This is a genomic window from Candidatus Nitrohelix vancouverensis (genome assembly GCA_015698305.1).
Classification (GTDB): domain Bacteria; phylum Nitrospinota; class Nitrospinia; order Nitrospinales; family VA-1; genus Nitrohelix; species Nitrohelix vancouverensis.
Map to the genome: position 1 here is coordinate 1,275,507 of CP048620.1, position 57,671 is coordinate 1,333,177.

Annotated in this window: 50 protein-coding genes (2 of these 50 cut by a window edge); 22 read left to right on the forward strand and 28 right to left on the reverse strand. The window is 54.1% G+C overall.

Annotation, left to right across the window (positions count from 1 at the left end):
• The 3 genes from G3M78_06035 to guaA form a co-directional block, all read left to right on the forward strand.
• A protein-coding gene (locus G3M78_06035; protein ID QPJ64968.1) for a vitamin B12-dependent ribonucleotide reductase crosses the window boundary here: on the forward strand, positions 1 to 925 show its final stretch. Its footprint begins 2,711 nt before the window's first position; the window shows 925 of its 3,636 coding nt (coding positions 2,712-3,636); the start codon falls outside the window, past its left edge; it ends in the stop codon at positions 923 to 925.
• A gap of 229 nt (positions 926 to 1,154) precedes the next feature.
• Positions 1,155 to 2,618, forward strand: coding sequence for an IMP dehydrogenase (gene guaB / locus G3M78_06040; protein ID QPJ64969.1), 1,464 nt, complete (start codon positions 1,155 to 1,157; stop codon positions 2,616 to 2,618).
• Positions 2,619 to 2,671: 53 nt separating this feature from the next.
• Positions 2,672 to 4,225, forward strand: a complete 1,554-nt coding sequence (gene guaA / locus G3M78_06045; protein ID QPJ64970.1) for a glutamine-hydrolyzing GMP synthase — start codon at positions 2,672 to 2,674, stop codon at positions 4,223 to 4,225.
• A 64-nt stretch (positions 4,226 to 4,289) separates the two neighbouring features.
• On the opposite strand, the gene G3M78_06050 is transcribed toward guaA, so the two are convergent.
• The 3 genes from G3M78_06050 to G3M78_06060 are packed head-to-tail and all read right to left on the reverse strand — an operon-like array spanning position 4,290 to position 6,684.
• Positions 4,290 to 4,976, reverse strand: a complete 687-nt coding sequence (locus tag G3M78_06050) for a hypothetical protein (protein QPJ64971.1) — start codon at positions 4,974 to 4,976, stop codon at positions 4,290 to 4,292.
• A gap of 39 nt (positions 4,977 to 5,015) precedes the next feature.
• Entirely contained in the window at positions 5,016 to 6,014 is a 999-nt protein-coding gene (locus tag G3M78_06055) for a GHMP kinase (protein QPJ64972.1), read from the reverse strand.
• Positions 6,015 to 6,051: 37 nt separating this feature from the next.
• Positions 6,052 to 6,684 carry an ABC transporter substrate-binding protein gene (locus G3M78_06060; protein ID QPJ64973.1) on the reverse strand — a complete coding sequence of 211 codons (633 nt, stop codon included), beginning with the start codon at positions 6,682 to 6,684 and terminating at the stop codon, positions 6,052 to 6,054.
• A 295-nt stretch (positions 6,685 to 6,979) separates the two neighbouring features.
• On the opposite strand from G3M78_06060, the gene G3M78_06065 reads away from it, so the two are divergent.
• Positions 6,980 to 7,987, forward strand: coding sequence for a hypothetical protein (locus G3M78_06065; protein QPJ64974.1), 1,008 nt, complete (start codon positions 6,980 to 6,982; stop codon positions 7,985 to 7,987).
• 17 nt (positions 7,988 to 8,004) lie between these two features.
• On the forward strand, positions 8,005 to 9,567 hold the full coding sequence (locus G3M78_06070) for a hypothetical protein (protein ID QPJ64975.1): 1,563 nt from the start codon (positions 8,005 to 8,007) through the stop codon (positions 9,565 to 9,567).
• A 127-nt stretch (positions 9,568 to 9,694) separates the two neighbouring features.
• Here G3M78_06070 and G3M78_06075 read toward each other — a convergent pair whose 3' ends face one another.
• The 9 genes from G3M78_06075 to G3M78_06115 form a co-directional block, all read right to left on the reverse strand.
• Positions 9,695 to 10,966 carry a hypothetical protein gene (locus G3M78_06075; GenBank protein ID QPJ64976.1) on the reverse strand — a complete coding sequence of 424 codons (1,272 nt, stop codon included), beginning with the start codon at positions 10,964 to 10,966 and terminating at the stop codon, positions 9,695 to 9,697.
• A 195-nt stretch (positions 10,967 to 11,161) separates the two neighbouring features.
• Complete coding sequence (locus G3M78_06080) at positions 11,162 to 11,503, reverse strand: hypothetical protein (protein ID QPJ64977.1); 342 nt, start codon at positions 11,501 to 11,503, stop codon at positions 11,162 to 11,164.
• A 20-nt stretch (positions 11,504 to 11,523) separates the two neighbouring features.
• On the reverse strand, positions 11,524 to 11,793 hold the full coding sequence (locus G3M78_06085) for a hypothetical protein (protein QPJ64978.1): 270 nt from the start codon (positions 11,791 to 11,793) through the stop codon (positions 11,524 to 11,526).
• 221 nt (positions 11,794 to 12,014) lie between these two features.
• The gene (locus G3M78_06090) at positions 12,015 to 12,836 is read right to left on the reverse strand and encodes a tyrosine-type recombinase/integrase (protein QPJ64979.1); all 822 of its coding nucleotides are present in this window, start codon (positions 12,834 to 12,836) and stop codon (positions 12,015 to 12,017) included.
• 140 nt (positions 12,837 to 12,976) lie between these two features.
• Complete coding sequence (locus G3M78_06095) at positions 12,977 to 14,053, reverse strand: AI-2E family transporter (protein QPJ64980.1); 1,077 nt, start codon at positions 14,051 to 14,053, stop codon at positions 12,977 to 12,979.
• Positions 14,054 to 14,056: 3 nt separating this feature from the next.
• The gene (locus G3M78_06100) at positions 14,057 to 15,070 is read right to left on the reverse strand and encodes a hypothetical protein (GenBank protein ID QPJ64981.1); all 1,014 of its coding nucleotides are present in this window, start codon (positions 15,068 to 15,070) and stop codon (positions 14,057 to 14,059) included.
• Positions 15,054 to 16,079, reverse strand: coding sequence for a pseudouridine synthase (locus tag G3M78_06105; protein QPJ64982.1), 1,026 nt, complete (start codon positions 16,077 to 16,079; stop codon positions 15,054 to 15,056). The genes G3M78_06100 and G3M78_06105 overlap by 17 nt, the downstream gene beginning before the upstream one ends.
• A gap of 279 nt (positions 16,080 to 16,358) precedes the next feature.
• On the reverse strand, positions 16,359 to 17,138 hold the full coding sequence (gene scpB, locus G3M78_06110; protein QPJ64983.1) for an SMC-Scp complex subunit ScpB: 780 nt from the start codon (positions 17,136 to 17,138) through the stop codon (positions 16,359 to 16,361).
• Between the two features lie 115 nt (positions 17,139 to 17,253).
• Positions 17,254 to 18,450 (reverse strand): 2'-deoxycytidine 5'-triphosphate deaminase, encoded by a 1,197-nt coding sequence (locus G3M78_06115; GenBank protein ID QPJ64984.1) that lies wholly within the window; start codon positions 18,448 to 18,450, stop codon positions 17,254 to 17,256.
• Positions 18,451 to 18,599: 149 nt separating this feature from the next.
• On the opposite strand from G3M78_06115, the gene G3M78_06120 reads away from it, so the two are divergent.
• From G3M78_06120 to G3M78_06150, 7 genes are all read left to right on the forward strand, one after another.
• Positions 18,600 to 18,848 (forward strand): zinc ribbon domain-containing protein, encoded by a 249-nt coding sequence (locus G3M78_06120; GenBank protein QPJ64985.1) that lies wholly within the window; start codon positions 18,600 to 18,602, stop codon positions 18,846 to 18,848.
• 101 nt (positions 18,849 to 18,949) lie between these two features.
• Positions 18,950 to 20,971 carry a tetratricopeptide repeat protein gene (locus G3M78_06125; GenBank protein QPJ64986.1) on the forward strand — a complete coding sequence of 674 codons (2,022 nt, stop codon included), beginning with the start codon at positions 18,950 to 18,952 and terminating at the stop codon, positions 20,969 to 20,971.
• Positions 20,972 to 21,067: 96 nt separating this feature from the next.
• On the forward strand, positions 21,068 to 22,519 hold the full coding sequence (locus tag G3M78_06130) for a cysteine--tRNA ligase (GenBank protein QPJ64987.1): 1,452 nt from the start codon (positions 21,068 to 21,070) through the stop codon (positions 22,517 to 22,519).
• Complete coding sequence (locus G3M78_06135; GenBank protein QPJ64988.1) at positions 22,516 to 24,072, forward strand: DUF2851 family protein; 1,557 nt, start codon at positions 22,516 to 22,518, stop codon at positions 24,070 to 24,072. Before G3M78_06130 ends, G3M78_06135 begins: the two co-directional genes overlap by 4 nt.
• Positions 24,073 to 24,196: 124 nt before the next feature.
• Positions 24,197 to 25,000, forward strand: coding sequence for a sulfate adenylyltransferase subunit 2 (locus tag G3M78_06140; GenBank protein QPJ64989.1), 804 nt, complete (start codon positions 24,197 to 24,199; stop codon positions 24,998 to 25,000).
• Positions 25,000 to 26,826 (forward strand): adenylyl-sulfate kinase, encoded by a 1,827-nt coding sequence (locus tag G3M78_06145; protein QPJ64990.1) that lies wholly within the window; start codon positions 25,000 to 25,002, stop codon positions 26,824 to 26,826. The genes G3M78_06140 and G3M78_06145 overlap by 1 nt, the downstream gene beginning before the upstream one ends.
• A gap of 109 nt (positions 26,827 to 26,935) precedes the next feature.
• Positions 26,936 to 27,241 (forward strand): 2Fe-2S iron-sulfur cluster binding domain-containing protein, encoded by a 306-nt coding sequence (locus G3M78_06150; GenBank protein ID QPJ64991.1) that lies wholly within the window; start codon positions 26,936 to 26,938, stop codon positions 27,239 to 27,241.
• 63 nt (positions 27,242 to 27,304) lie between these two features.
• Here G3M78_06150 and G3M78_06155 read toward each other — a convergent pair whose 3' ends face one another.
• Positions 27,305 to 27,658: a hypothetical protein gene (locus G3M78_06155; protein ID QPJ64992.1), complete on the reverse strand. Its 354-nt coding sequence runs from the start codon at positions 27,656 to 27,658 to the stop codon at positions 27,305 to 27,307.
• 53 nt (positions 27,659 to 27,711) lie between these two features.
• Between G3M78_06155 and G3M78_06160 the strand changes: the two genes are divergently transcribed.
• The 4 genes from G3M78_06160 to G3M78_06175 all read left to right on the forward strand — a co-directional run bounded on the left by G3M78_06160 (position 27,712) and on the right by G3M78_06175 (position 31,604).
• Positions 27,712 to 28,509 carry an SDR family oxidoreductase gene (locus G3M78_06160; GenBank protein QPJ64993.1) on the forward strand — a complete coding sequence of 266 codons (798 nt, stop codon included), beginning with the start codon at positions 27,712 to 27,714 and terminating at the stop codon, positions 28,507 to 28,509.
• A 12-nt stretch (positions 28,510 to 28,521) separates the two neighbouring features.
• Positions 28,522 to 29,784: a trypsin-like serine protease gene (locus G3M78_06165; protein QPJ64994.1), complete on the forward strand. Its 1,263-nt coding sequence runs from the start codon at positions 28,522 to 28,524 to the stop codon at positions 29,782 to 29,784.
• A gap of 66 nt (positions 29,785 to 29,850) precedes the next feature.
• Positions 29,851 to 31,221: a phosphomannomutase/phosphoglucomutase gene (locus G3M78_06170; GenBank protein ID QPJ66784.1), complete on the forward strand. Its 1,371-nt coding sequence runs from the start codon at positions 29,851 to 29,853 to the stop codon at positions 31,219 to 31,221.
• Complete coding sequence (locus G3M78_06175) at positions 31,218 to 31,604, forward strand: VOC family protein (GenBank protein QPJ64995.1); 387 nt, start codon at positions 31,218 to 31,220, stop codon at positions 31,602 to 31,604. The genes G3M78_06170 and G3M78_06175 overlap by 4 nt, the downstream gene beginning before the upstream one ends.
• A gap of 5 nt (positions 31,605 to 31,609) precedes the next feature.
• Here the strand turns inward: G3M78_06175 and mqnC are convergent, their stop codons facing one another.
• From mqnC to G3M78_06215, 8 genes are all read right to left on the reverse strand, one after another.
• The gene (mqnC, locus tag G3M78_06180) at positions 31,610 to 32,683 is read right to left on the reverse strand and encodes a dehypoxanthine futalosine cyclase (protein ID QPJ64996.1); all 1,074 of its coding nucleotides are present in this window, start codon (positions 32,681 to 32,683) and stop codon (positions 31,610 to 31,612) included.
• On the reverse strand, positions 32,680 to 33,066 hold the full coding sequence (locus tag G3M78_06185; GenBank protein ID QPJ64997.1) for a hypothetical protein: 387 nt from the start codon (positions 33,064 to 33,066) through the stop codon (positions 32,680 to 32,682). The genes mqnC and G3M78_06185 overlap by 4 nt, the downstream gene beginning before the upstream one ends.
• A gap of 12 nt (positions 33,067 to 33,078) precedes the next feature.
• A complete protein-coding gene (locus G3M78_06190; protein QPJ64998.1) occupies positions 33,079 to 33,447 on the reverse strand; it encodes a peptidylprolyl isomerase in 369 nt (122 codons plus the stop codon).
• Positions 33,448 to 33,528: 81 nt separating this feature from the next.
• A complete protein-coding gene (locus G3M78_06195; protein QPJ64999.1) occupies positions 33,529 to 34,329 on the reverse strand; it encodes a ferritin-like domain-containing protein in 801 nt (266 codons plus the stop codon).
• Positions 34,330 to 34,388: 59 nt separating this feature from the next.
• On the reverse strand, positions 34,389 to 35,939 hold the full coding sequence (cobA, locus tag G3M78_06200) for a uroporphyrinogen-III C-methyltransferase (GenBank protein ID QPJ65000.1): 1,551 nt from the start codon (positions 35,937 to 35,939) through the stop codon (positions 34,389 to 34,391).
• Entirely contained in the window at positions 35,926 to 36,723 is a 798-nt protein-coding gene (rsmA, locus tag G3M78_06205) for a 16S rRNA (adenine(1518)-N(6)/adenine(1519)-N(6))-dimethyltransferase RsmA (GenBank protein ID QPJ65001.1), read from the reverse strand. The genes cobA and rsmA overlap by 14 nt, the downstream gene beginning before the upstream one ends.
• The gene (pdxA, locus tag G3M78_06210; protein QPJ65002.1) at positions 36,720 to 37,709 is read right to left on the reverse strand and encodes a 4-hydroxythreonine-4-phosphate dehydrogenase PdxA; all 990 of its coding nucleotides are present in this window, start codon (positions 37,707 to 37,709) and stop codon (positions 36,720 to 36,722) included. The genes rsmA and pdxA overlap by 4 nt, the downstream gene beginning before the upstream one ends.
• A 61-nt stretch (positions 37,710 to 37,770) precedes the next feature.
• Complete coding sequence (locus G3M78_06215; GenBank protein ID QPJ65003.1) at positions 37,771 to 39,423, reverse strand: phosphoenolpyruvate carboxykinase; 1,653 nt, start codon at positions 39,421 to 39,423, stop codon at positions 37,771 to 37,773.
• Between the two features lie 168 nt (positions 39,424 to 39,591).
• On the opposite strand from G3M78_06215, the gene G3M78_06220 reads away from it, so the two are divergent.
• Positions 39,592 to 40,515 (forward strand): hypothetical protein, encoded by a 924-nt coding sequence (locus G3M78_06220; GenBank protein ID QPJ65004.1) that lies wholly within the window; start codon positions 39,592 to 39,594, stop codon positions 40,513 to 40,515.
• 11 nt (positions 40,516 to 40,526) lie between these two features.
• On the opposite strand, the gene G3M78_06225 is transcribed toward G3M78_06220, so the two are convergent.
• From G3M78_06225 to G3M78_06245, 5 genes are all read right to left on the reverse strand, one after another.
• The gene (locus G3M78_06225) at positions 40,527 to 44,012 is read right to left on the reverse strand and encodes a hypothetical protein (GenBank protein QPJ65005.1); all 3,486 of its coding nucleotides are present in this window, start codon (positions 44,010 to 44,012) and stop codon (positions 40,527 to 40,529) included.
• A gap of 188 nt (positions 44,013 to 44,200) precedes the next feature.
• Positions 44,201 to 45,139, reverse strand: coding sequence for a glycosyltransferase family 2 protein (locus tag G3M78_06230; protein QPJ65006.1), 939 nt, complete (start codon positions 45,137 to 45,139; stop codon positions 44,201 to 44,203).
• Positions 45,136 to 47,574: a hypothetical protein gene (locus G3M78_06235; GenBank protein QPJ65007.1), complete on the reverse strand. Its 2,439-nt coding sequence runs from the start codon at positions 47,572 to 47,574 to the stop codon at positions 45,136 to 45,138. The genes G3M78_06230 and G3M78_06235 overlap by 4 nt, the downstream gene beginning before the upstream one ends.
• Before the next feature lie 126 nt (positions 47,575 to 47,700).
• Positions 47,701 to 48,663 (reverse strand): glycosyltransferase family 2 protein, encoded by a 963-nt coding sequence (locus G3M78_06240; GenBank protein ID QPJ65008.1) that lies wholly within the window; start codon positions 48,661 to 48,663, stop codon positions 47,701 to 47,703.
• 43 nt (positions 48,664 to 48,706) lie between these two features.
• Positions 48,707 to 49,795 (reverse strand): radical SAM protein, encoded by a 1,089-nt coding sequence (locus tag G3M78_06245; GenBank protein QPJ65009.1) that lies wholly within the window; start codon positions 49,793 to 49,795, stop codon positions 48,707 to 48,709.
• A 283-nt stretch (positions 49,796 to 50,078) separates the two neighbouring features.
• Here G3M78_06245 and G3M78_06250 point away from each other — a divergent pair, with 283 nt between their 5' ends.
• From G3M78_06250 to G3M78_06270, 5 genes are all read left to right on the forward strand, one after another.
• Positions 50,079 to 51,149 carry a peptide chain release factor 2 gene (locus tag G3M78_06250; GenBank protein ID QPJ65010.1) on the forward strand — a complete coding sequence of 357 codons (1,071 nt, stop codon included), beginning with the start codon at positions 50,079 to 50,081 and terminating at the stop codon, positions 51,147 to 51,149.
• Positions 51,150 to 51,260: 111 nt separating this feature from the next.
• A complete protein-coding gene (locus G3M78_06255; GenBank protein QPJ65011.1) occupies positions 51,261 to 52,280 on the forward strand; it encodes a ribonuclease Z in 1,020 nt (339 codons plus the stop codon).
• Positions 52,281 to 52,298: 18 nt separating this feature from the next.
• Entirely contained in the window at positions 52,299 to 53,822 is a 1,524-nt protein-coding gene (locus G3M78_06260; protein QPJ65012.1) for a hypothetical protein, read from the forward strand.
• A 3-nt stretch (positions 53,823 to 53,825) separates the two neighbouring features.
• A complete protein-coding gene (locus G3M78_06265; GenBank protein ID QPJ65013.1) occupies positions 53,826 to 54,278 on the forward strand; it encodes a hypothetical protein in 453 nt (150 codons plus the stop codon).
• Between the two features lie 12 nt (positions 54,279 to 54,290).
• Positions 54,291 to 56,309, forward strand: a complete 2,019-nt coding sequence (locus G3M78_06270; GenBank protein ID QPJ65014.1) for a DUF2339 domain-containing protein — start codon at positions 54,291 to 54,293, stop codon at positions 56,307 to 56,309.
• A 12-nt stretch (positions 56,310 to 56,321) separates the two neighbouring features.
• Here the strand turns inward: G3M78_06270 and G3M78_06275 are convergent, their stop codons facing one another.
• Together G3M78_06275 and G3M78_06280 are read right to left on the reverse strand one after the other, a co-directional pair.
• Positions 56,322 to 57,575: a glycosyltransferase family 4 protein gene (locus tag G3M78_06275; protein ID QPJ65015.1), complete on the reverse strand. Its 1,254-nt coding sequence runs from the start codon at positions 57,573 to 57,575 to the stop codon at positions 56,322 to 56,324.
• Positions 57,576 to 57,584: 9 nt separating this feature from the next.
• Positions 57,585 to 57,671 carry the 3' portion of a glycosyltransferase family 2 protein gene (locus G3M78_06280; protein ID QPJ65016.1) on the reverse strand. 861 nt of this gene lie beyond the right edge of the window, so 87 of the gene's 948 nt are visible here — the last part of the coding sequence; its start codon lies beyond the right edge, outside the window — the gene reads right to left on this strand; its stop codon occupies positions 57,585 to 57,587.

Here is a 57,671-nt window from a genome sequence, read left to right on the forward strand (position 1 = left end):
ATTGATGCTCAAAGGCACGGCGGTCTATCGCGACGGTTCCAAGCTCAGCCAGCCGCTCAACAGCGTTGCCGGGGAGGCCTTCAAGGCTCTGGATAAAGAGGATTTTGAGGGCAAGGATCCGGTCAAGGTCGCTGAAAAGATCGTCGACGTTCTGCGCAAGCGACGCGCCCTGCCGCATCGACGCGACGGCTACACGCAAAAAGCCGTGATTGGCGGACACAAGCTCTATCTGCGCACCGGGCAGTACGAAGACGGTACGCTGGGCGAAATTTTCATCGACATGCACAAGGAGGGCGCGGCCTTCCGAAGTTTGATGAACTGCTTCGCCATTTCCATTTCGATGGGCTTGCAATATGGAGTGCCGCTGGAAGAATTTGTCGAAGCCTTCGTTTTCACCCGTTTTGAGCCGAACGGTTTTGTTTCCGGCAATCAGCGCATCACCATGTCCACCTCGACCATCGACTATATCTTCCGCGATCTGGCGATCAATTATCTCGGCCGCACCGATCTGGCCCAGGTGACGCCGGAAGACATCCGCGCCGACGCCATCGGCAAGACGGAAAGCGGCGGTTCTCAGAGCGAGGGTCCCGAGGTTGTGAGCGAAAGCCCGGCGCCTCAAACCAGCGCGGCGGTTGTGGAAGCTCCCAGGGAAACTCCGGCGCCGACGCCAGCCCCGACCAATGGAAACGGATTTCGTAGCAACGGCGGCAACGGCGCTCAAAAAACCGTTGGAAACGGAGCCACAGCGGTGGCCCAAAAAGTATTCACTCTTTCTGCGTCGGAAGGCGCGGCTGTTAATACCGCCATCGCCAAAATGAAGGGATACGAAGGCGACCCCTGCTCCGAGTGCGGGTCCTTAACGCTGGTGCGCAACGGAACCTGCATGAAGTGCATGACTTGCGGGGCAACCTCGGGTTGTTCGTGATCTTAAAAATTTAGAACCTGTATGCCATCAGGTCTCTAGCCCCTCTTTCTTCAAGTTAACCCGCATTTCTCGCCAAACTTGATGAAAGGGGGGCTTCTTTTATCCCGGCGGGATTTGCAGGCGCCGAACGCGCCCCCGACGAGAAATTTTATAAAAGCGGGATTTTTTATGCGATCCTGAGGATCAGCATGATACTATTCTAACTTTCCATTTTTTCTTCGTTGACCCCATGATTGATCCAGACAAGATTACAACCTATTTGACTTTTGACGATGTCCTGCTCCTGCCCGCACACAGCAAGGTATTGCCTTCCAATGTCGATTTGAAAGCGCGCTTGACCCGGCAGATCACCCTCAACTGCCCTCTGGTGAGCGCGCCAATGGATACGGTGACGGAAGCGTCGCTGGCGATCGCCCTGGCTCTCGAAGGCGGTATCGGCATCATCCACCGCAACCTCGATCCGCGCGATCAGAGAAAAATGGTGGACAAGGTGAAGCGCGCGACGAGCGTGATGATCCCGGACCCCATCACGATGAAGCCCGATCAGAAGATCAAAGAAGCCATCGAAATCAAACAAAAATACAATATATCCGGCATTCCCGTGGTCGAGGGCAAGCGCGTGGTGGGCATTGTCACCAATCGCGATTTGCGCTTCGAAACCAATCTCGACAAGCCGGTCAGCAGTCTCATGACCACCCAACTGGTGACGATTCCCGAAGGCACGTCGATGGCGGAGTCGAAGAAACTCCTGCACGACAAACGCATTGAAAAATTACTGGTGGTCGACAAGGACGGCAATCTGAAAGGCTTGCTCACCATCCGCGATATTGAAAACTCCGAACGATTCCCCAACGCCGCCAAGGACGATCAGGGGCGTTTGCTGGTGGGCGCCGCGCTGGGCGTCAAGGAAGATCCTGAAGAACATATTGAAGCCCTGATGCGAGTGGGGCTGGACGTGCTGGTGATCGACAGCGCCCACGGCCATTCCGAAGGCGTGTTGGAAACGGTGCGCCGCGCCAAGAAAGCCTTCCCCGATCTGCCCGTGATCGGCGGCAACGTCGCCACCCAGGAAGCGGTGAACGCGCTCATCAAGGCGGGCGCGGATGCGGTCAAGGTCGGCATCGGTCCCGGTTCGATCTGCACCACGCGGGTTGTGACCGGCGTGGGCGTTCCGCAGATTTCAGCGATTTCCGAATGCGTGAAAGCCGCCTCTAAAAAAGATATTCCCATCATCGCCGACGGCGGTATCAAGAATTCGGGCGAGATCACCAAGGCCATCGCCGCTGGCGCATCTACGGTCATGATCGGTTCCCTGTTCGCGGGGACGGAAGAAAGCCCCGGAGAAAAAATTCTGTTTCAAGGTCGAAGCTACAAGGAGTATCGCGGCATGGGTTCCATCGCGGCGATGAGCAAAGGTTCCAGCGAGCGTTATTTTCAGGACCGCGGCCTTTCCGAAAGCAAGCTGGTGCCGGAGGGCGTGGAAGCGCGCATTCCATTTCGCGGTTCGCTTTCTTTCACCGTACACCAGTTGCTCGGCGGATTGCGCGCCGGTATGGGATATTGCGGCGCCAAAGACATTGACGCGCTTCGCAACGACGCCACCTTCATTCGTATCACCACTTCGGGGTTGAGGGAAAGTCATGTTCACGACGTGATCGTGACCCAGGAGGCCCCGAATTATCATGTTGAATAAATAGATTTCTCCCCCGTCGGCTCCGGATGCACAAGAGCGGACATGCTTGCGCCATGACAGACCCTTTGCACGATCAAAAAATCCTGATTCTCGATTACGGTTCTCAGTACACGCAGAACATCGCCAGAAAAATCCGCGAAGCGGAGGTGTATTGCGAGATTCATCCCTGCACGCTGGAATGGGAAAAAATCGAAGCGATGAAACCGCGCGGCATCATTTTGTCGGGCGGCCCGGCCAGCGTTTTCGCACCGGAAGCGCCGATTTGCGACCGTCGTATTTTTTCGATGAAGGTCCCGGTTCTTGGCGTGTGCTACGGCATGCAGTTGATCACCTTCATTCTGCAGGGCCAGATCGATCCCGCAGAGCAACGCGAATACGGTCGGGCGGAACTGATGATCACCGAATTTTCTCACCTGTTCGAAGGCGTGCGCAACAAGTCCACGGTGTGGATGAGTCACGGCGACCGAATTTCAAAGCTCCCCAAGGGATTCAAAACCACCGCCTTCACGACCAATTCGCCGAACGCCGCGATTGAAGATCCCATCGCAAAAATTTACGGTCTGCAATTTCACCCCGAAGTGGTGCATACGGCGGAAGGCAAGCAGGTCATCGAAAATTTTCTCTTCAAGATCTGCGCTTGCGTGCGCAACTGGAAAATGGATTCGCTGGTGAACTGCGCCATCGCCGACGTTCAGGAAACAACCAAAGGCTCTCAGGTCTTGTGCGCTTTGAGCGGCGGCGTCGATTCCTCCGTGGTGGCGGCTTTGATCCACAAAGCCATCGGCGATCGCCTGACCTGTATTTTTATCGACAACGGTTTATTGCGTCTGGGCGAACGCGACAAGGTGGAACAGACCTTTCGCAATCATTTCAAGATCAACCTGATCGTGATCGACGCGGCGGAGGAATTTTTGTCGCGATTGGCGGGCGTGGTCGATCCCGAGAAAAAACGCAAGATCATCGGCAACGTCTTCATCGAAATTTTTGAGAAGGAAGCCAAGCGCATGGGCAATTTCGATTTTCTCGCGCAAGGCACCCTCTATCCCGACGTCATCGAGTCGGTATCGCACAAGGGCGGCCCCTCCGCTGTCATCAAGTCGCATCACAACGTTGGCGGACTGCCTGAAAAAATGGATATGAAACTGGTGGAACCCCTGCGCGAACTGTTCAAGGACGAAGTGCGTCAGATGGGAAGAGAGTTGGGCATGCCCGATGAGATCATTCAACGGCAACCCTTCCCCGGCCCCGGTCTGGCGATCCGCATTCTGGGCGAAGTGACGAAAGAGCGCCTGGACGTCCTGCGCGAAGCGGATAAGGTGATCCTGGAAGAAATCAAGGCCGCGGGTTTCTATCTGGACCTGTGGCAATCCTTTGCGGTGCTCCTGCCGGTGAAAACCGTCGGCGTGATGGGAGACAACCGCACCTACGAAGATGTCGTCGCCCTGCGCGCCGTCACCAGCTCCGACGGCATGACCGCCGACTGGGCGCACCTGCCTTACGACCTGCTCGGTCGTATCTCCAACCGCATCATCAACGAAGTGCGCGGCGTCAACCGCGTCGTCTACGACATCAGTTCCAAACCCCCCGGCACCATCGAGTGGGAATAATTCCCATCATTAAAATATAAAAGGCGACAGGGTTTAAGATCGACCGTTTCCCGTGGAAAATCGCTCAGCCGGGCTGTTGCGATCTTTGTCGGCTCTTGACCGCTTTGATGAGAGCCGCCATGTGGTCGTAGCCGGCCTGATGTTTCAGAGCGGCGAAGATGTCGCGCGCCCGTGCGATGATGGGAAGCGCATCGGCGTCGCGTTTGGCGTTCCAGTAATAGCGACCGAGACGTTCGTAAACCTCCGCCTGGGCGCGGCTCGGTTCCAGCGTTTTGACGGTGTCCACCGCCTTGACGTACCAGATTTCGGCGTTATCCGGCGCGCCTTTTTCAATCTCCAATTCGGCAAGATGCGTCATCGCCTTTCCCGCGCCAATTGTGTCGCCGATACGGGCATGGTAATCGATCGCGAAAATATAATTTTCTTCAGCGGCCTGAAGGTCGTGAAAAAATTTATGCACATCGCCGATGGATTCGTAAAGCCTGGCGGCCCGGCGAAAATCCCCCCTGGCTTCGAGAATCTGAATGGCGTGCTGATAGTTTTCCAGCGCCTCGTCGTATTCATGGTAGAAAAAATTTTGCGAAGCCATTTGGATGTAACGACCGGCTTCGTCGGGCGAATCGATGGGCGGAGTCAGAGGGCCTTCTTCGGGCGGGGCGTGAAAATTATTGATGAGCGCGGCCCCTGCCAGCGTAAGGATCAAACAGGCGGATACGATGAACTTGAATTCGATGGGGCGTAACGATCTCATTTTCGCATTATATACCCGAGCGATTTTTCTGAAAAGCGCTTAAGTACGGCGAACCTGCAATCCGCGCCGAACAAAGCGGAAGGGGAGCAAACGTCCGCCGGCCTTCTCTAATGCGCTTTCCACCGCGCTGCGGGAATGGGGGTCGATCATGAAGGCGATGCACCCGCCGCCGCCCGCGCCGCAGACTTTGGCGGCTTTGGCGCCCGCGCGTTTTGCCTGGGCGATGAGCCGGTTCATCTCCGGGGTGGCGATGTTGGGGGCGAGGGCTTTGCGCGCCGTTCCTTCTTCGTTGAGGGCGAGCGCGAGTTCTTTCCAGCGTCCCTTGGCGATCAGCGCTTCCATATTTCTGGCGATGTTTTGCAGGCGGTCGAGCCGCTTCAGCGTTGAAGCCTTCTTGTCCACGGCTTGTTTCATGACTTCCCAGTTGTTGATCGCGGATTTCCTGGGCTCGCCTGAATAGCACAGGATAAAACGGCGCGACAGTTCGCGCAGATCAACGGGGAGGCGTTCGCGTCCCACGCCATCAAAATCAGGGCGGACGGAAAGGGCGCCGCCGTACAGGGCGGGAAAATAGTCCTGCCATCCCGTGGGAACGCCGATCACCTGAGTCTCGATGCTTTTGGCGATGCGGAGCATTTGCTCTTTGGAGAGTTTGCGTTCCGTCCAGGCGTTCAAGGCGCCGTGCAGGGCGATGTTGAGGGCGGACGATCCGCCAATGCCGGATCCTGCCGGGGCCTGGCAATGCGTGGTGATCGTCATGCCGCCGCGCGGACGATAAAAGGACAGCGTTTTTAAAATCAGGATCAAGGGATGCGCTCCTGTCGGAAGCGCATCGAGAGAGGCGAAAGATTCGCGACGCTTGAGATCGATGGATTCTACAACGATGCCTTTGCCCTTGCGCGGCGCAAGCCTCACCGTGGCGTAGCAGTCGATGGCGGCGTTGAGAGTGGGCGGGTTGTTGAAAAAAAGGTACAGCGGCCAGATGTCCAGAGTCCCGCCGGCAAAATCAATCCGCGCCGGAGCCGAACTTTCGATCATGTGTGTCTTTTGAAGTGAGGTTCTACGGTTCCGTCGATCAAAGCGTGTCGCTTTCTCCGCCGTTCAATTCGAGGTCCTTGATCTTGTTTTCCAGCTTCGTCACGAGTCCTGAATAGGATTCCTTGCGAATGATTTTGGTGAACTGGGAGCGGTAATTACGGATCATGCTGACGCGCTCGATCACGAAATCGTAAACCTTCCATGCGCCGTCCTCGTTGATCATTTTGTAATCCACTTCGATTTCAGCGTCCTTGCGGATGATCTTGGTATTGATCAACGCATACTGACCCTTCACCTGCTCGCCCACATATTCGATTTTCTCATCGCGGTAGGATTCGAGTTTGCTGGCATAGGAATTTTCCAGAAGTTTCTGAAACAGTTCGATGAACTGCTCGCGTTCCTGAGGCGTTCGCTCGTCCCAGTTCTGGGCCAGGGATCGGATGACCATTTGCTTGTAATTGAATCGCTTGTCAATGACATCGCGCAAGGTCGCGCGACGTTTAGCCGGATCGCTCTTGAGGGATTCGTCGGTGACAATTTTGATGACCTTGTCGATCGTGTTTTTCAGATCGTCGGTGATCTCGGAGGCGACGGCGAAAGTTGGCAGAGCCAAACAGAGGAAAGCGATCAAAACGGGAAAAATCCAAAACGCAGGGCGCTGTTTCAGCATTTCATAATCCTTTGTTTAATAAAGATTGAGTGAAGTTGGGGCTGAGGTGTGGAATCCCCCATAGTTAAAATTTAACAAATAAGTAATGCCGGATCAAGCAAAGAAGCGGGATCAAATTGTGGATTCCGATGCCCTTAATGGAGTATCCGCGTTTTGGAACCCTGTCGGATTATTGACGGTACGATAATTGCTTGAATATATCCCATAGAGCCTGTTTGTGTCTGAACCGGGCGTGGCTTTTAAATTAGTTGTAATTTGTTTAAATTAATTGACATAAATGGGAAAAATTCCTATCATGAATGACATCGTTTTGACGCTTAAAGTCCTTAAAATTCATTGGGTTATAAAAGATTTGAGAATTTCTTTCAAGACCGGAGCGCTATCGACCGCTGTGCTCGTTTGCATGCTGTTCCTAACTGCTTGTGGTACGGCCAATGTGAACATTCTGCAACAGACCGAGCATATGGAGGATTATCCGCGCACGGTTGCGATACTGCCGTTCACTCTGGCACCCGAAAATGAGACGGCGGAAATGCCGCAGGAGATTTTTCGCAAGGTCTTTTTCGGATATTTCAGTTATCTGGGTTATGACGACATGCCTCTGGAGCAGGTCGATGAACGCTTGAAGCAATTCAAGATCGGCGAAGCAGACCTGGCTGAGATCACTTACAAGCAATGGAGAACCATATTGGGAGTGGACGCGGTTGTGATGGGAGACGTGAGCCGGGCGAGCAATTTCACCGGAGGGATTCATGCGGAAACCACCATCGAAGCCAAGTTATCCATGCTGGATCTGAGAACCGGCAACATGCTCTGGGATGTTGAGCATTCTGAAATGTCCTATTCAGGTATCGCCATCCCTTCCGTCGTCACGATGATTCAGGGGCAGATCGACAACGCCGACGTCAAACGCTCTTTTTACAGAACCGCCGAAAAGTTTTCCCTCAAGGCCTTGAATGAACTGCCCGACCCCTCCGAATTCCGCAAGACCCGGGTGGCCCTGCCAATGATTACTCGTATCGAAACCAATTTGAAAGCGGGCGCGATTGTCGAACCGGGAGATAAAGTGCTGGTGAACATGCATGGACAACCGGGACTGTCTGCAAGTTTCGACATTGGAAACTGGCGATCCGGCATCGCAATGAAAGAAACTGCGGCGGGCGTCTATCGCGGCGAGTATCTGTTTCAACCCGGAGACCGGGTGAGCAACGCGATGGTGATCGGAACCTTGAAGAACCCACGCGGCGTGGCGGGAAAAAAATATTTCCGCAACGCTCTGGTTTCAACGACGGCGGGTCTGTGAATATGAACGAGAAACGCATGACAGAGAGCGCAGATGCGAAGCGATTTTTGGAGACTCGCGTTAAAACGGTCGCGCATTTCCTGCTGTTTCTCATGACGGCTCTGATGGCTTCCGCCTGCGCCAAGGATTTCAAAACCAAAGTGAGCGGCAACCTGCAACAACTCTCTCATTTGCAGACCGTGGCGATTTTGCCATTTGCCAATTCGGACAAGGGGCAACGGGAAACGGCGGAGCTACTGCGTCAGAATTTTTTCGCCAATTTACGAGACTCCAATTTTCAACTGATGGAGCGTTACCGCGTCGACGCCTTGCTCACACAACGCGGGCTCACCGATCCGAGAAAATTTTCACGAATCAATCCGATGGAGTTTGGAGAAATTTTGGGAGTGGACGCCGTGGTTCTGGGGCGTTTGGAAAAAGTAGAACGGTCTTACTGGGTTCTTCATTCCTCGATCGAACTGGGCATCAGCGTGCAGATGATCGACACGCGCACGGGAGAGGTCTTGTGGGAGGCGGAGCAAACGGAAACGGATTTCGAAGGCATTGCAAAAATTCCAACCGGCATCACCTCGACGATCATTGCGCCTATTCATTTTGTAACAAATAAACTCAATTTGCAGAATCTGGCGGCGAACATGGTGGGTAAATTGACGGCGATCCTGAAAACCCCCGGTAGCGAGACCAGCGAGGACTCCGACGAACCTGGGGTCAGCGAAGCCCCGGTCATTGCGCTGGCGGCGGCTCAGGACATGAGCGAGTTGCAGGAAGTTCAAAAGATGCAGAGTCAGTGGCAGTCCGCATCGCTGGATGCAGGATCTGATATGGAATTCCAGAATACTGCGTCTCCGACCGCGATGAAAACCGCGAGTCTCGATACGGACGCTCGACAGAAACCGAATCCATCGCCAGTCAACGCTGAAGTAACTTTGTTGCGTCCTCCCACAAAAATCGCCGACTCGGGCAAGACGCCGAGAAGGCCTTTGGTTGACGTGGCGTCGCATTCCCGCCCGGGCAAAGAGAACAGTTATCGTAAGGAAAGTTTGCAGGCGGTGAGGTCTGCAACGCGCAAGACGCGCCGACCGGCAGAGTTGAATGCCTTGACTGCAGAGAAGGGCGCAGGCTACGCGTCTGTTCGGTCGAGCGACAGATTGTCTGTAAATCGAAGCGCTCGACCTGTGTCCTTGAGCAAGCCGGATCATTTTTCAGAGTCGATGCGCATCGAGTCGGCTTCGTCTGCAGATCCGGCGCTTGCATCGAAGCCTGCGAATGCGCCCTGGCCGCTTCCGGCTCAATCGGAAAAACAATTAGAGACGACTTTCCAGTCCGCGCAAAAAATTCCGCTGTATTACACGATACAAGTGGGCGCCTACAAGACGCGCGAGTTCGCGGAAAACCTTATCGAATCGCTGGCTGAGAAAGGCTATCACGCTTTCGTGACTTTATTCTCTCAGGAGGCAGGCCCGATTTATAAGGTGCAGGTGGATAAATTCGAGCAAAAAGAAGACGCCCTGAAAATGGCAGAGCAAATCCTGTCGAAAGAAAAACTCACCAATTTTGTCACGACCCTCGCTCCGGGCTAAACGACCTCCGGCCTTAACTGCGATCACGAACTCCTTTCCCTGTTTCCCTTCCTCTTTATTTATCTTTAAAAATTCTGTTTCGTAAGCGGGTTTGCTGATGTTTGGAGGTTTGCCTCCGACGTTGTCTTTATCGCGCGTGTTTTTCTGCGTTTTCGAATCTGACCTGCTGGCGATTGACAACCGGGTAGAGGCTGAACAGGGGAGTGTTGTGCGGGATGTGAGCCATCTCGCGCTTTTCATCCAGTAACAAATGAATGTTGGCAAAGTTGAAACTCAGGCCGTCGCTCCATAATTGTTTTTCGGAATCGGCGTAGGCCTTGGTCTTGTCCGAAGCGTGTGTCCGGGTCATCAGCCCCGAGCCGCCGTGCAGGCCATATTCATAAAGATCGGGCGCGCCCTGAACCAGAAGGGACACTCTGCAAGCGTCGAACCAGATTTTAAAATTGGTTGGAATTTGAACGTAAGGTCCCAGCGTGCCGGTGCGTTCCAGAACGGTAATGGGGTAAGCGAACTCAGGCGGCGCGCCCTCTGGTCCGACGAAGCAATGGTTGGGAAATTCCTTTTCCTTGACGGCGGAAGCCGAAACGAAAATCAGGTGGGGATCGTCCATGGCGATATCGAGTACGCTTCCATCGTGGTAACTGCAAAACTTATCCCGCTCGAAAGCAAGAGGAAAGGAATAACCCATCTTCGCGTAATAAGCGCGAATACCGGCTTCCAGCGGATCGTCTGGCGTCCTGCTTATTTTGAGGTCGAAAGGAAGCATGAGGTGAAATGCGTTCGTGCGCGAATTCATGAAGGGGGCGCAGGCGCCGGAAAATTCTTTTTGAATGTCGCGATTGTCGGGATCGAAGACGCGCGGCGATCCGGCAAAATGTTGGGCGGTTTTAGCCTGCTTGCTCAAGCCGAATTTGTTCTGGTAATAAGCGCCGGCGCGCTTCTGCGCGACCGTCAGATAGTAATCGGGGGCCTCGGATTCAATCACCAGACTTTGCGGACAATCGGGAGCTGATGGGCCGCCCGCTTGCATGGAATTTTTGTAGATTTCCAGTTCGGCTCGGGTTTTTTTCAGGTCGTATTCGATCTGCCGCGCAATCTGTGGGCTGGAGTAGCGGGTGCGGTCGAGAACGCCTCGAGCGCGCTCGAGCATTTCGGCTTTCATGGAAAAACGTTTGGGTTCGTCGGCGAGCGATTGCACCGTAGCGATGATCAGGCTGAACTGTTCTTCAGGGAGGATTTTCAGGGCGTCCAGATTCTGTTCCCTGATGAAGGCGAGGGACAACGGGCCGAAGGATTCTTCACGGCGTATGCTGAGGGTTAGAAGGTAATTGAGATAGGCCCGGGCGGTTTCCGGGTCATAGATGTCTGTTGGGCGCGTATCGGAATTTTCGGCAGACATTGCGGACAAATCCTTAAACGATATCTACAGGCCGTGATCTGGTAAATTTGGGCTAAATTTTGGTGAAAAATTGTAGGATTATTCCTACAATGCCGAATTCTGGCGCCTTTTTCAGGTTTCGTCAACTCATGATTTTAAGAAAATAGGGAATGCTGGGAAATGTGAGGGGTTCGGCGGTTTGCAGGAAACGCGGTTTCAATTTCCGCCGGGAAGAAATAAACTCCAGACCTTCCATTGCATGGCGCTGATCGGTTCGGAGAGGCCGCCCATGACCAACGACAAAAGTAAAAACTGATAGGCCTTGTGGCGATCCTCCCGCATGCGAACGAGGTCGATGAGAAAGCCGACAAACATCACGCCGAAAAAGAAAAGACGTTGCACCATGATGAGGATTTCCTCCTGCCGGGCCTGATTTTCGCCGCCGCCATCTGCGAGCATTTGCGCTGAAGACAGACCGCTCAGATAAAGCAGGAGCATGAGCAGGGTCCAAACGAATTGCAGGAGTTGCACGGTTTCGGCGAATCTTGGGTCATTCATGGCGTATCGATCGATTCAAGTCATTCGTTTTCATCATAAGGAGCTTCCTTTTTTCGCAAAAGATCGTGAGCGCTGAAGGCGACAAGATAGATGGCCCATGCGCTGGCAATGTAGATCGCGCTGGATTTTAAATCACCGCTCAACGCTCCCACGAGTACCCAGAAGATAGAGCCGATCGTTAAAAATAAGGTGATCAAAGTGCGCATGCGGTACCTGTCTTGCGCCGAAGGTTTATCCTTCTCAAACTTTTGCAGATCATCTGCGTATAGAAAACCTACCGCAATCAGCAATGGGAATTCAAATTAAATAGGCGTGGCGGCTTAGAAACCGTATTGCATCCTCTTTGAAAAACCTGGCGCAGTTAATTAGAGAAATTCAAACTAAACAGGAGCGGCGAAAAAGGAAATGTTCCGCTCGCTCTTTGAAAAACCTGGCGCAGTCAGGCGCAGGAGTGCAAATTTTCTGGTTACAGCGTTGATGAGATGAGTTTTTGATGCGAGCCGATGCTGAACTAGAGCGTGGCGCGTCCCAGAATTTGTTGAATGGAGATCGGGTCCAGTCCTTTTTCGACCAGCGACTCGGTGAAGGATTGTCGCAGGGAATGCGGGGTGGCGTCTTTTTGAATGTTTGAAGCCAACAGCGCCGCCTTGAAAAATTTGGCGACAGAGCGAGTGGTCAGGCGGCCACCTTTTTCGCTCGGGAAGAGGTAATCGTCTTTTTCTTTTTTGCCGATTTGTCGCGACAAGGCGTCCTGCAGACACAGGTCGAATTGCGTGGTTCGGCTTTTAATGCGCTGATTGCCGGGAACGTAGAGGATGCCCTTGTCCAGATTGAGGTGAGTCACCCGCACGTTGACGATTTCGGACACGCGAAGACCCGCGCTGGACATGAGTTCGATCATCAGTCGATGCTTGGGGTTCTCCGCAGACATGGCGATTTCTGCAACTTCGTCGGCAGTCAGGAGAACAGGATTCGAAGCCGCTTTGGGCGGACGCTTGAGCGCGTTGGCGTCGAGCGGTTCATGGAGCAACTCGCGCGACAGATAATCCAGAGCGGTGATGGCTTGATCCACCGTAGAGCGCGCCGCGCCGACCTCGGTGAGACTGTTGATATACGCCGTCATCATCTGGGATGAAACCGCGTCGGGCGTCATTGGTTGAATATGATTGATGAATGCGCAGAGCTGACCCATGTAAGCTTTGATGGTTTGCTCCTGATAATGGCAAAGTTCCAGTTGCAGACGAATCGTATCCAGAGTATCCGCGTAGGGATTGGATTCCGTCTTTTTCAGGGTATAAATTCGCGTTGCGGCGGGAATTGCCAGCTTATTCATTTGAAGCTCTCCTGGTAGGATCGATCAGTCGGGAGGAATCCCGGCTGGGCGTTGCGGCATCTTTTTGAAGCGCAACTGTGTGTCAACTAAGCCTAATATAATCAGTTAGTTAATTGATTTCAAGTTTTTTCTTCAAATATTCAAGAAACCTTGAAAAAATCCGACTCTTTATAGACTTTCAAACCCTGTTTTGCCAATACATTGATGACGGCGGCGGCGGGTACGGCGAGTATGATTCCGGCAAAGCCAAAAAATTCCGCGCCAAGAAGAACCGCGGCCATGATGATGACCGGATGAAGGCCAATGCTCTCGCCCACAACGCGCGGGGTGATGACCATGCCCTCGAGCGCCTGCACGACGGCGAACACCCCGGCGACGCCCAGTACAGAGAGCCAGTCCTGGGTGTGCGCGAAAGTCATGACGGCGGCGGGAACAAAACCCAGTATCAAGCCGAGATAGGGCACCAGATTGGCGATGCCGGCCATCATGCCAATGAACAGGCTCATGGGCGCGCCGCACAGGAACAGGCCGATGCAGTAGAGCGCTCCCATCAAAATCACGACGAGTAATTGACCGCGAACGAATCCGGCCAGGGTGGCGTCGATTTCCTTGAAGACGGCCAGCGTGCGTTTCCGATGACGTTCGGGCACCAGATTGAGGACGCGCTGGTTGATGTCGTCGAAATCACGCAACAGATAAAACATGGCGACGGGGATGATGATCAGATTCGCCGCCATGAGGATCATGTTGAACAGGCCGGACAGCGAGTTCCATAGGAACTCCGAGCTGGAGGTCACGATCTTCATCGGCAACTCGCCAAAGCGCGCCAGCCCTTCTTTGAGGATGGCCTGGGCTTTTTCCTGATCGAGTCCCGCCAGCCGTTCCAGCAAAGGTTGAATCCAGCCTTGAACCACGGCGACGTATTCCGGCAGATTTTTCACAAAATTTTCCGCCTGCACGCGAAGCAGGGGAAACAGTAGGGCGATAACTGCGGAACACAGAATAAAAAAGGCCAGCAGTAACGCCACCGTCGCAGGGCCGCGAGAGAGTTTACGCGCTTCCAGCCGGTCGACGATCGGGTCGAGCAGATAGGCAAGGATGAAAGCAATAAAGAATGGAGTGAGAACCCGACGCGAAATATAAACCAGAAAGAGGAACAGGAGGCAGATCGCGGCGGGAAGGAGCCAGTTCGTTTTGGAGTCAGCCGAGGGTGTCATCTATCAAAGTTCTCCCAGATCGAGCGGGGCCTGGTTATTCGGCTTGGCGGGCGCCGCTTGCGATTGCGCCGAAGCGGAACCTTTCAGCCCCTCCTCCCAGAAGCGGGTTATTGCGGGCCAGATCGATTGCGCCATCTTCGAGGCCGAAGCGTCGAAGGCTTCGATTTCCCCGACCAGTTCGTCCGGGTTGTTGGCGATGGCAAATTCGCTGTGCGCTGTGATTAAAGAGGATTGCAGGGCCGACACAATTTTAACGCTGATGTTGGATCGAATCGTTTTGTCTTCCTGGGCTGGAGAAGTCGTTAGCCTGGTAGAAGCGGCTTTGCCAAGGATAATCACCTCTGCTCCAGCTTTCAAGCCGATAAAGGCCGAGGCCTTGAGGTCTCCGTTGATGGCTTTCAGTATCGTGTCTTCGGGAATGAGATCGCGCACCGGTTCGCGGCTGATGATATTGGCGCCCGACTCGATCAGTTTTTGCGAGAGCGCGGTCTCAGAAATCGGCACCATTTGCCAGAAGGGTCGCGCCATATTCGTTGTGAAACTCGATTCCTGAATGAGTATCAGAATCGAGCGCGCCTTTGTATTGCTGAGAAATAATCCCCTCTGGCCGAGAGATTTGATGATGTCGTTGGAGAAAAAAGCCACTTCCAGCCGCACTTCGCTCTGTTGCATCGCCAGGTTGTCCTCGGCATGGAGGAAGCGGTAATACTTGACGTATTTGGAAGACTGACGACTGAAGCGGTTCAACTCGTCCCGATTGGCGTCGTATTCCTTATCCCCCAGCAAAGATCGAATCGCTTGCTCCATGGCCTTGTTCAAGGCGATGGAGACCGCGCGCTTGCGGGCCTGAATGAAATCCCCTTTGGCGTCGACCACAGCCTCGGCTTCCTGCAAGGCCTGAAAGCTGTTTTGATCTGAAGAGGCCGGCGTGGGTTCCGATTGCGCAAGCGCCGGAACGGCGAAAAACAAGGCGCACCAGAAAATGAGAAAAGCGATCCAGTTACTTCCTTTTTGCACGAGGCCTGCCTTTCGAAGGGGCGCCTGCCCGACTTGCGGTTTTACGAGGCGCGCTTTTCGAGGGAGCGCCGGTTCGACGCGGGTTTTTGCGGGCTGAGCTTTTTGAAAGGGCGCTGGCCCGGCTCAGGTCTTTACGGGGTTTGGCTTTTGTTGGAGCGCCCGTCCGACTTACTCTTTTGCGCGGCTTGTCCATGCCAAGAGCGTTGTCTCGTCCCAGGTCTTTTCGCGGTTTGGGTTTCGTCGGTTCCACGTAGGCGGGCTGGTTTTCGCGCGCCGAGCTTTTCGAGGGCGCAACGGCTGAATGCAGGCTACGAATCTCGCGCGGCGACAGGAAACGGAAGGCCCCCAGCGGCAGGTCGTCCAGACTGAGTCCGGCGAAATGCGTGCGCTTGAGACGGATGACCGGATGCCGCACCGCTTCGCAAATGCGCTTGACGTGACGGTTTTTTCCCTCCGTCAGGCGCAGGATGAGGAAACAGTTTTTTCCGCTCGTGCGCTGGATTTCCACCTTGACCGGCGCGGTCGGTTTCTCATCCAGCCAGATGCCTTTGCGGATGCGCGCCAGCGACTTGTCGTTGGGAACGCCGCGCACTTTGACGAGATAGGTGCGCTCCACCGCATAGCGTGGTTCGAGCAGTTTTTTGGACAGGTCGCCGTCGTTGGTGCAAAGCAACAGGCCCTGGGTGTTGTAGTCGAGCCGTCCTACCGGGAACACGCGGATGGGAGCCTTTTTCAGAAAATCCATCACCGTCATGCGTCCGCGCGCGTCGGTAGTCATGGTGGTCAGGCAGTTGCCAGGTTTGTTGAACAGAATATAAACTTTTTCCTGAGTGCTGGGCAGGGCTTTGCCGTTGACGCGGATCAAGTCCATTTTCGGGTCTGCGCTGGAGCCGAGTTTGGTTTCCACCTGACCGTTGACCTTGACCTTGCCTTCGGTGATCCATCGTTCCGCTTCCCTTCGCGACCCGAGTCCTGCGTCTGCAATAATTTTTTGTAGTCGAATCTTCATTGATTGAATCCAAGGATTGTTCTGGGTCGGTCGCGCCGACCCGCGTTTTAAAACGGTTGTTCAGAGAGGAGATTCACATCCTTGCCTTCAATGGGAAAAAGTAACAATTCCGGGAATATTATTTGTCGAACCGTATCTAAATAAAAAATGCGTTGTTTTATTCCCCCAGCCCTCCTTAAGCGGCAGTCGCAACCTTCCTCCCAGCGTCTGTTGGCTGAGGAGGGCTACCCCTTTGGGCGGGAGCGTTTCCGGGAGACTCCGGCGATTGGAATCACAAGATCATGAAGCGTCTGAACCCGATTCCCCAGACTGGACCGGAGTTTCCAGATCATCGGTCGCGTCGGTTTCGACCGTGTCGGTTTCGACCGCGTCGATTTCGGGCGTTTGATCCGGCAGGGCCGCGGCGTCGGGAGACTCCTGCGCGGCGCTTTCATCTGGCGTATCGGCGCCCTCGGATGTTTCGGGCGTTTCGGCGCCTTCCGGCATGGTTCCAAAGTCAAACAGCGATTGTTGCGTCTCATCGTCGTCGCCGTCGAGTTCGACTTCCTTGAAGTCTTCCAGCGTCGGCATGTCGCTGAGGTCTTTCAGGCCAAAATATTCAAGAAACTTGCGCGTGGTCTTGTACATGATGGGGCGTCCCGCCACCTGTTTTCTACCGGCGGGCGAGATGATTTTTTTATCGAGCAGGGTTTTGATAACGCCGCTGGAATCGACCCCGCGCACATCGTCGACTTCCTGCCGCGTGAGCGGTTGTTTGTAGGCGATGATGGACAGCGTGTCGAGACTGGGTTGAGACAGCTTGGCGGTCTTGTCCAGTTTCAGGAATTTGCGCACCCAGTCGACGTATTCGTTGCGCGTGGTCAGCTGGTAGCCTTCGGCGACTTCGATGATTTGCAGATTGCGCGCGCTGTATTCTTCTTTCAACTCTTCCAGCATGTCTTTCAGCGCTGGCAGGTCGGGACCTTCAGTAAACGTCTGCTTGAGGTGTTCCGGCGTTAAGGGGTTGTCCGCCGCAAGGAGCAGGTTTTCGATGATCGCTTTAATTTCTTCACGTTCCACAAGCAGTTCCTTCAATACGTTTGAGCGTCATTGTATCGGCAATGGCCCGGGCCTGTAAAGTCCAATTGGAGGGGGCGTTGACGAATGAGACGCGGTTGACAAAGATGCGACGGGGTCAGGCGGGGTTTTTGAAATATTTGCTGAGCGTCAGTTCCTGATTCTGGTAATTGGAGTGAATTTGTTCCCCATAAATACGAGCCGGGGTTTCAATCACTTTTTCGAATTTGAGGCGGCAAAAGGTCTGTCCGTCTTCGACCATGAAGGGGACGTCGTGGGGTCGCACTTCCATGACGGCGCGGGTGCCCTGCGCGAGATTGCCCGCGCCTTCGCGCCAGCCGAATCCGGGGTCAAAGAAACCGGCGTAATGGGTGCGCAGTTCTCCGCTGTTGGGTTCGTAGGCGACCATTTCGGCGAGCAAGTCCGGGGCGATGGAGATTTTCTCCTTGGACATCATGATGTAAAAACTCTCCGGTTCGAGCACCAGCCGGTTTTTCTGTCCCGGACGCAGGCGGAGCGGTTCCCAGAAATCCAGCGGATCATAATGCTTGAGTTTGGACAGGTCGATCACATTGGAGTTGGTTTTTGCCTTGTAGGCAATGACGGCGTCCGGCGAGGGGGTGGACAGCTCCACGCTGATGAACAGGCCGCTGTCTATTTTCACCTTGTCGAAGGGGATTTCAGCGCCCTTGCTGTCGAATAAAATGGGGTGCTGACGATAATAAGGCTCCAGACTGCTTTTGCCGAAAATCTTTTGCGGGCCGTGGACGAAGCGCAACTGGTTCAACGCCAGGTTTTCGCGAACCTTGACGGGGAAGGAGCGGGGAATGATTTCCAGATACATTTTTCCCTTGTAGCCCTCGGGGATTTCGTCGAAGCGGTGGCCGCCGTCGACGATGACGCGGGTGAACATGTCGAGCCGTCCCGTTGAACTTTTAGGATTGGTGCGGCCGTAAATCGTGGGCGGCAGGTCCAGCTCTTCAAGCAGTGGAATCAGATAGATCGCGCCTTTTTCGAGAATGCCGCCGTCTCCGGTCAGGTCGACTTCGTAGAGCGTGAGGTCTTTGAGTCGCTCCTCGACGGTTTCGTTTTCCGGCAGGAAACTGCACTGGATGCGGTAGCCTTTGCGTCCCAGTCTCAAATCAAGGCTCACTGGTTGAAATTGCGAGGCCATCAACGCGGCCTGGGAATGCACGATGCCCTGGTGCGCGGCGAGCTCTATGTATTGGCAGGGCAAATAGCCGGTGCGACCTTTGAGGACGCCGGGAAGGTCTTCGTCTTTGCCTATGAGCGATTTAGCGGTAATGGGTTTCATTATAAACGTAACGGGAAGGAGCGGGCGCTGATTCGACAAATGGATCAATTTCCCGGCCAAAACGCATTGACAGGGCTAAGGAGGCTATGATTTAATCCTATTATTCATAACATTTCAACTAGATAATTCAGATAGAGCGAGGATGGGTCATGCCCCTGTACGAGTATTTTTGCGAAGACTGTCAAAGTGAATTTACCGTGCTTCAATCCACCAGCGTGGATCGAACGCAGACCGTGTGTAGCGAATGCAACGGCAACAAGGTACAACCTCAGTTATCGACCTTTGCCGCCAAGACGCAAGGGTTCTCTCTTGCTAACAAACCTCCGGTGACGGCGAGCGAACTGCCCAATCCGAACACTCTGAATCTGCCGCTTCCTCGGCTTCGATCGGAATTGTAAATCCCGTTTCATTTTACGACGGATATTTTTTTAACCTGGCCGGGCGATTTTCCGCAACCGGGCGGGCCGTTTTTTAATACCTTTTACCTTTGATCTCACTCATGAAAAAAAATCACAATCCTGCAGGCAATCAACCTTCTTCTCCCCCCAAAGGCATTTTTAAAAAATGGGGCGTTTTCCTATTGTCGACAGCGACGCTTGCGGTCGGCTTATGGGCCTTGATGTATTACTCGACGCCGCAACCGGTGTTCAAACCTTACGACAAATTCAAGAAGGCTTCGAGCGTCGTTTCTGAGGAGAAAGAAGAAGCGAGTCCGGCGAAAGCGGACGAGTTTGAAGCGGCGGATGAATCCTGGCTGGATGTGGAGGAGAAACCGGCGATTGATCTGATCAAGGCGTCGGCGGAACCCCCTCCCATGTCGCAATTGCCGAGAGAGACTTTGGAGCATATCAGCAAGGGCGTGGCGCTGACGGAGAAAGGCGAGTTCAACGCCGGCGATCTGGAATTTCAGGAAGCGGCGAGATTGAGTCCCGATTCGGCTCATGTCTACTCGATCTGGGCGACGGCGTCCAAAATGGCGAAAAAGTATAAGGGCGCGGATGAGCGTTTCAAAAGAGCGGACGAACTGGCGCCGAACGATCCCGAAATTCTTTTCAACTGGGGCATGATGTTGCTGGAATCCAACCAAAACGTGCGATCCGCCGAGTTGATGGAGCGCGTGGTCAAGATGCAACCGGATAATTATTACGCCTACAACTACCTTGGCAAAGCCTACGGTCGGCAGAAAATGTATGAGGAAGAGGAGCAACAGTATCGCAAGTCTCTCGAACTGCGTCCGGATTTCGCCCAGGCTTATTTCAATCTGGGCATCGTGTTGAGCATCCGAAAAAAGTTTGAGGAAGCGGCTCCTTTCTTTGAGAAGGCGATCGAGATGGATCGTTTCTATGAGAAACCCTTTGTCGTTCAGATGCTGACCGCGCTGGGACGCTACACCGCGCCTGCGGATAAAATGGCGGATCTGAAACCTGCCGACGGCGAGAAGCACGACCATGAGCATGCGAAGGGCGAGGAGCATGCGAGCGCGCAGGATGGGCCGGATGAGAAGATGCATTCCGAAGGCTCCGATACCAAGGAGCAGGAAGGCTCTGCGGGAATGGAAGGCTCCAAGAAAAAGGTGAAGGACGTCACCGACGTCAAGGGCGTCGTGTTAATCAACGGTCAGCCGAGCGGGGCGGATACGGTGGTGATTCTGGAGACCAAAAGCAAAATGAGGGTTCGCAGCCAGGCGCCGGGCGCGTATGAAGTCGACCAGGTGAACCTGCAGTTTCAGCCCAAGCATTCGGTCGTCACCGTGGGTTCTAAAATCACCTTCTACAATAAGGACGTCGAGGTTCACAATATTTTTTCAAAGTCCCTGAACAACCAGTTCAACCTTGGCGCGATGGCGGCGGGTTCCGGCAAGTCGATCACGCTGGATTCTCCCGGGCCGGTCGTTTTGCGATGCAATATGCACAAGGAGATGGTGGGCACGATCTTTGTCGTGCCAAACGGTTATCACACGATGGCCAACTGGAAGGGCGAATATTCTTTTGAAAACGTGGACAGCAAGGATTACATCATGCAGGTCTGGAATCCGATGCTGAAGCCGGAAGAAGTCGCCGAGCATCTGAAATCGGCGGACCTGACCGGCGTCGATGCGACCTTCGATTTTGATATCAAGACGACTTCCAAGCGCGGCGAAATCCACGACATGATCGAAGCAGTCGACTACAATCTGGTGGTGGATGAGATCGAAAAGGAAATGCGTCAGGCCATCGAGGACTGGAAGAACGAGAAAAAATTCATCTCGCGCAAGCGCATGTTGCTGGCGATCACCAAACATTTTGACGGCGGCGGTTTGAAGGGCGCCATCGCCAAGAGTTTCAGCAAGAATCGTAGCGACGGCCTGGAGCAGAAGCTAGACGAAATTCGTAAAATGATTTCAGGCATCGGTTTTTCTAAGGATGAAGTGACCGAGGCCGGATTGCATAGTAAAACCGATTTCGCCATCTCCCAGCTTCGTTTGAACGTTAAAGAGCTGGAAGCCCGCCTCAATCCTGATTTCAATAAAGATAAAAAATAATCGTTCGATTTCATTGAATGATCCCGTTCATTTTCAGCGGCTCCGCAAGGGGCCGCTGATTGACTTTTGCCGTTTGGCAATGCTAGGTTAACTGCCATGAAATTGCGTATTTTCAATACATTGACGGGTAAGAAAGAGGCCTTTGAACCCTTGCAGGCGGATCGCGTCGGCATGTACGTTTGCGGGGTGACGGTCTACGACTATTGTCATCTGGGGCATGCCCGTTCAGCGGTGGTGTTCGACGTCATTTACCGGTACCTGCAGTTTTTGGGACTCGAGGTCTGTTTTGTGAAAAATTTCACGGACATCGACGACAAGATCATCAAGCGCGCCAACGAGAATGGCATCGAATGGTCGGAAGTGACGCGTCAGTTCATCGAAGCCTATTACGAGGACATGGGGCGCTTGAACATCGCACAGCCAACGCTGGAGCCGCGCGCCACCGACCATATTCACGACATGATTGAGATGATCGCAACCTTGATCGAAAAAGGACACGCTTACGAATCGGAGGGCGACGTGTTTTACTCCGTACGCTCGTTTGAAACCTACGGCGCCTTGTCGGGGCGACGCATCGAGGATTTGTTGTCCGGCGCCCGTGTCGACGTCAACGAAGCGAAGCGCGATCCTCTGGATTTTGCGCTTTGGAAAAAGAGCAAGCCGGGCGAACCGTTCTGGGAAAGCCCCTGGAGTTCGGGCCGACCGGGCTGGCATATCGAATGCTCGGCGATGGGTTCGCGTTTGCTGGGGCAAAGCTTTGACATTCACGGCGGCGGCAAGGATCTGGTGTTCCCGCATCACGAAAATGAAATCGCGCAGTCCTGCGGCGCTTCGGGTTGCGCTCCGGCGCGTTACTGGATTCACAACGGCTTCGTCAATATTGATAAAGAAAAAATGTCCAAGTCCCTGGGCAATTTTTTTACGATTCGGGAAATTTTTAAAAAGTTCCACCCCGAAACCGTGCGCCTGTTCCTCGTCAGTTCGCATTACCGAGGTCCTATCGAGTTTTCTGAGCAGAACCTGCAGGAAGCCGAAAAAGTCATCACGCGATTTTACGAAGCTCTGGATTCCGCGCGTCAGGCAGAAGAGCGCATGGACGCTGGTTTGCTGGAGGGTTTGCAAGAGGCCATCGACGCGCATCCGTTATTGCAAGGATATCGCGAAGCGATGGACGATGATTTCAACAGCGCCGTGGCAGTCGCGCATTTGAACGAAGCCTTGAGGGCGCTCAATCAATCCTTGCAGAGCTTGAGCAAGGACCCGGCGCAGGCGCGCGCCGTCGTCGTCACTGCGGGCGCATTGAAAAAGACGGGCCAATTGCTGGGATTGTTTCACACGCCGGTAGAAGAATTCAACGAATGGGCCTTCGCGCGAAAGAGCGACGGTTTGAATCTGGATGTCGCGGCGATAGAGACCTTGATCGCAGAAAGAAACGCCGCCAGAGCCTCGAAAGACTGGGCCGCCGCAGATCGTTGCCGGGATGCGCTGACCGCAATGGGGGTCTCCCTGGAAGACGGTCCGGAGGGTACGCTCTGGAAACTTAAGTGATGGTTTCTCCGTTCATTGACGATTACATCCACTTCACGAAAAGCTTTTCAAAAATCACAGTTCAGGAAGACGAACGGGAACTCAAGGTTCCCGAAAAGGTGGTGCGCTGTATCTGGAACGACCAGCTGGTGGATGCGAGCAAGCTGGAGACGACGGCGGGCGAATCTTTGGAAGTGGTGTTTCCGGGCTACTGGAATTTTGGGCCGGGGCCGGATTTTAAAAGCGCGGCGATCAAGGTCAACGGTCGTCTCTATGAAGGGGATCTGGAAATTCACGTGCGTTCCGGCGACTGGAAAGCGCACGGGCACTCAAACAACCCGGATTTCGACAATGTGCTGTTCCACGTTTTTCTTTGGCAAACAGGACCGGTAGCGAAGCCCTTCGATCCAGGGATCAAGACAGATGAGAGACGCCCCGGTCAGGCAGGGCCGTTTTTTGAACTGGAATTGAAAAAGTATCTGACGCGCGGATTGCTGGACTTGAGCGAGAATCTGGATTTTGACAGCTATCCCATCATGAATCAGTTCAACCACGGCTTGTGTCACCGGCCTCTGGCGAATTTGCCGAGAGAGAAATTGTTGCGTTTGCTGGATGCGGCGGGCGACGCGCGTATTCTGGTCAAGATGGATCGTTTTCATGATCGCGTGATCGTGAACGGATACGAGCAGACCTTTTATGAAGGCGTCGCAGAGGCGCTGGGCTATCCGAACAACAAAAAACCGTTTCGCGAGTTGGCGGAGAGGGCGCCGCTGGAGGCGCTGAGGAAATTACTGCCGCGCAAGGCTTCAGAAGAAGAACGGGCCTTGCGGATTCAGGCGATTTTGTTGGGCGTGGCGGGGCTTGCGAATTTTTCCGCGCTCGACCCCGAGGATCTGGAGCCGGAGGAACGATCTTATTTTCAACGGTTGGATGCGCTGTGGCAAAGCTGTCGCGAGCGCATCAAGGTGGAGCCCTTGCCGCGATCCTGTTGGAAGTTCAAGGGCATTCGTCCGGCGAATTATCCGTATCGCAGAATTGTGGGGCTGTCGCATCTGCTCGCTCAGCGTTTGAAGAGCGGAATGTTCTTTGATTTTATGAAGACCTTTCAGCAGGCGGCGTCGGCTACGGAGAAAAAAGGCTACACGCTGAAAATTCCCAAGACGCTTTACGATTATTTTTGCGTTCCCGGCGTCGGCTATTGGGCGACCCATTACACGCCCGGCGGCAAGCGGCTGAAATCGCCGCAAAATCTGATTGGCTCGTCGCGTTCGTCTGAGATCATCGTCAATATTGTGATGCCGATTGCCTTGATCCATGCGCGCGCTGTGAAATCGTCGAATCTCGAAATTGCGCTGAATCAGTTGTACAGTTCCAGCAGGGGGGGCGCCGAGAACCATAAAATGCGCTTCATGAAGTATTATATCCTTGGCGACAATGCAGACATGATCCGTCTCGTCGCCAATGATCGCCAGCGGCAGGGCCTGATGCAGGTGTATCAGGATTTTTGCACGCAAAACAGTAATAATTGCCTGCGCTGTTCCTTCCCGGAAGTGATAAGGCAATTTTTGACCTGAGCGGTCGAAAAATTATGCAATCAGGCCCGATTGACGGGCTTTATTGACTTATTTCTTGATTCTAAAGGGCTGAGAAGCTAAAGTGAGACTAATCCCATTGTTTAGACCTGTTTAAGGAACCATCATGGATCATCTGGATCATCTGGAAAACCAAAGCATTTATATATTACGCGAGGCGTACAAGAATTTTAAGAACCTGGCTATGTTGTGGTCGATCGGCAAAGACTCGACCGTTCTCGTCTGGTTGGCACGCAAAGCGTTTTTTGGGCAATGTCCCATTCCCCTGGTGCATATCGACACCACCTATAAGATTCCCGCAATGATCGAATACCGCGATCGCGTTGCAAAAGAGTGGGGACTCAATCTGGTTGTCGGGAAGAATGAGAAAGCGCTGGCTGAAGGCATGGACCACACTCAGGGCCGAATGGTCTGTTGCGAAGCGCTGAAAACCATGGGCCTGCACTCCGTTATGGAGCAAAAGGGCTACACCGGTCTCATCCTCGGCATTCGCCGCGACGAAGAAGGCACCCGCGCCAAAGAGCGTTATTTTTCGCCGCGCAACAAGGATTTTGAGTGGGACTTCAAGGATCAGCCGCCGGAGTTGTGGGATCAGTACAAGACCTCTTTCGAAGAGGGAACCCATATCCGTATTCATCCCATTCTGCATTGGACTGAATTGAATGTATGGGAATATATTCAACGCGAAAAAATTCCCATCATTGATCTGTATTTTGCAAATGAAGAAGGCAAACGCTATCGATCCCTGGGATGTGCGCCCTGCACCAATCCCATTGAGTCGCAAGCAAAAACTATTGATGAAATCGTCGAGGAGTTGAAAACCATAGATACTGCTGAACGCTCGGGTCGTGCGCAGGATCAGGAGAACACCTACGCAATGCAAAAACTACGCGCCCGAGGATATATGTAATGAGCGATAACGGACACGTTGCAAATCTTTCCAATCAATTATTGCGCATGGTCATTGTCGGCCATGTCGATCACGGTAAATCCACCCTTGTCGGGCGCTTGTTGTCGGACACCGGCAGTCTGCCCGAGGGCAAGCTGGACTTCATCAAGGACATCTGCGAACGCCAGGGGAAAAGTTTTGAATACGCGTTTCTGCTCGACGCTCTTGAAGAAGAGCAGGAGCAGGGTATCACCATTGACACCTCGCAAATTTTCTTCAAAACGCAGAAGCGTCATTACGTCATCATCGACGCCCCAGGCCACAAAGAGTTCCTCAAGAACATGGTCACCGGCGCGGCGGATGCGGAAGCGGCGCTGTTGTTGATCGACGCGAACGAAGGCGTGCAGGAGCAAAGCCGACGACACGGTTATATCCTGAAACTGCTGGGTTTGACGCAGGTCGTGGTGGTGGTCAATAAAATGGATCTGGTGGGCTACGACCAGAAAGTATTTTCAAAAATTCGCGATGAATACAACGCCTTCCTCAATTCTCTGGAAGTGCAAACGCCGGAATACATTCCCGTGTCCGCCAAGCTGGGCGTGAACATCGCCGCTCATAACGGGGAAATGCCCTGGTATGAAGGCCCGTCGGTTTTGCAGATGCTGGACCGTTTTGAAAAAAAATTACGTCCCAATCATCTGCCCTTTCGCATGCCGGTGCAGGACGTTTACAAATTCGATCAGCGCCGTATCATTGCCGGGCGCGTGGAGTCCGGTCAATTGGCGGTGGGCGACCGTTTGATTTTTTCCCCTTCCAATAAAACCGGAGTGGTGAAAACCATCGAGGCCTGGAGCGTGCCGGAGGCGCCGAAAATGGCGCAGGCGTCGCAGTCGATCGGTTTCACTCTGGGAGAGCAGATTTTCGTTGAACGCGGCGAAGTCGCTTCGCGCGTGGATGAACTGCCGATTGTCTCGTCTACGTTCAACGTCAATATTTTCTGGATGGGAAAAAACAATCTCACCAAGGGCAAGCAATACAAAATCAAACTGAACACGCAGGAAGCCCCGTGCGAAGTCATCGCTTTCAACAAGGTCATCGAGGCGTCCACTCTCGAAACCCTCACGGATCAGGAATTCGTCGCAAAGAACGACGTTGCGGAAGTGACCTTGCGCACGCAACGACCGGTCGCCTTCGACTTGTTCGGTTCCATCGCAACGACGGGTCGCTTTGTTATAGTGGACGAGTACGACGTTTGCGGCGGCGGCATCGTGACCACTTACAGCCCATCCAACAAAGAAGACAAACTCCGCGACGAAGTTCGGCAGAGAGCGTTCAACTGGGTGAAGAGCGATATCCGCGCTGAAGAACGCGCTTACCGCAACGGACATCAGGCCTCCCTCATCCTCGTGACTGGCGAGTCCGGCGTGGGCAAGGGCAAGCTGGCGAAAAAACTCGAGCGCATGTTGTTCGACCAAAATTACCAAAGTTACCTGCTCGACGGCAAAAACGTTCGCCTCGGCGTGTCTGCGGACATCGACGCGCACCCGGAGCCGGATGGAGAAGCGGTGCGTCGTTTTGGCGAAGTCGCCAAATTGTTTCTCGACGCCGGGCATGTGGTGATCTCGACATCCAACGTGTTCAATCAGGAAGACCATTCCGACATTCGACTGCTCGCGGAACCTTCTCCTGTGATTGAAATTCAGGTCACGGGCGTGGAGGAACCGACAGGTTCTCCCGACCTGGTTTTATCCATTGCAGAGGCCAAGGATGAAGCGGCGGCGGGCGAGAAAATCTGTAAATTTTTGAAAGAAAAGAAAATCCTCACAGGTCACAATTACTCCATCTGAACCCGAACCGTAACCTGAGAAAAATGAATTGACATTTCCGCCGTCTGGTGCAGAATAAGCGTTTCAATCGCACCAAATGATTTTGCGGAGATAGGAGAATTGGTAAGAAATGCCTAAAATCAAAGTCAACAACGCTGAAACGGGCGAGACTCACGTCATCAAAATTGGTTATGGAGCCAATTTGAGAAAAGCCCTTGGATATACAGAGGCTGAAGTTTATAAAGGCGTGAACAAATTCCTCAATTGCCGAGGCTTGGGACTTTGCGCCAAGTGTATCGTCGAGGTGGAACCGTCGGATAACATCAGCCCGCGCACGATGTTTGAAGACATTCACAAGGTCGGCCCCGACCAGAGAATGTCCTGCCGAGTGAAAGTCTATGGCGACATCAGCGTGAAAACCGCAGTGCAGGATTGATTCCTTTTAAGTCTGAAGTCCAGATCCATCGCGCCGTTTGGCGCCCCGCCCCGGATCTCTTTTTTAAAATTGTAAAATAATCAACAGCGGCAGTAAGGTGAGTCCGACCATCGTTATAAATGCGTGGACCAGAGCATCGCAACGTTTGCTCAAGGGGATCGCTGTGATAAAGTAAAGGCCGACCAGATACTCCCAGATGGTATTCTCGCCGTGAGTCTGGTTCATGACTAGAAAAAAGATCAGGCAAAAAACCACCGAAGCATAGAGTAGAGCGTGCAGACGAATTCCGCTCTTCGTGCGTTTTTGAAAGGCCAGGACAAGGCCCAGCATCATGTTGACGATATGAAAGCCGATGGCCGGAAGCACCCAGATGAGGGAAGGGGACGCGGTGATTTTATCAAAAACGCCAAATGCCATAGTTGATCCGTTAAAAATTTCAGTTGATTCCAGAAAGGCGCGGGCAGTGTAACATGAACCTGAATTTAAAGAATCGAAAAGTAGTCATCACCGGCGTCGGCGACGGCATCGGCCGGGAAATGGCCTTGATGTTTGCCGCAGAAGGCGCGCAGGTGGCGGGTTGCTCGCGGACTCAGAAAAGTCTCGACGTTTTGGCCGATGAGATGCCGGGCGAGGGGCATTGTTTCAAGGCGGTCGATCTTGCATCGGCGCAGGCGACGGAAACCTTTCATCGCGACGTGACGCAAGCGTTCGGCGGCCTGGACATTCTGGTCAACAACGTCGGCTCCATTCAAAAACTGGCGACCTTTTCCGAATTGACGGATGCGGACTGGGAAGAGGCGTTTCAAATCAACCTGATGTCGGCGGTTCGCATGTGTCGACTCTTTCTGCCGCAATTGAAGGAGTCCGCTTCAGCGAGCATTCTGAATATATCATCCATTGCAGGTTCCCGACCGGACGTGATTTTCCCGCATTACGCGGCATTCAAGGCGGGCCTGTCCAATCTGACCGTGTCCCTGTCGCAGACTCTGGCGCCGGACCGGATTCGAGTGAACGCCATTTCACCGGGACCGGTGTGGTCGCGTTCCTGGGAGAACGAGGCGGCGGGCGCGGCGCAAAAACAGGGGAAGGAACTGGATGCGGTACGAGATGAAATTCGCGCCGCTTCGTCGGAAAGTACATTGTTGAAGCGAATGGGCGAGCCGGGCGACGTCGCCGGGCTGGCGGTGTTCCTTTCCTCCAACGCAGGCGGCTGGATCACTGGGACCAACTATACGGTCGATGGCGGCATCTTACGCAATCCTTATTGAGGCGGCGCGATAATGAAAAGTGTTTCGTTGGCAACGCGGTGGACGCTGTGCCTGATGGTTTGTCTGGCCCTGGGCGCGTGTTCGGTTGCGCGCCAGTCGCATGAGCTGACGACGCCGGTCGATCAGGATGCGGAGATTTTCGACAAGCGTTTTCGTCAAATGGAATTCAGTGAACTGAATCTGGAATCGTTCTGGACGCAGAAGGAGTTTGTCGAGCGAGACCCGGTTCCCCTGACCAATATGACGGTGGCGGACATTGTAGAAGGGGCGCGCGAAGGAGTCGTCAATATTTACACGCAACGGTTGATGGAGCGCAATACCTCCTTTGGAATTTCTCCGAACGACCTGATGCCGCTTCGCATTCCCTTTTTGACGGATTTGTTTGAGATCATACCCTTCAAGGTTCCGGTGCCCTTCAAGGAAAACGGATTCAGCCTTGGCTCCGGCTTCATCATCAACTCAAACGGTTTCATCCTCACCAACGCGCATGTGATACTGAATGCGACGGACATCGTCGTCGTGCTTTCGGAAGGCAAGGAAGAATACCCGGCGCGCATCATCGGAATCGATCTGGTGACGGACCTTGCTTTACTCAAAATCGAAGCCGATCGGGATTTAACGTCCTTGCCTCTGGGCGTGTCGGATGAACTGCGAACCGGGGAAACGGTGCTGGCGATGGGCAATCCGCTCGGTTTCAAACACACGGTCACCTCGGGTCTGGTGAGCGCGAAAGAGCGAGTGGGGCCTTTCTCCAAAGGCAACGTGGATTTCATTCAAACCGATTCGGCGATCAACCCCGGCAGTAGCGGCGGCCCTTTATTGAACATGTACGGCGAGGTGGTGGGCGTGAACACGGCGATCATCGAAAGCGCGCAATTGATCGGTTTCGCGATCTCCGCCGATATGGTGAAGGAAGTTCTGCCCATGCTTCTGCTTGGCAAAACGGAACGCGGCTGGTTTGGCGTTCAGGCCATCCCGTTACGCAAGGAAGATATGGCGGCGTTGAATCTGTATTCCATGCACGGCATCCGCGTCGTACAAGTGGCGCCGGGCGGCCCGGCAGAGCAAGCGGGATTGAAGGAAAACGACGTGATCGTATCGGTCAACGGAGCGAGCCTGGATAATTTTGTGATCTTTCGCAGGAAATTGCTCGGCATGAGTCCGGGCGCAAAAATTTCTCTGGATATCCTTCGCGCAGGCAAGCCTATGCTGATTGTGGGGACCTTGAGGGAAGCGCCGAAGGAATCGGATAGGTCCGAAGGTTCCGCAGAATGATCGAGTTTCAAATTTAGAGCGGTTATTATTAAATTTTATTAGAAGGGTTGGGATATGGCATTGGAGATCAATCCACAAATTTTTCGCGAATATGATATCCGCGGTCTGGTCGCAAGCGACTTGACGCCGCAGGCCGTGTTATTGATCGCGCGGGCGATCGGAACGATTGTGCGCCGGAATGGAGGAAAGACCGTGACCGTCGGACGCGATATGCGAGAGAGTTCGCCTGCGATTTTCAAGGCGGTTTGCGAAGGTCTCCTGTCCACAGGTTGCGATGTCTGGGACATCGGAAAGACGCCGACTCCGGTTTCCTATTTTTCGCTCTACCATCTCAACCCCGACGGCGGAATCATGATCACCGGCAGTCACAATCCGCCGGAATTCAACGGGCTGAAAATCAGCCTCGGCAAGCACAGCTTGTACGGACAGCGCATTCAGGAAATCCGCGAAATGATCCTTCGCGAAGATTTCGAAAGCGGAGAAGGTTCCGTCGAGGCTCACGACGTCAACGCGGCCTATATCGAAAAAATCAAATCCTCAATCCAGATACCGCGCAAGGTGAAGTTTGTCGCCGACGGCGGCAACGGTTGTTTTGGCCTGGTGGGTCTGGAAGTGTTTCAAGCCTGCGGACAAGACCCGATCCCTCTCTATTGCGAACCGGACGGAACCTTCCCCAATCATCACCCCGACCCGACGGTGGAAAAAAACTTGCTCGACCTGATGGCGCTGGTGAAGAAAGAAGGCGCGGAGCTTGGCTTTGGTTTCGACGGCGACGCCGACCGCATCGGCGTGGTGGACGAGAATGGAAACGTCATCTGGGGCGATCAATTGTTGATCCTGTTCGGTCGAGAAATTTTGAAAAATCATCCCGGCGCTTCCATTGTGGGAGAAGTGAAATGCTCGCAGAATTTCTTTCAGGATATGGAGAAGCGCGGCGGCAAAGCCATCATGTCGGCGGCGGGTCATTCCCTGATAAAAAACAAGATGCGCGAGACCAACGCCTTGTTAGCAGGCGAGATGAGCGGTCATGTGTGTTTTGCGGATCGTTATTATGGATTCGACGACGCAACTTATGCGGCCTGCCGGGTTCTGGAGATCGTCGCCAATACAGATCAACCGCTTTCCGAACTGCTGGCCGACCTTCCCAAAACTGTGAGCACTCCGGAGATAAGGATCGATTGCCCGGACGACAAAAAATTTGAAGTGGTGGCGGAGTTGACGGAATATTTTCGCACACAGTATGATGTGGTGGACATCGACGGCGTGCGCGTGGATTTTGGCGATGGCTGGGCGCTGATGCGCGCTTCCAACACGCAACCGGTGATGGTGCTACGCTTTGAAGCGAAAACTCAGGTACGGCTTCAGGAGCTCATCGCCATCGTGCGAGGCGCGCTGGAACCTTATCGTAAATTCATTCAATTACCCGAGACGCTATGATTAAAAAATATTTGCACACGCGCTTTCGCGTTGCCGACATGGATCGCTCCATTCATTTTTATAAGGAAGTGTTGGGGATGGAAGTGGTGGAACAAAAAACGTCGCCGCGAGGTTCCCGACTTGTGTTTCTGCAATTTCCCGGCATGGACGCCGAGTTGGAATTATGTTCTTTCCCTTCCAGCGGCGAGGTTTCGGTTCCGGAGGATCTGGTGCATCTGGCGTTTCAGGTCGACGACATCGAAGCCTGCATCCAGAAACTGGAGAGCGCGGGCGTCCCGGTCACCGAAGGTCCCATCACCAGCGACAACGGGACGCGATTCATTTTCACGGAAGACCCGGACAAGTACGAGATTGAATTGATGCAGTATTCCGAAGGGGAATGACGAGGCTAAACGTATTCGTAACGCATGTTGCGGCGTTGCGGGGTGCGTCCGGCGTCTTTGATGAGGCGACGGATGGCTTCTTCGTCGAGGCAATGAACCGTGCCCGCCGCGGCGACGACATTTTCTTCCAGCATGGTGCTTCCCATATCATTCGCGCCGTAACTCAGCGAAACCTGCCCGATCTTGGGGCCCTGCGTCACCCACGACGATTGTAAATTATCAAAATTATCCAGCACGATGCGGCTGATCGCCAGCGTCTTCAGGTAGTCCAGCCCGGTCACTGCAGAGGTGATCTTGTGGTCGAGACTCAACTCGGTGTTGCCCGGCTGATAGGTCCAGGGGATGAAGGCGGTGAAGCCGCCGGTCTCGTCCTGTTGCCGGCGCAGGCGAATGAGATGTTCGATGCGCTCCTCCAGCGTTTCAACGTGACCGAACATCATCGTCGCCGTCGTTGGAATTTCCATGCGATGCGCTTCCGCCATGACTTCCAGCCATTGATCGGAATTGCATTTATAAGGGCTTATCACCTGCCGCACCCGATCCACCAAAATCTCCGCCCCGCCTCCGGGGATGGAGTCCAGTCCGGCGTTTTTCAAACGTTGCAAAACTTCTTTCAGGCTCAGTTTGGAAACCCGGACGATATGGTGAATTTCTGAAGGCGACAGCGCATGCAGATGAATGTCGAAATTTTCCTTGATCTTGCGAAACAAGTCTTCGTAGTAATCGATTTTGAGGTGAATGTTATGACCGCCCTGCAACAGAATCTGGGCGCCGCCGAGCGCCACGGTTTCGCGGATTTTATCGGCGATGGTCTCGAAGGGCAGGACGTAAGCGTCCTTGTCTCCCTCTTTGCGATAGAAGGCGCAGAAGGAGCAATCGGTCACGCAGATATTGGTGTAATTGATATTGCGGTCGACGATGTAGGTGATGATTTCCGCGTCGCGTTTCTTGCGCGACAAACGCGAGGCGACGTTGCCCAAGAGCAAAACGTCCTTGGCGGAATACAGTTCCAGCGCTTCGTCGGCCTGAATGCGTTCGCCGTCCAGGGCTTTTTTCAAAATAGATTCTATAGCGTTCAATCGTCGTACCTGATTTCTAGATGGTTGAAGTCGGGGTCGTTAAAATACACGGAAACCCCGGCGCCGCGTTTGACGGGTCCGTCTTCGATAACGACGCCTTTGGCCTGTAATTCTTCAATGATGGAGTCGAACTGTTCCCGCGTGGTTTGAAAAGCGAAATGCATGTAGCCTTTTTCGCTCAATGTTTCCAGCGGCGGACGCGCATCCAGCTCGGGAGATTCAAACAAGGCGATGGAGACGTTCCCGGCGTCGAGCATGAGATGCCGAAGCCCTTTGGAAAATCGATCCGTCACCTTGAAGCCCATGACGTCGGTATAAAAACGCTCCGAACGGTCGAGGTCGCGAACGTTCAGAGCGATGTGGTGAATGCCTTGCAATTGCATGGGTTGTGCGGATTACAGAGTTCCCGGACCGGCTCCCATCGGGAGAGTGATGCCGTCCTTGCCCGTATCGCCCATGCGTTCTTCTTCCGTGATGAGGAAGACATGGTAGCCGAATTTGCTTTTGATCGGGCCGCCCAGTTCACCCAGGGGAGTTTCCATAGCGGCTCTTTCCAGCTCCGGCGCCGAAGTATTGTATTCAAGATAGCCAAGGTCGCCGCCCTTGTTGCGAGTGCCGCAGGCGCTGTATTTCTTCGCCAGGCGCTCGAATGTGCGGGCCAGCAGTTCCGGCGTGTCGCAGGACCGCAGGTTTTCCAGCATTAATTCTGCCAGTTCTTTGGTTGTCAAAACTATGTGGCTGACGCGAATGGATCGTATGCTCATATCACCTGTCCTGGACGATTGGTATTGTGTCGATGCAGCCATTATACCCGCAGGCCGCCGCCTCAAAAAGTCTTTTCTGCTCTATAGGAAAAAGTTGACCAGCCCCATGGCCCGGGGGATCAGCTTGGGGCGCGCCAGACGCGGATCGAAATCGCGCATTCTGCGTTTGTTTTCCGACATGCAGAGGGAAACAAATTCCTTTGGAGAGAGCGAAGAGTTTTCATGCTCCCTTGCCTGAATGGTGAACGAGGAGCCGCCCATATCTTTCAGGTCCATCAAACGCGATATCCCGGCGTCGACAAAGGCCCATAAAGTCCGCAGATGGTAGATGGGTTGCAACAGAAAGGGCTGGGAGAATCGCTGATACAACAACCAGTTCTGAATGAAGAGAATGTGCCGCGCCTCTTCCTGGACGATCGGTTCCATCACTTCGATCAACTCCAGCGGATAATCCTCGGTGCTTTTTGAAATCTGCAAAAATCCGAAGGCGAAAAACGAGTCGATGCACTCGCCCGCGCCGGTGCTCATGAAGCAGGCTTCGAGATCGTCGGGCAGAGGCTTGTCGGGAATTTCATTGAAAGGAATTTCATAGCGGTTGAGGAAATAGCGCAGGATGTCCGCGTGGCGTCCTTCCTCATAGGCTTGCAGGGCAAGCGCTTCCTTGATCAGCGGATCGGATATTTCTTTGGAATAAGCGTCGAGTTTGTTGAACACCTGGCGTTCGGTGTGAATGGCGTAATCCCAGATCGGGAAATCCGCCAGCTTTTTTACGACCGCTTCGTCGAGTTCCGGCCAGGGCAGTTCTTCCGGCGTGAAGGGTCGGTGCGATTCGATGAACGATTTGCAAAATAATTCCTTGTGCTCCTGAGATCCAAATTCCATTGCGTCCTCATGCAGTTATGGATTGATGTGATTGGGTGATTGATTGAGAGTCGTTTGAATCAACTCGCGTCTGGAGGTTTGGCGCTATTGAAAAAAGATTCTATCCCTTCCGCAAGGGCCTCGACGGTGTAATCCTTCGGCACCACCGAAGCTTCAAACCCGTATTGCTTCAAGGTGTCCGCGGTGATGGGGCCGATGCAGGCCAGCGCGACTTGCGACAATCGGGCGCGGTTCGCCGGTTCCACAAGTTCCATGAAATTGGTGACCGTGGACGACGAAGTGAAGGTGACGGCGTCGATTTCGCCGTTCTCCAGAGATTGATTCAGTTCGGTTTTGAAAAACGCGTCGGGCGCAATGGTCTGGTATGCGGGGACCACGTCGATTTCGCCTCCGGCGTCGCGGATTTGCTCAGGCAGTATCTCCCTGGCGACGGATGCGCGGGGCAATAGAAAACGTTTACCCTTGAGCGTTTCCTGGCTCATGCTCTGTATCAGCGATTCGGCGACAAACTGTTCGGGGCGAACGTCAACGCGCAGGCCGAGGTCGCGAATGGCTTGCTCGGTTTTGGGGCCGATGGCGTAAATCCGCACGCCTTTCAGATCGCGCAGATCGCGCCGGGTTTCCTTGAGCCTCTGCATGAAAAAATCAACGCCGTTGACGCTGGTAAAAATCAGACCCTGATATGTGGAGAGGCGTCCGAGCGCTGCGTCGAGAGGCGTCCAGTCCTCCGGCGCCACCGTCTGGATTACGGGGAAGTTGATCGCGTCGGCTCCCTTCTCCTGCAACAGATCGATCAATCCTGCGGCCTGATGCTCCGGCCGCGTGACCACGATGGTTTTGCCAAACAGGGGAAGGGTTTCGTACCAGTCCATTTCCGGTTTCATGCGCACCACTTCGCCGATGATGGTCAAAGCAGGCGGCGCGATCTGGTCGCGCATGGCGATTTCCACAATGGTGTCGAGCGTTCCGGTCCATGTTTTCTGTTTGCCGGTGGAGCCTTTGCGCACGATGGCGACGGGTGTTTTGGGGTTCTTGCCGAATTCGAGCAATTTTTCAACGATGACGGGAAGGCGGCGCGCGCCCATTAAAAATACAAGCGTGCCGGTTCGCCGGGCCATGTTTTCCCAGTCGATGAAAATATCGTCATGCGATTTTTCCGCGCTTCCGGTAATGATTGAAATCGACGAGGAAAGCGTGCGATGCGTGAGCGGGATGCCCGCATAAGCGGAGACGGCGATCACCGAGGACACTCCGGGCGCCACCGCAAAGGGGATGCCTTGCTGTTGCAGGGCCTGCGCTTCTTCGCCGCCGCGTCCAAAAATGAAGGGGTCGCCGCCTTTCAGGCGGGAAACGATCTTGCCTTCTTTCGCGCGGGAGATCAGCAGGGCGTTGATCTCGCTTTGCTCCAGCGTCGCGTGTCCGGCTTTTTTCCCTGCGTAAATCAATTCAGCGTTTCGCGGCGCATGGCGCAGTATAGCCTTGTTGACCAGGTGATCGTAAACGACCACTTGCGAACGGGACAAGTAGTCTCGTCCCTTCAAGGTCAACAGACCCGGATCGCCGGGACCGGCGCCAATCAGATACACTTTACCCGGTTCAGGACGGCTCATTATTTTGATGCTGGTGAATGTGGTTGGACAGGTCGGCGAAATCCTGAAGCGTCAGAGTTTCTGCGCGACGCGACAGGTCGATTCCCGCAAGTTGCAGGGAGCCTTGCTCGTTGCGAAATTGCCGGTCCCATATTTGTAAATTATTTTTCAGCATTTTGCGTTTGTGAAAAAATGCGGCTGAGACAATTTTGAAGAACAGTTTTTCATCGACGGTGTCGATTTTCGGTTTCGCTAGCGGGGTCAGACGGACCACCGACGATTCGATTTTTGGCGGCGGTGAGAACGCAAGCCGGCCCACTTCCAGCAGACGCTCGACGGTGCAGTGATATTGCAGAAACACGGTCAAGGAACCGTAGCACCGACTTCCGGGCTGTGCGGAAAAGCGGTCGACGACTTCCTTTTGCAACATCAAGGTCATGTCCTGAATGTTTTTTCGAAAAACGATCAAACGTTTCAGAATATGAGCGGCGGCGTAATAGGGTAAATTGGAAACCACTTTGTAAGGACCTTTGATCGAACCGAAGTCAAATTTCAGCGCATCTTCGTTGAGGAGCGTGAAGTTGGTCGCCTCGCTCATTTCATTTTTTAAGGGGCCGATGAGTTTGCCGTCGATTTCAATCGCGGTGACGCGGGCCGCCCGGTCGGTCAGCCGTCGGGTCAGGACGCCTTTTCCCGGCCCGATCTCGACGACATGGTCGTCCTCGTCGATTCGTGCGATCTCGACGATTTCGTCAGCGACGGATTCGTCAATCAGAAAGTTTTGTCCGAGCGGTCGTTTCTTCATTGCTTCGAAAGCGCCTGAGCGGAAGCGAGCTTGGACGCGCTCCGCATGACATGTTGCATGCTTTGCGCCGATGCGGTTCCCTTCCACGCGATGTCGAAGGCGGTTCCATGATCGACCGAGGTGCGGATGATGGGTAGCCCGAGGGTGATGTTGACGGCTTGACCCTGAGCTTCCATTTTGATTGGAACCATGCCTTGATCGTGATACATGGCGATGACGGCGTCGCATTCGGGATTGCGCGAGAAAAATGCGTCGGCGGGAAACGGTCCCTCCGAAGGGATTCCCATGCTTCGCGCCTGCTCCATCGCAGGGACGATGACGCGGGCTTCTTCGTCCCCGAAAATGCCGCCGTCTCCGCAATGCGGGTTGAGTCCCAAAACGGCAATGCGCGGCGTGTCGGTGACAAAACAGCTCAGCCAGTGGTGCGTCATGCGAAGCGTTTCGACGAGAGTTTCCTGTGTGAGAATTTGCGAGACCTGGCTCAGAGGCGCGTGCGTTGTTGCAAGTACGACGCGAAGCCGTCTTCCTGTGAGCATGAGCGCGGTGCGCGGCGTTCCCGTCAAATGCGCCAGCAGTTCGGTGTGTCCTGGATAAAAATGACCGGCGAGATGGATGCTTTCCTTGCTGATGGGCGCGGTGACGATAGCGTCGGCGCGGCGTTCCATCGCTTCCCGAACCGCGACCTGAATGTATTCAACCGATGCGCTTCCGCCTTCCCGGCTGGGGCCGGTCGGCAGACTGGAGACGTTATTCAGATCGATCAGATTCAGAGCGTCGGATTGGACTTCGTCCTGGGTGGAATCAACGCGATGAATGGTCAGTCGAGGCGCCCAGCGTTCCAGCGCCTGTTGCATGATGGATGCATCGCCGACGACGGTGGCGTGATAGGGGCGGATTTGCGGTTCGGCGAACGCTTTGGCGATGATTTCAGGACCCACGCCTGCAGGGTCCCCCATGGATATAACAATACGCGGCAAAGACTCCACAGCGTGGGCTCCCTGGAAATTCTTTGGCGGCCCCCGAAAGGACCGCCTCATTTTGTTTGGATTAGCTTCTCAGTTTATGAACCTTGCCTTTGCCCTTTGTAACAATGGCGGGGCGGGGGCTGGCGGCAAGCACTTCCTTGCTGACGCCTTTTTCATACTGCTTGAAGTTTTCGATGAACTGGTTCGCCAGATCGCGGGCCTGTTTGTCGTATTCGGCTTTCTTTTTCCAGGTGTCGCGCGGGTTGAGTAATTCCTGCGGTACATTGGGAACCGAAACCGGAACGTGTACGCCGAAGATGGGATCGGCCTGGGTTTCCGTTTTGCTGAGCGAACCGTCGAGAATGGCGTGAATCATGGCGCGGGTGTGTACGATTTCGATGCGCTTGCCGACGCCGTAAGGGCCGCCCGTCCAGCCGGTATTGACCAGCCAGCAGGAAACATCGTGCTTGGCGATTTTTTCGCCCAGCATGTTGGCGTAGACAGAGGGGTGCAAGGTCATGAACGGCGCGCCAAAGCAGGTGCTGAATATGGCGCTGGGTTCGCGACTCAGGCCTTTTTCCGTTCCCGCGACTTTCGCCGTGTAACCGGATATGAAATGGTACATCGCCTGCTCCGGCGTCAATTTGGAAACCGGAGGCATGACGCCGTAGGCGTCGCAAGTCAGCATGATGACGTTCTTGGGGTGCTTGCCCATGCCGGAAGGCACCGCGTTGGCAATGTGAGAAATCGGGTAACTGGCGCGCGTGTTCTCAGTCAAGCTGGTGTTGTCGAGGTCGAGACGTCGAGTGATCGGGTCCATGACCACGTTTTCCAGAATGGTTCCAAAGCGTCGGGTGCAGTCGTAAATTTCCGGCTCGGCTTCGGCGGAGAGACGAACGACTTTGGCGTAGCAACCGCCTTCAAAATTGAAAACGCCCTCGTCGCTCCAGCCATGTTCGTCGTCGCCGATCAAATCGCGTTCCGGGTCGGCGGACAAGGTGGTCTTGCCGGTACCAGATAAACCAAAGAACACGGCGGTTTCATTGTTCTTGCCGATATTGGCGGAACAATGCATCGCCAGCGTGTTGTGTTTCTGCGGCAACAAATAGGTCAGAATGCTGAAAATCGATTTTTTGATCTCGCCCGCGTAGCTGGTGCCGCCAATGAGAACCAGTTGTTTGGCGTAATCCACAACAACGAAGACCTCGGAATTGGTGCCGTCGATTTCCGGGACCGCTTTGAAATCGGGGACGTGGATGACCGTGAACGAAGGATCGTGCGATTCCAGTTTAGCCGGGTCTTTGATCTGGATGAACATGTTGCGCGCAAACAGACTGTGCCAGGCGTGCTGGGTGATGACGCGGATATGCAGTTGATGGTTGGGGTCGGCGCCGGCGCGGCAGTCCTGAACGTACAGTTCCTTGCCCTGAATGTAAGCCAGAATACGGGAATAGAGCGCTTCAAACTGTTCGACGGTGAAGGCGCGGTTGACTTTTCCCCACCATATATTTTCTTCGCTTGACGGTTCCTGAACGATGAATTTGTCGTTCGGGGCGCGTCCTGTATGTTGACCCGTGACCACGCAGACCGGACCCAGGTGGGCGATCATGCCTTCTTTGTTGGCGACGATGTGTTCATACAGTTGCGGCGTGGTTAAATTCCAATAGATGCTTTTAGCATTGCGGATGCCGTGGGTTCCTAATTCAACTTTGTGTTTTAAGCCTTCCTGGGGCATATGCGATCTCTCTCTGACGAGGGTCAAAATAGCTGATTTTTTAAAATAATCCGAAGTGATTCCATACTAACATATAAAGAGGAAGTTTCTAAAATAAAAATTTTTCAGGCTGAACAGTCAAACCTGTTATAATTCAATGGTTTGATTGAGTTTTTTCGAGATTTTGCGATGCAATGGTTCAAAAAAACTAAAAAAGCCGATGCGATGCGGATCATCGACAAATTCCGCAGTCGGTTCAACCATATTTTCGTGCTCCAGATGGGGCGCATCCGTGAAATCTGGTTCAAGGGAGTGGGTGAACGCGACTTTTACTTGCAGAGCCGGATCGATCTGGATCGCCCGCTGGAACTGGAGCTGGTGTACGCGCGGATGATGATGTCGGCGCTCTTGCTTCGCCCGCAACCGAAACGGATGTTGATGATTGGATTGGGCGCGGCGGCGGCGACGAATTTTCTGCACGAACGATTTCCAGAGGCCGAGATCGACGTTGTTGAAATCGACCGTTCGGTTCGCGACGCGGCGCGCAAATATTTCTATTTGCAAGAGGATGAGCGCTACCGCGTGCATGTGATGGACGGTCGGGTTTTCATCAAGGAGCGGCTTGGCAAGCCGAGCTACGATATTATTTTTCTTGACGCCTTCAAGAGCGGTTCGGTCCCTTTCCACCTCAAGACCGTGGAGTTCTATCGTGAACTCAAGTCTCTGTTGACGCCGGGCGGGGTGGTGGTTTCGAATTTGTACGGCAAGAGCAACGCGCTCAAGCCGAACGATTGCAAATCATTCCTGAAAGTCTTCCGGCATGTCTATTGTTTTGAGGACGACGATCAGGTGGCGACGGTTTCTCTGGCCTGCGATCACGATTACGAATGGGGGCTGTCGGATTTTCGAGTCGAAGCGATGCGGCAGGAGGCTTCCTTTCATTTTTCCATGGAGACGATCGCTGATTATTATCGGCCTGGAAAATTCAAGGAGGGTCGCGGAAGCCGCGAGTTCAAGGATGATTTTTCAGGCGGACAATTCCTGCAGGCGGTGGAGCATAATAACAGCAATGAAACGGCCCATCGTCCCTACCCGATCAAGAATACGGAGTGATGAAAAACGTTTCAACTTGAGAGAGGGAGCGCGAAGGCGTGGATTTTAGACTGGTCCATGTCGGCGATGTAGATGCTGTCATTCCAAATCTTCAAGCCGCTGATGCGACTCCATTCGCCGCCGCGTTTGCCGAAGGAATCGTAAACCTTGAGTGGTTCAAGGTCGGCGTTGAACTGGAAGAGCCGGGAACCCCACACGTCTGAAGCAAACAGGCCGTGCGCCTCGTTAAATGCGAGCAGGTACAATTCCCCGCAGTTCAAGGTATCGTTGGATACCTTTTTTGCCAGCGTTCCGTCGGCGTTGAATCGTTTGAGTCGGTCGTCGGATTTGTCGGCGACCACAAAGGAGCCGTCGGGCAGACAGCATACCGCCACCGGATTTTGAAAACGACCGTCGGCTTCTATCGCACGATCGAGCGTTCCGTCTTGATCCCATATCCATATACAATTGTTGACTTGGTCGGCGGCCCAGACTCGCCCTTGAGCGCCGAGCGACAAGCCGGTGATCGGGCCAAGAGGACGATTCTCTTGTTCTTCAAATTGTTTGATGAAATGACCGCTGGCGCTGAACTTCAAAACGCGACCTTGTTTGCAGTCGGTGACGACAAGAGCGCCCTCGGCGTCGACGATCAAATCAGCGGGATTTTGCAGGCCTCCCGGATGCGCGCCCCAAACGCCAAAGCCCGACGGTGCGCCGCCGCTGGGTAAGATACGGCGGATGCGAGCGTTTTCCATGTCGGCGCAAAATAGCGAACCGTCTTCCGCAAAATCCAGACCGAAGGGGATGAAGGAGCGATGCAAATCGCGCTCGCCCTGGGCGATGGAATACTGCCAGGAAGCGCCGCGGGCGCGCGTATTGGGTTTTTGCAGATTTGAACATTTATCGAGCAGATTTCTTTTGCGGGCGCATTGGTACAGTCGCATTTCCAGAAGCGGCGTTCGTATTTTCAATTCGGCGAGACGGGCCTGCCGGTCGAGCGTCGCTTGCGCCTGACCTTGCAATGGAGCGGAAGATTCGGCTTCCGCCTGGGCGCTCAGTCCCGCATCCTCCATGGCGCAGGCTTTGCGCTCGGTCAGCAAGTTTTGCAACCGGGTTTCCAGAAGATCGCGATGGGCTTGCATTTGCTGGAGCAGGTTCGAGTCGGGCGCGTCGCCGCCGCTGGTCAGTAATGAACAACCGAGGACGAGACGGAACAGATTGGCGACTTCGTTGATCTCAAGCGTGATCAGCATCCGCCGCACCAGTCCGACCTGAAAGCTCACCACTTCAATATTATTATGGATGCTGATCGGCGTTTTCTTGTCCTGCACGTTGACCTGCGCCAATTGATTCTGCAGGTCGCGGTCTTGTTGCGCCAGAGCTTCCAATTGTCCGAGCAATTCTTCGTTCTTCTCAAGGTAGGAGGGAAACAGATCGGCCATGCCCTGCAATCGTTTTTTGAAATCATCGGCATCGCCAATCAGATCGCGCGAATAGAAATCCATGCCGACGGTCAGACCTTCCGCTCCGACTTCAAAAGGGAGACTTTCTGATAGTTGAACGCGGGTGATGTCTTCGAGGCGCATGTCCTCCACATCGAAGGGCGTTGGCGAAAAATAATCGCGGTCGATAGCGCGCGGCGTTGCCGTCAGACCGGCGCGACGCTTGAAGTAGCCGTCGGTGAGATCGTTCATGCGTAGAGACAGGTTCGCCAGCGCCGCCCAGTCTTCCTGCAGACCCAGCATGATTTTTGGGACCATCTGCGATCCCGGCGGCTTGACGAATAAAGTCTCGATGGTGTTCAGCGCCGCATCCCCGTCGGGCGCGGTTCTGCCAATTTCCTTGAGAACGATCATCAAACATTGCAGTTCCCAGATCAAATGACTGCACAGGTTAAGGATTCTGCGACTGAAGTCCAGCTTGGAAACAAACGCGCTCCACTGATCCGGGCTTTCCTGCATGGCTGAGAAATCGTTGAGCATGGCCTCTTCGTTTTTTTCCTTGGCGTCGAGATAACTCCCGATCAATTGGCACAGGCTGTTGCCGTCGCTTTCCAGAGATTTCAGACAGTCATTTCGATCTTGATCCGTTAAGGGCAGGTCGAGCAGGCTTTGCAGGTACTCGGCGTATTGTTCGCAGTGGAGGCGGTAGGCGCTGGTGCGACTCCGCGATTCGCGAAACAACTTTCGCTCTTTTGCCTCGAGTTCATAGAAGGGTTTGTTGAAGCGGTAGTCTTCTTCCTGATCGGATAGCAGTCGGTTCTGCTCTTCCACGTTGGCCTTGATCCATTCGGGCAGGATTTTGTCCCAATCGGCAAACAGGCGCATCAATTCCTGGCGCGATCGATTCAAGTCTTCGCGACAGGATACGAGATGTTGTGCGAGCAGGGGACCGCATGTCTCCGGGGCTTGCGAGTTTGCAGTGCGGGCCATTCGGTTCAGTAGAGCGATTTTAAACGTTAGCGTTTGAGGCTCTGCTTTCCGATCGAAAGCGAGTTGCGCGGCCTGTTTGTAGCATTCGTAAGCGCGCGCGTCGTCGTTTGATTCTTCGTAGCGCTGTCCCTGCCAGTCGAGATGGCGAGGGTCTGCGGCCTTCTGCTCCAGCGAATTTTCATCGGGAAGCGGGTAGACGTACAGTTCGGGCTGGAAGGCCAGGCCGACCCATAATTGATTGCCGTGCGCCGCAATCACGACGGGGCCTTCCATCGTTTTGGATTTCCCAATATGTGTGATGGCGCCGAGAAAAACGCCGGTGGAAGAAAGCGCCTGAATGCGGTTGTTGTTCATGTCGGCGACGTAAAGCAGATCGCCGGGGCCGACGGCCACCCACATGGCGTATTGGAATCCGTTCTCTCCCCATTCGCCGAAGGCGTCGATGCGGTTCCATTGCGAATCAAATTTCTGAATGCGATGGTTGCCGCTGTCCGATATATAGAAATTGCCAACGCTGTCTTGCGCGATGGAGGTCGGAAATTCAAACAAGGGCGGCGGTAGCAAGCGGGGGTGCGTGTGATAAAGGTGGGCCAGTTTCTCTTCGACGACAGAACCGCGACTGCCCAGTATTCCCAGCGACTGACCCTCGACCGAAAAAAACTGGAGGCGATGGTTGCAACGTTCCACCACGACGAGACGTCCTTCGGAATCGAAGCTCAGGTGATAGGGTTCGTTCAACTCAGCCGGCCCGTCGCCGTAGTTTCCGAAATGCTGAAGGGAATTCCCGTCGGCGTCGAAAACCTGAATGCGATGATTCCAGCAGTCGGCGACGTAGATCCGATCCTCGGCATCGACCGCGATTCCCTTGGGGTATTTGAACTGGCCGGGCTCGGCGCCCTGACCGCCGAAGGTTTTTTTCAAAACGCCGTCGTTCCCATAAATCTGTATTTGATGATTGAAGTCGTCGGAGATCAGGCAATCGCCGTTGGAAAGAAATGCGATGCCCGATGGCGGCGAAGCGCCTTCGGCTCCTTGTTGCTGGGAGCGTAAAGTGAATTCAGGAAAGGTTGATGGGTCGAAAGTCATAGGGATGGCGGATGGGTTGTTCGTTGATTCTGCGCGGCGCGTGAGCGCAATCCGGTCTGCATTTCATCATAATCCCGTTAAATTTACAACGTCATAGAACGCAGGACAAGCGATTCTGTCATGATTCCGACGGCAGGTCGGTCGGCTCGATTGCATATGGGTTGAGCGCCATGATCCTGGCTTTCAAATCAATCGGTGATGATAAATTTTTTCAATTCTTCATCCGAGGCTTGTCGACCGGACTGAATGCGCCAGCGCCGAACCAGCATCCTGGGAAGCATGCGCAGGGCGTCGAACTTGCTTTTTAGTAAAACGAGACCCTGCCCGCGTTGCGTGAAGTAACCAATGTCGCGAAACTGATGACGCAGGATCGAAGCGAAATATTTCCAGTATAAATTCAGCGAGTAATTTTTAATCAGCACCAGCACGTCGTTGCGTTTGCACAGGTAAACGTAGCGGTCGCTGTACAAGCCGACGGTGGCGGTGCCGATATGGTAGACCTTGGCTTTGGGCAGGTACACGCAGGGCATGCGCTTGAGCTGGCTTCGCATATTGATGTCGACGTCTTCCGCAAAAATGAAAAAGTCCTCGTCGAAGAGGCCGACGTCCTCGAACAATTCGCGACGGTAAATGCCCGCTCCGGCGCAGGCTCCGAAGACCATTTCCTCTTCTTCGTATTGCCCCTGGTCTTTTTCCCCCTGTCCGCGTCCGCCGCCAGCGGACCATGCGTGGAACAGATCGCCGGTGTTGTAGAAGGATTCGCGGTCGTGCAGAAACATCATCTTGCTGGTGCCCATTCCGCAATCGGGCCTGCGCTCCATGCCCAGATACAGTTCTTCCAGCCAGTCGGGTTCCACTTCGATATCGTTGTTGAGCAGGATGATGTAGCGGCCCTTTGAAACTTTGATGCCTTCGTTGCAGGCGATGGCGAAGCCCATGTTCTCGGGCAATTTGACGAGTCGAACCCAGGGGTGATTCTCTTCAATCCATTCGCGCGAACCGTCTATCGATCCATTGTCGACGACGATGACTTCGTAATCGTCGAGCGTGGTTTGGGTCAGGGAGTCGAGACACATGCCGACAAATTTCATGCCGTTCCAGTTGGGAACAATGACGCTGGCTTTCACAGAGTTGCCTTTCCGGTTTCAGGTTGCAGGGTGTTTGTTGAAGACGCGGGTTGATTCATTTCGGCGAGCGCGTTTCGGGCGCCGCCGTGGTCGGGGTCGAGTTCAAGGCAATCGAGAAGAAGGCGTTTTTTTTGTTCGCCTTCGGCGAGTCGTCCCAGACGGAACAGAGACGCCGCTTGAATATTAACATAGCATTTCTCAGAGCGTGACAGTTCCTGGAAAATCACTTGCGATTCGGCAATTCGGCGTTCTCTTTCCAGCGCAGATGCCAGGGCGTAACGCAGTAGACAGTTTTCAGGATAACGTTCGAGGATGCGGCTCAAGGTAACGGAATCGGCGTCCGCTTCAATCGAGGCCAGACTTGACGCTATATGAGCGATCACCCATTCGCGATCCCGAACATTCACAATGCTCTTTGTCGTCTCCAACAGCTGATTGAGCGCCTCTGTGTTATTGGCACGCTGGTGAATCGCTATGATTCCCTCCCACGCGACCATACGTTCCGACGTCTGCGGAAGCGCGGTTACCAAATATCCCAAAGCGGCGTTGTCGTCTCCTCGTTTTAACGCGAGCAGGCCGCTTTGGAAATTCCACTCCATCCGGTCGGAGGCGGTCCACTTGTCCTGATAGAGCGCATGCTCTTCGTGAAGCAACGTTTCGGCGCGCTCCAGTCGATTGTTTTGAATTTCCGAAGCCGCTATCTGAGTGCGCAGATACCAGCGATTTGGCTCCCTCTGCAAAACCTTATCGTAAGCCTCAACGGCTTCATCGTGTTTTTGAAAATAATGACACAGCTCGCCAAAGTAGAGTTGCCCTTCGAGATCATCCGGGTTGAGTCTCAGTAATTTTTTGCATTCCTTGTAAGCGCTGCGCGCTTCGTTGGGTGTAAAGGGACTGCGAGCGATGCCGGGAATATGCTTGCCTGCAGACGTCAGGCGATCCATCCATTGCATTTTTTCTTGCCATGAAAGGTTGAGGGGGTTTTGTGAAACCGAACGGAAGGCGTTCAGACGGTATACCGGAAAACGACATAGGGAAATTTTCACCTGTTTGTATTGCAGGCCGGTGAGGCGCTCGAGCTCATGCAGATCAAGGTCGTGAAAGGCGCGGATCAGCAAGGGCGGTTTGTGACGGATCAGGCCGCCGATCAGGTTGTCGTAATAAATTTCGAGTGAGGGCGTGTTCCAGGGGCCGATGCAATAATGCAAGTAGGTGTCGGAGGAAGGACGCCCCGTCAAGGGATAGAGCTGAACAAAGGTGCCCCAGATGTAGATGCGCTCTTCATCCAGCTTGTGGATCCGATACCAGCGCCGAAGGATTTTTGCGAGATAAGGGATATACAAATACTGATCGAATTTTTCGTAGCGGGCGATGGTTTCAGCATCGTTGGGACGCGCGTAAAAGAACCACAAGCGGGACAGGCTCCATAGCGTCGAAGCGGTCAAGGCCACTGCAATCAAGCCGCCAAGCGTCTCGTTTGTCTCCCATGCGGCGTTCCATGCGACCGCCGCTCCTACTGAAAAGAGGGACAGCGGCGGCAGGAAATGATAGCGCGAAAAGGCGCGTTGCCCGATGATCATTCCAAGGGCTCCGAGGGTCAGGCCCGCCATCCACAGTCCGTCGCCAGAGATATTAAAGGCGAATACCAGTCCTGGCAGTCCGACGAGCCAGAGCGGTAGCGAGCGCGACGCCAGTTGCAAGATTTCAGCCCTCAGACTGAAATACATGGATTTGGTTTTCGTCGAGCGGATGGTGGTGGCGTAACGCGCCGCCAATTGCCTGCGCGATAGCGAGTCCATATACCCGGCGCGCCGTTCCGCGATTTGCGATATCAGCGCGGGAAGGATCATGCCAGATACAAAAACAAGGCCGCCGTTTATTCCGAACGAATACAATGCGACTGGCGCCAGAGCCGCGCCGTGCAAACCCGCCGTGGTCTTGGCGAATGTTGCAAAGCCGAAGCACAGGCCCGCGACAAAAGCCCATTGCGGCCCGACGAGGCACAGAGCCGTTCCGAACAGAACCAGCGGAATGTAAAATTGTTCATGGTTGAATGAACCTGCCGACAAATCCGGCGAGGTTCCGTAGAAAGCGTAGAGCGCGCCGCCGATGAGCGCGGCGGTGGCGTCCCCCGTCAACATCCAGGCCAGCGCGTAAACGCCCCAGGCGCCGAGGATATGCAAGGCCGTTTGCAAATGGCGAATACGATCCACGCCGACCGATGGGTCTTTGTAGAAGCGATCCAGAAGTTTCATCTTCCAGATGGGAATCCCGATCAGTTGCAGATCCTTTTTCCATTCAAAGCCTCTGCGCTTGAATCGCGCAATATAGGTGTGAACCGCAAAATCGTCGTCGATGGGGAAATTGCGAAAGGGCAGGCGGGAAGACGCCGCAATGATAGCTGTGATCGCTAGATAAGCGATATGAAAATCCATGAGTCCTTGACGGTTCCTTGCGTTGACGGATAAACGGAATCTGAATTATAAAGATCGGCGTTTTCGGGAATATTCTTTAGGTCCGATGCGCGCATCAGAAGGATCGCGGTTTCCATGAAGTCGATCTCAGGGGTCGTTCCTTCGAACCATTTCGCTCGCGCATATCATCAGCAATCGCATTTTAAGTCTTGCTGAATCGTCGGCGCCGGAACAGGGAATTCCGCGAATTCTGCGAAACGTCGATTTGACGACGGCAAGAGTGAAGACCGTTTTGTAGGCCAGGCGCAAAAGCAGATTCCAGAATAGCGAATAATACTTTTTAAAAAAACGCAGATCGCTCTGGTAGGCCTTGCAGATCACAAGCGCGCGGCTTTGCGGTCGGCTGGCGCTCTGGCTGTGTAAATGCCGGACGGAGGTCTCCGGGTAATAGAAAATTTTATGACCGCGCTTTCGCGCCCGGCGGCACAGGTCGTCTTCCTCATTATACAAAAAAAACTGTTCGTCCATCAGCCCGATGCTTGCGAACAGGTCCCGGCGCATCATCAGACAGGAGCCGCCGACGGCTTTCACCGTGCGCGTGAGAGGCGGCCCCATGCGTTTCGCTTCTTCGGCGACGGAATACCTGCCGATGATTTTAAGAATGGAATCGAAGGGCGTGATATCCCACAGGCGCATGGGAACGGGGCGGTCGTTGCCGTCGATGATCTGCGGCGACAGTATGAAACCGTCGGGATAGCCATCGAGAAACTCTTTCATTTTTTTGAAACTGTTTTCAATCAATTGCGCGTCGCTGTTGAACAGGACGACGTAGCGCCCCTTGCAAATACGGAAGCCTGCGTTGGCGGCGGCGGAGAATCCTTTGTTCGCGTCGTTGCGGATCAGAGTCGCTTGAGGAAATTCTCTGGCGATAGCGTCGGCGCTGTCGTCGGAAGAATTGTTGTCGATAACGATCAATTCATAACTCATACTTTGAGTGTGTTTGCAGATCGATGTCAGCGCCTCGAGGGTCAGCTGGCGCGTGTTGAAACTCACGACCACAACGCTCAGGTCGAGTTCTGGGGCTTCGTCGTAGGGATGGGGAGAGGTCATTGGGACGGCGTCTTTAGGAAGTAAGGATTGTAAAAAGCGCGCATCACCCCATGATGAATTTGCGGTCGCGCAAGTATTCGCCGCCGGGGTCGTAGTAATCTTTCAGGTTGTGCCAGCTGAGATGGATGTCGCAATTCTGGCAGAGAGGCACATCGAAGCGTTCGCGTCGCACCATTTTATTTCTATAGCCGGCCATGAGATCGCCCTGCCAGACCTGTTCGATGCTCTGGGTTTCGAGGTTGCCGACGGAACTTTTGGAAAACATGTCGGCGCAACACAGAACCACGTTGCCGTTCCAGTAGACGACGAGCCATTTCCATAATTGCGCGCAGGGCGCAACGTTGGTTTCGTTATAGCGTTTGTGGGTGTAGCGGCCGGGGCCGCGAAATTCGGGCAGGCGCTCTTTGAGGAAAGCCTGCTTGTCGAAGGTTCCCGCCCAGTTGGAAATGATGTTGTCGTCGATGGAGTTCAAAACGATCGAGCATTGCGAGTCGGCGAGTTGCTTGAAGAAATCATTCTCCAGCGTTTCCTCGACGGTGCGCAGGGTTTTGATACGGATGTTGACGGGAACCGGGCGCGCCGCTTTCTGATTGGCCTTGAGAAAGGCGAGGATATTGTCGCGCACCACGTCAAAGCTCATTTTCTTTACCGTCTCAAAAGTTTCCTTGTCCAACTCATCAAGACTGATATCGACGCCCGCGCCGTTGTCGATGAGAACGGGGGTGATGGTTTCATTTAGAAAAAATGCGTTGGTCAGGATTTCAATTTTGTGGATCTTTGGGAATTGCTGAATGAACTCCAGCCGCTCGCGCATGGACTTGTCCATGAGCGGTTCGCCAAAGGTTCCGAAAATGACGATGCCGCCGCGTTCGCCATAGTTTCGGATGATTTTTTTATAGAGATCCATGCTCATGGCGCCGAGGTTTTCCAGCTCCGGGTTCGGGCACCAAAGGCATTTGGCGTTGCACCGGTTGGTGATATCCAGCAGGAGCGCTCCGGGCCAGTCTTCCAGAACCGATGCGAGCGGTCGCGTGTTGAAATCAAACAGACGCGAGTCGAGCAGGCGCCGACGATAGAAATCAGCCTGCGGGAAAAAAGGAAGTGATTTGAGCCAGTTTTTGACGGATTGCATGCTGGATTGGCGCGTTTTCAAAAGAAACGAAATTCGAATCGCCTGAAAAATCGCATGGAAAAATGGACGCGCTCTCAAGTTTCAGGACTGCGGAGCGCCGATAGTCTCTCTAACGGATATTTTAAACGATTTAATGAGTCGGGGCGGATTAATTTAACAAAAATAGGCGTTTGCGCTGTGCGCGCCGCTTGCTTTCCAGCGCTTTATTGGAGACAATAGGCGGGTTATAAACGCTGTTCATGCAAGGAGATTTGTTGAATGTTGGAGGAAGATAAGAGGGAAAATGCTGATCTGGGGCGTCGAATTGAGCGCCTCCGGGGGTATCTTTGACGTCGATAGCAAAAGGAAAGAAGTTGAGCAACTGGATGAAAAAAGCGCCGCTCCGAATTTCTGGAACGACAACGAAGCCGCGCAGAAAATATTGCAGAATCGCGCAGCCTTACAACGTTCCATAAATATCTGGAGCGAATTGAGTTCCGCCTGGGACGATATCGGGGCGATGATTGAGTTGTCCGCCGAAGAGAAGGACGAATCGATGGCGGCGGAAATCAGCGGAGAGCTGAAGGCCCTGGCCGTCAAGGTCGAGCAGGCGGAAGTGAAGGCGATGCTTTCCGGCCCGAGCGATTTCAACGGCGCCTACCTGGCCATCAATGCGGGCGCGGGCGGCACGGAGTCGCAAGACTGGTCGGAAATCCTGATGCGGATGTATTTGCGCTGGGGCGACCGCAACGGCTACAAAACCGAAGCGCTGGACATTCAATACGGCGAGGAAGCGGGGATCAAAAGCGCGACCATCGTCTTTAAAGGCGACTACGCCTACGGCTACCTTAAAGCGGAAATAGGCGTGCATCGGCTGGTGCGGATTTCTCCGTTCGACTCGAACAAGCGTCGCCACACCTCCTTCGCGTCGGTGTTTGTGTACCCTGAAATTGAAGAGGAACTCAAAGTAGAAATCAAGGACGAGGAACTGAAGGTGGACGTGTACCGCGCATCCGGTCCCGGCGGACAGGGCGTCAACACCACCGATTCCGCCGTGCGCCTGACGCATATTCCATCGGGCATCGTGGTGCAGTGTCAGAACGAACGCTCGCAACACAAGAACAAGGCGTCGGCTCTGCGCGTGCTGAAATCGCGTTTGCACGAGATGGAAATGGAAAAGCTGGACGAGGAAAAGAAAGAAGCGGAAAAGCAAAAGAAGAAAATCGAATGGGGCAGTCAGATTCGCTCCTATGTTTTGCATCCCTATCAGTTGGTCAAGGATTTGCGTACTCAGGTCGAACGCGGCAATGTGGACGCGGTTCTCGACGGCGATATCGACGATTTCATGCAGGCGTTTTTATTGAGCAATCGCTGAACCTGGCGGCGAAACCAATCGCCGCGGGAATCGCCTGTTATTCTTTTTGAATCATGAAAAATCATCCCGAAGTTTTGCTCGCGGCAACGATGAGCGAATGTGTGTGATCCTATGACATCCATTTTTCAGCCCAGCTTGCTCAACGATCCCCTGGGGGATCCCGGATTGCTCGTGCAGTTGAGCGGGGAGAAGGGCGCGCTGCTGTTTGATCTGGGCGACCTGTCGCGCATTCCCAACAAGGTGCTGATGAAAACGACTCATGTTTTTATCAGTCACACGCACATCGATCATTTCATCGGTTTCGACCGTTTACTGCGCATCATCTTCGGTCGCGGCGAGGTGTTGAAGCTCTATGGGCCGGAGAACATCATCCGTAATGTGGAAGGAAAGCTGGCGGGTTTCACCTGGAATCTGGTGGACAAGTACGATGAAGCCATCAGCATCGAAGTCACCGAGGTTCACCCCGACGGATTGAAAAGAGCCGTGTTTCGCGCTAAAGACAAGTTCGAGCGTTGCGAGCTGGAAGACGCTCCCTTTGTCGAGGGACAAATCGTTGAAGAGTCGTCCTTCACGGTGAGCGTCGCTATTTTAGAACATCGCGTCCCCTGTCTTGGATTCGCCCTGTGCGAAAAACCTAAAGTAAAAATCAATAAGGAACGTTTGGACAGTCTCGGCGCGCGTCCCGGTTCCTGGTTGAACGATTTAAAAGAAGCGGCGCTGGCAGGCCGCGACGACGCTGTCGTCGACTTTCCCGGCAGGAGCGAGGAGCCGCCGGTGACGGTCGGGCAACTGCGCGATGATTTGTACTCGATTGTGGACGGGCAGAAAATCGTCTATGTGACCGATACGGTTTTCAGCGAAAGCAACAACCCGAACATCATTCAACTGGCGCAAGACGCGGATTTGTTTTTTTGCGAATCGCCTTTCACCGCCGAAGAAACCGACCGGGCGCTCGACCGTCGACACCTCACCGCGCAACAAGCGGGGACTCTGGCCCGGGCGGCTCAGGTCAAGCAGTTGCGTATCTTCCATTTTTCCCAGCGCCATGCCCGCGGCTTTGAAATTTTGTATCAGGAAGCGGCGGAGGCCTATGGCGCGCCGGTTCCCCTATCGCACGCTCCGGATTTTTAGAGGAGCCTTGGAGTCTGGATGTTCTTTTTGGACCTGCTGGTCATCGTCCTTTTGGGATACACGCTGGTTTCCCATTACAGGATTTTTCCCACTTACCTCGAACGAATCGCCATGGCGTGGATCACGGGCGCAGGCGTCAAAAGCCTCAGCCTGTTCGTCATGCTCAGTCTGGGCTTTCGCCCCCTGATCGAATTCCAACTGGTTCTCGACTGCGGTCTTTTGGTTCTCGCCGCGCTTTTCTGCAATACCCGTTTTTCCTGGATGCCGGAAGCGCTTCCTAAGGATTTCTGGGCCGATGGCTCGCCTGTTCTGAGGGTTGCGCCATTCATTATTTTACTTCTTGCGGCGTTGAGCTTTTATTTTGCGGCGGCCTACCCGGTGACGGAATCGGATGCGATCTGGTACGTCGTCAAAGGGAAAATCTTTTATCATGAGGCGAGTTTGTTTTCCCCGCTTGTGGTGGAGCAATTGCGCTTGTACCCGCCTTTCATTCCCTTGCTGTACTGTTACTGGTATTCCGGTGATGTGGAAAATATCCGGCTCCTTTTTCCCCTGTTCTATCTTTCCATGTTATCCATTTTTTATGGTCGGGTGACGGCTTACACCGGGCGGCGCGAGCTGGCGGCGGCGTTCACCATGATCCTTGCCTCGACGCCCTATCTCTGGTGGCACAGTTACATGGCGGGGCTGGATCTGACGGCGGGGATTTTGTTCGCGATGGGTCTGGTGTTTTGTTTGTTTCTGCTTCGTGAAGTGGAGGACTTCGACGCCGATCACGGAGACAAAAAAGCGGCGCTGGGCTGGGCGACTTTGGCCGGTGGACTTCTGGCCTTGTCGGCGTGGACGCGCTGGGAGTATATAATTTACGCCGCCGTCCCGGTTTCACTGCTGGCCTTGCAATTTGTTTATGAGAAGCGGCGATCGCCCATCGCTCAAGAGGCTTTGAGTCGTTTGCTCTGGATGCTGTTGAGCGTCCCCAGCCTCTGGTGCGTAACGGTTTTATTATCAAACGAGACGGTCGCGGGTCGCACCCTGCTGGTGTTCGCAACCTATGCCGGTCTGTGGGGATTCCTCTTGCTCTGGAATATGCTCGGCGATGCAAAATTAACTGCGCGGGGATTGCAGGGGATTGCTATGACCGGCGCCGCCCTGTTTGTAATTGTGTTTTCAATGAAGGGGTCGGGCGGTTTCTTTTTTTCCGGAGGCATGGCGGCGTTTCGCGTGATTGCAGGACAGTTTTTTTTCCTGTTCACTTCGGCGCTGATCGCCTTTGTGTTCCTGCAAAGCTATGGAGAGTTGAATCCCGAATCAAGGTTCTTGCTGAAGAGCGTCGGTCTATATTTGTTTTTTCACTGGGCCGTCTTCGCGTACGCCGATCCGAAATGGGCGACCTGGGGAGAATATTTTCGCGCTACTTTTTTGCATCCGGGGCATTCGATCAACCTGTCCGATATGCGCAGTTTGATCGCGGCCTATCCGGCGCTGGTTTTTCTGATCGCGGTCCTGCCCCAAGTCAGCAGGGCCTACGGGAGGCCGCGCTAGACGATGCGAATACGATTCATTGTTCATGCGCTGATTGCTTTGAACCTGTTGACTCTGATGGCGGTCTTTGCCTGGCCGCGCTGGAGTTTTTTGCAGGAAACGGAGTTGATGACCCCCGAAGCGCGCATGGAGACGTCGGGTTCTGCGGACATGCCCAATCAGTATTCCCTGTCCTATCAGGTGGCAAGTCGACTTGAAAAATTAACATCAGACGATGCGGTCCTGTTTTTTCCCCCGGGCGATAAAGCGGGTTCCTTGCGCGGGCCGCTCATTCAGCGCCTCTACCCGCGCCGTCTTGTTTTCGCAGACGATGCAGATCGCGACGCGCTCTTGAGCGCAGACTGGGGCGAGCGTCAATCCATCCTTGTGTTTCAAGGTTCGGAGTTGGAGCAGAATTGTCGCGGCAGGAAAACGCCGCTTCAAGGCGTTCCCGAGTTTTGGGTCTGCAAATTATAAAGGCGGCGGCCTATGAAAGAAATCCCGCAAGCAGAGCGACCTTTCATTTACTTTGTTCTGGCGATTGCCTTCGCCAGCGCCGGGCTGATTCTCTATTACGCCTGCCTGATACCGCCGCATGTCGACGAGGCGGGCTACTGGTTTAACTTCACTAGCCGGTCGTTTGAAAGTCGCTGGGCGCCGAATCATCAATACCCCAATCATGCCCTGGCGATTTATTTGCCGAAATTCATCCTTCCTGTTCTGGGCGAGACGAGCCTGAGTTTGCGTCTGGCTCCCATTCTGTTCGCCTTCATCAGCTGGGTCGTGTTCTGGAAATTTGTGCATCGCGTCTCTGGCGAGCGCGGGCTTGCCTTTCTGGCTCTGGCCTTGCTGTTGATCAATCCTTTTTATAACCAGTACGCTTCCGAGATGAGAGGCTACACTTCTTATTTTTTGTTTGCGGTCCTTGCTTACTGGATTCTGGCGAGGCTGTTGGACGGCCCGCTTCAATGGCGGCATTGGTCGGCGATCTTTTTGCTCTTTTTGGCCTGCTATGCGTCCACGCTGTCCGCGCCTCTATTTTTCAGCGCGCTCCTCGGCGCCTTGTGGATTCTCTACGCCGCGGCTCAATGGCGTTCCGACAGCGCTCTGCTCAGCGCTTTCAGGAATCGCTTGGAGGCGCTTCCTTTTTTTACCTTCAGCGCTGTTGCGACGCTGACGATCGGCGGGATCATTTTCTGGATCGATCGCGATTTCTTTTTCCGTTCTCTGCAGACGCATGCGGAGATACCGGTGAATTACTGGATCATTCCCGATCTGTTCTCCACCTTTCTCGGCTACCGTTATCTGGACGATCCGACTTATGAACTGGCGCGGCACTGGATCGGCGTCTGGATTTTGTTTCTCGCCGCCTTTGTTTTGGGGTGCGTCGATCTACTGCGGGCGCGCCATCCGATGGCCCTGTTATTCGTCGTCATTCTTGCGATCACGATTCTGTTTTTTGCGTTTGGTGGACGCCAGGCGCCCTTGCGTTCGGCGATTTTTTTGTTCCCGCTGATCGTATGGATGCAAGCCTGCGGCCTGATGAAACTGGCGCGCTGGTTCGAAGCGAAGGTTCCTTGGATTGGAGGCGAGTCGCGCGGCGGCTGGCGGACGTTGATCGCCCTGACGGCGTTCTGCTTTGTCTACTTGCACGCAAGCAAGCTTTCGCGCCTGGATATCGCATCGGGAAATCCTTACGAGCAGGCGCAGAGGTATTTAAAAGAAAATGTCGCGAATAACGATCTTGTGATCTCTACCCTGCCGGATGCGATGGGGGCGTTCTATTTTGGATCCTTGATAAGAGAGCAAACCAGAAAAATCTATGAGAATGGGCGTCTGGATCGCGTTTACTATCTTGCCCCTGAGGAAGATCTCAAGTCTATCGAGATGGAGCCGGCGTTAACGCCGGGGAAAAAAGAAGCGGTCGCATCTATGGATGGCTTCGAAGTCGTTGCTCGTTTCAGGAATAGCGGGGCGCGTCCATCTTCCGTAATCATCTATCGGCGAACGGTGGGGACGCCCCCGCTGGCGCGACTGGAAAGCGATCTTCTGGGAATTCCGGATTATTTTGGAAATAAGGGACGTGTGTGCGACAAGCAAACAACGGGAAAAGGATTTCGTTTGAACTGCGGAGATTCGGTGGTTGTGTGTGCGAATCAAATCTTTCAACTACCTGAGAAGAAAAATCAGAAAGGTCAGATTGTCATCTTTCATCACGTCAATGACAAGGGAATGCGGGTGGTCTCGTTGGGCGCTGTCAATCGAGCCAAGCTCCATTCGGGGAACTTGCAGTTGGGCGAGGAATTTTTCAGACCGGTTTATCGGCTCAACCCGTTGATCGCCAATCAGGAGGATCTGGATCGGCATCGGAGCAATATTCCTTTGTATGATTTGAGCTATCAACGGATAGGCGCGGGAGAGGAGGGTTTGCTCCTGTGTTTGTCCGGCGCCTTGTTTCAGGGGAATTCGGATTTGCGCGGCTTTGCGATTTTCCCGACGCCTTTCTAGGCGAAACTCGTTTTAAAGCGACAGTCCTTGAGAGGTTGCGGCTTCCTGATAGAGCTTCAGGTAATCCGCTCCGGCCTGCTCCCAGCTGTAACGGGACTCGATCAGGTTTCTTCCATTGCTTCGAAACTGCTCCACCAGATCGGGATTTTGGATGAGCGCCGCCGCTGCAGAGGCGATGGCCTCTGCGTTTTTTTGCGGGACGAGCAGACCGGTCTCGCGGTCGCGGATCACGTCGGCGATGCCGCCGACATTGGAAGCAATGACGGCGGTTTCCGACGCCAGCGCTTCGAGAAACACAATGCCCTGGCCTTCGGTGTCGCCGCTGTCGGCGACGATGGAAGGGCCGATGAAGATATCCGCCGTCGCGTACAAGGCGGCAAGGTCTTCGCCGGAACGGGGGCCGGGAAATTGCACGACGTCGTTCAGCTTGTTATCGGTGACGCGTTTTTTCAAAGCCGCCTCTTCCGGTCCGTAGCCCACCAAAAGCAGGCGCGCATCGGGATCGCTTTGTAATATCCCTGGCATGGCGTCGATCAAATACGCGAAGCCTTTCTTTTCGACAAAACGTCCCACCCCCAGTATCAGCGTTCCCTTGCATTGAAATCGCTCTTTGAGTGACGGGTCTTTTTTGTTTCCGTTGAAGAGCGCCGAGTCGATGCCGTTGGGGATTTGCGGAAATGAAGTTTTCGGCGAATGCGGTTCCAGAGCGCGGCGCACGGCCTGGCTGTTGACGGCGCAATGCAGGGCGCCCGACAAAGCGAAGCCTTTGAGTCGCCCGACGAAGGCGCTGTTCTTAAACGCGAATGCGTCGCCGCCATGCGCGGTCAGAATATAGGGAATCTTCAGAGCGCGACAGACGAGGGCGACAAAAATTCCCTGCGGGATCACCCAGTGGCAATGCACGAAATTGATCCGGCGTTTGCGAATCACCCGCCACAGATGCCACAGTTGCGAGAGAAGGAAGCCGGGCAATTGTCCCTTGGCTCCCGGTCGCGATTTCAGGTTGGGGAGAATGCCGCCGTCGTAGCACACCGCCTGTTGCGCGGTCGGATAGCTGTAGGGATATCGAATGATCGGGACGCCGCGCAGATTGTCCTGAAACTTTGCGCCGGGGGCGTGCGGCGCCAGAACCGTGAGCGATGCGGTTTTCGCAAGTTGTTCCGAAAGATCGAGAACGAAGGAAGGCTCGGTGTCCTTCTCCCAACGCGGGAAGGTGGTTGCCACCACCAGAGTGTTCAGTCGTTGGTCAGAGGCGTTTTCGTTCATTGAAGGGCCCTAGTCCTTGCGGTCCATATCGCTTTTCTTGAGGCGCAGTTGAACGTCTTCGAGCAATCGGCGGTTGATGGAAATCAGTTCGGCAAC

Excerpts from the sequence above, each read along its gene's own strand:
- guaB (QPJ64969.1), top strand. The coding sequence starts at position 1,155 with ATGATTGATCCAGACAAGATTACAACCTATTTGACTTTTGACGATGTC.
- guaA (QPJ64970.1), top strand. The coding sequence starts at position 2,672 with ATGACAGACCCTTTGCACGATCAAAAAATCCTGATTCTCGATTACGGT.
- G3M78_06050 (QPJ64971.1), bottom strand. The coding sequence starts at position 4,976 with ATGAGATCGTTACGCCCCATCGAATTCAAGTTCATCGTATCCGCCTGT.
- G3M78_06055 (QPJ64972.1), bottom strand. The coding sequence starts at position 6,014 with ATGATCGAAAGTTCGGCTCCGGCGCGGATTGATTTTGCCGGCGGGACT.
- G3M78_06060 (QPJ64973.1), bottom strand. The coding sequence starts at position 6,684 with ATGCTGAAACAGCGCCCTGCGTTTTGGATTTTTCCCGTTTTGATCGCT.
- G3M78_06065 (QPJ64974.1), top strand. The coding sequence starts at position 6,980 with ATGAATGACATCGTTTTGACGCTTAAAGTCCTTAAAATTCATTGGGTT.
- G3M78_06070 (QPJ64975.1), top strand. The coding sequence starts at position 8,005 with ATGACAGAGAGCGCAGATGCGAAGCGATTTTTGGAGACTCGCGTTAAA.
- G3M78_06075 (QPJ64976.1), bottom strand. The coding sequence starts at position 10,966 with ATGTCTGCCGAAAATTCCGATACGCGCCCAACAGACATCTATGACCCG.
- G3M78_06080 (QPJ64977.1), bottom strand. The coding sequence starts at position 11,503 with ATGAATGACCCAAGATTCGCCGAAACCGTGCAACTCCTGCAATTCGTT.
- G3M78_06090 (QPJ64979.1), bottom strand. The coding sequence starts at position 12,836 with ATGAATAAGCTGGCAATTCCCGCCGCAACGCGAATTTATACCCTGAAA.
- G3M78_06095 (QPJ64980.1), bottom strand. The coding sequence starts at position 14,053 with ATGACACCCTCGGCTGACTCCAAAACGAACTGGCTCCTTCCCGCCGCG.
- G3M78_06105 (QPJ64982.1), bottom strand. The coding sequence starts at position 16,079 with ATGAAGATTCGACTACAAAAAATTATTGCAGACGCAGGACTCGGGTCG.
- G3M78_06115 (QPJ64984.1), bottom strand. The coding sequence starts at position 18,450 with ATGAAACCCATTACCGCTAAATCGCTCATAGGCAAAGACGAAGACCTT.
- G3M78_06120 (QPJ64985.1), top strand. The coding sequence starts at position 18,600 with ATGCCCCTGTACGAGTATTTTTGCGAAGACTGTCAAAGTGAATTTACC.
- G3M78_06125 (QPJ64986.1), top strand. The coding sequence starts at position 18,950 with ATGAAAAAAAATCACAATCCTGCAGGCAATCAACCTTCTTCTCCCCCC.
- G3M78_06130 (QPJ64987.1), top strand. The coding sequence starts at position 21,068 with ATGAAATTGCGTATTTTCAATACATTGACGGGTAAGAAAGAGGCCTTT.
- G3M78_06140 (QPJ64989.1), top strand. The coding sequence starts at position 24,197 with ATGGATCATCTGGATCATCTGGAAAACCAAAGCATTTATATATTACGC.
- G3M78_06145 (QPJ64990.1), top strand. The coding sequence starts at position 25,000 with ATGAGCGATAACGGACACGTTGCAAATCTTTCCAATCAATTATTGCGC.
- G3M78_06150 (QPJ64991.1), top strand. The coding sequence starts at position 26,936 with ATGCCTAAAATCAAAGTCAACAACGCTGAAACGGGCGAGACTCACGTC.
- G3M78_06155 (QPJ64992.1), bottom strand. The coding sequence starts at position 27,658 with ATGGCATTTGGCGTTTTTGATAAAATCACCGCGTCCCCTTCCCTCATC.
- G3M78_06160 (QPJ64993.1), top strand. The coding sequence starts at position 27,712 with ATGAACCTGAATTTAAAGAATCGAAAAGTAGTCATCACCGGCGTCGGC.
- G3M78_06165 (QPJ64994.1), top strand. The coding sequence starts at position 28,522 with ATGAAAAGTGTTTCGTTGGCAACGCGGTGGACGCTGTGCCTGATGGTT.
- G3M78_06175 (QPJ64995.1), top strand. The coding sequence starts at position 31,218 with ATGATTAAAAAATATTTGCACACGCGCTTTCGCGTTGCCGACATGGAT.
- G3M78_06185 (QPJ64997.1), bottom strand. The coding sequence starts at position 33,066 with ATGCAATTGCAAGGCATTCACCACATCGCTCTGAACGTTCGCGACCTC.
- G3M78_06190 (QPJ64998.1), bottom strand. The coding sequence starts at position 33,447 with ATGAGCATACGATCCATTCGCGTCAGCCACATAGTTTTGACAACCAAA.
- G3M78_06195 (QPJ64999.1), bottom strand. The coding sequence starts at position 34,329 with ATGGAATTTGGATCTCAGGAGCACAAGGAATTATTTTGCAAATCGTTC.
- cobA (QPJ65000.1), bottom strand. The coding sequence starts at position 35,939 with ATGAGCCGTCCTGAACCGGGTAAAGTGTATCTGATTGGCGCCGGTCCC.
- rsmA (QPJ65001.1), bottom strand. The coding sequence starts at position 36,723 with ATGAAGAAACGACCGCTCGGACAAAACTTTCTGATTGACGAATCCGTC.
- G3M78_06215 (QPJ65003.1), bottom strand. The coding sequence starts at position 39,423 with ATGCCCCAGGAAGGCTTAAAACACAAAGTTGAATTAGGAACCCACGGC.
- G3M78_06220 (QPJ65004.1), top strand. The coding sequence starts at position 39,592 with ATGCAATGGTTCAAAAAAACTAAAAAAGCCGATGCGATGCGGATCATC.
- G3M78_06225 (QPJ65005.1), bottom strand. The coding sequence starts at position 44,012 with ATGACTTTCGACCCATCAACCTTTCCTGAATTCACTTTACGCTCCCAG.
- G3M78_06235 (QPJ65007.1), bottom strand. The coding sequence starts at position 47,574 with ATGGATTTTCATATCGCTTATCTAGCGATCACAGCTATCATTGCGGCG.
- G3M78_06240 (QPJ65008.1), bottom strand. The coding sequence starts at position 48,663 with ATGACCTCTCCCCATCCCTACGACGAAGCCCCAGAACTCGACCTGAGC.
- G3M78_06245 (QPJ65009.1), bottom strand. The coding sequence starts at position 49,795 with ATGCAATCCGTCAAAAACTGGCTCAAATCACTTCCTTTTTTCCCGCAG.
- G3M78_06250 (QPJ65010.1), top strand. The coding sequence starts at position 50,079 with ATGCTGATCTGGGGCGTCGAATTGAGCGCCTCCGGGGGTATCTTTGAC.
- G3M78_06255 (QPJ65011.1), top strand. The coding sequence starts at position 51,261 with ATGACATCCATTTTTCAGCCCAGCTTGCTCAACGATCCCCTGGGGGAT.
- G3M78_06260 (QPJ65012.1), top strand. The coding sequence starts at position 52,299 with ATGTTCTTTTTGGACCTGCTGGTCATCGTCCTTTTGGGATACACGCTG.
- G3M78_06265 (QPJ65013.1), top strand. The coding sequence starts at position 53,826 with ATGCGAATACGATTCATTGTTCATGCGCTGATTGCTTTGAACCTGTTG.
- G3M78_06270 (QPJ65014.1), top strand. The coding sequence starts at position 54,291 with ATGAAAGAAATCCCGCAAGCAGAGCGACCTTTCATTTACTTTGTTCTG.
- G3M78_06275 (QPJ65015.1), bottom strand. The coding sequence starts at position 57,575 with ATGAACGAAAACGCCTCTGACCAACGACTGAACACTCTGGTGGTGGCA.